This is a genomic window from Pseudonocardia kongjuensis, assembly GCF_039526905.1.
Lineage (GTDB): Bacteria > Actinomycetota > Actinomycetes > Mycobacteriales > Pseudonocardiaceae > Pseudonocardia > Pseudonocardia kongjuensis.
Window position 1 is genome coordinate 220904 of record NZ_BAAAJK010000001.1, and the last position, 55998, is coordinate 276901.

Consider the following 55998-nt stretch of genomic DNA (forward strand, 5'->3'; position numbering starts at 1 on the left):
CCCCCCACCACCGGACGACGATCAGCCGCCGTGCTGCGCGGTGCGGAGCACGCCGTAGAGGTCACGCAGGTGCTCGGTGCCGACGAACCCGTCGAACCGCTCCGAGCCGGGCCCGGTGGCGCGCACCGGCACCGGCGCGCCGGTGTGGCCCGGGTTGGTCGCCCAGGCGATCCGGATCGGCCGGCCGTCCGCGGCGGTGAAGGTCTCCTCCGCGCGCTCCTCGAAGACCAGCGCCATGCCGCCCGCCTCGTGATCGGCGGTCACGACGACGAGGGTGTCGTCGCGGCCCTGCGCGAACTCCAGCACCCGCTCGACGGCCCGGTCCAGCGCGATCGTGTCGCCCATCGCGTTGGCGCCGTCGTTGTCCTCCGCCGCCGGGTCGATCATGCCGCCCTCGACCATCAGGAAGAAGCCGTCGTCGTCGCGGCTCAGCGTGGCCAGCGCGGCGTCGGTCATCTCGGCGATCGTCGGCTCGACCGGGGTGCGCTCGCGGTCGTAGTTCATGTCGGTGCACTCGAAGACGCCGAGCAGCCGGTCGCCGTCCGCGGCCAGCAGCTGGTCGCGGTCCCGGGCGACGGTGTACCCGGCGGCCGCGTAGTCGGCGAACAGGTCGCGCCCGTCGGTCCGGTCGGTCTCGTCGGCGGCGCAGTGGTCGCCTGCGGTGCCGGCCGGCAGGAAGAACGACTCGCCGCCGCCGAGCAGCACGTCGATCCCGTTGTCCAGGTACTGCCCGGCGATCTCGCTCTGCAGGTCGCGATCGGGCACCGAGGAGGCGAACCCGGCGGGGGTGGCGTTCGCGATGTCCCGGGTGCTGATCAGCCCGACGCCCTTGCCCGCCTGCTTGGCGAGCACGCCCAGCGTCTCGTCCAGGGTGCTCGCGCCCTCCGGGGTGACGTTGAGGGACCCGTTCTCCACGAGCGTGCCCGACCCCATCGACGACGCCGCCGCGGCCGAGTCGGTCACCAGGTCGTCGGCGGAGAAGGTGGCGGCCCGCGCCCGGTGCGGGACCGTCTCCATGGCCAGCGGCTCGTCCCGGCCGCGGTCGAGGTAGCGGGAGGCGAGGATCTGGGTGTCCGACATCCCGTCACCGATCACCAGGATCACGTTCTTCGCCGCGGGCCCGCCGGCCGCCGTCGCCGATGCCGCGGCGCAGCCGGCGGGCAGGGCCAGCAGCGCCGCACCCGCCAGTGCCACGGCCGCCCGGCCGGCCCGCCGGCCGCTCGTCGTTCTGATCACGGATCGTCCCTCCGTCGATGATCGATCGAAGCGGACATTACGGATGTACGGCGCTGATTCCGATACCGTCGTGCCGACTGCTTCCCGAGCGTTCACCCTGCGTGCACCGGGACTGTGATGCCGCTCTCGCCCGAACGCACAGCGTGACCTAGAATGCTCTACGAGCCGTAGAAATACGGTGCCGACGCCAGACCGCTCGACGGTCCACCACCTGGGCGACCGGCTGACGTTCCGCCGTCCGTCCGCATCCGGGTGCAGGGGACGGAAACGGAGCCACGGGGAATGACGGTCGAGTCCGGCCTGGTCAACGCAGACCTGCGCCGCAAACGATCGGTGGATCTCGCGCAGGTGATCCACGAACGGTTCGGCGAGGACGTGACGACACTGCGCGGGGGACTGCTGACCTACCCCTACCCGCATCCGCTGCCGGACCGGCACCGCGTCGAGATCGGGGTGCCCGCCGTCCGCGGCGGACCGGAGCTGCTGCTCGTCGCCTCGACCGCGCCGGACGGCGCCGCACCGGCCCGCGGCGTCGGGATCTGGGAGCTCGCCGTCGCCGTCCGCGACGGGGGAGTGCTGCCGAAGGGGGAGGCCGAGGGCTGGGCCCGGGCCGTGTTCGGCTACCGCTGCGCGCCGCTGGTGTACCGGCGCCGGGCGGGCGGCTCCTGGCTGCGCCGCCCGTCCGGCGTCGAGTTCGTGGTGCACCACGGCGAGCACGGCCCGATGCACCCCTCGGACGTCGAGGAGTACGGCGCGTGCGCCTGAGCTACAGCTCGTAGGAGCGCAGCCACACCGTCTGCGGCGCCCGGCGCAGCGCCGACAGCACGCCGTCCGGCAGCACCCGGTCGGTGTCGGTCAGCACGTAGCCGTGGTCGCCCTGGGTGGACAGCGACTGCCCGGTCACGTTCACCCCGGCGTCGGCGAGCAGCCGGTTGATGTCGGCGAGCACGCCGGGGGTGCTGGTGTGCAGGTAGCCGGTGCGGAACACGCCGGGCGGGCGCGGCGCGGCGACGTTGGGCAGGTTCACCGACAGCGCGGTGGCGCCGCCCGAGACGAAGTCGACGAGCTTGGTGGAGACGAAGTGGCCGATCTCCTCCTGCGCCTCCTGGGTGGAGCCGCCGATGTGCGGGGTGAGGATGACGTTGTCCAGGCCGCGCAGCGGCGAGTCGAACTCGTCGCCCTGCGCCTTCGGCTCGATCGGGAAGACGTCGACCGCGGCGCCCGCGATGTGCCCGGACAGGATGTTCTCGCGCAGCGCCAGCTCGTCGATCACCATCCCGCGCGAGGCGTTGATGAACATCGACCGCGGCTTCATCCGGGCGAACTGCTCCGCGCCGAACAGGCCGGCGTTGCCGGGGCGGCCGTCGACGTGGATGGAGACGATGTCGGCCTGCTCCAGCAGCGCGTCCAGGGTGGGGACGCGGCGGGCGTTGCCGTGCGCGAGCCGGTCCGCGGTGTCGTAGAAGATCACCCGCAGGCCGACCGCCTCGGCCATGTTGGACAGCTGGGTGCCGATGTTGCCGTAGCCGACGATGCCCAGCGTGCGGCCGCGGATCTCGTGGCTGCCGCGCGCGGATTTGTCCCAGACGCCCTCGTGCATCCGCTGGGTCTTCTCGGTCAGCCGGCGGGCCAGCACCACGATCTCGCCGAGCACCAGCTCGACGACGCTGCGGGTGTTCGAGTACGGCGCGTTGAACACCGCGATCCCGCGCTCGGCCGCCGCGGACAGGTCGACCTGGTTGGTGCCGATGCAGAAGCAGCCGACGGCGAGCAGGTCCTTCGCGGCGTCCAGGACGTCGTCGGTGATCGTCGTGTTGGACCGGATGCCGAGCAGCTGGACGCCGGACACCGCATCGAGCAGCTCGTCGCCGCTGAGCGAGCCGGGTCGCGTCTCGACCTCGATGCCCGCGCGACGGAACGCCTCGGCGGCGCCGGGGTGGATGTTTTCGAGCAGCAGAGCCTTCACCCGACCCAACCTAGGCGCCCGGGGCCGCCCGCAGGCAGCGGGCACGCGCGTGTTGCCTCGCAACGATCTTGACGGTTAGGTTTGGCATGCCTGAGTGAAAGGGGGGCGCGTGCCCACTGTCCCGACCCGAGCCCGTCCGGTCCGAGGGGAACTCGCGGCGCTGCTGGTGGCGCTGCTGGTCGTCGCCGGCTGCACGTCCGGCGGTTCTTCCGACGCCGCGGCGCCGGAGGCCGGGGGAGCCGGAGCGTTCCCCGTCCGCATCGACCACGCGTACGGCAGCACCGAGATCCCGGCCGAGCCGCAGCGGGTGGTCACGCTGGGCCTGTCCGACCAGGACCCACTGCTCGCCCTCGGCGTCCGGCCGATTGCGGTGAGCGAGTGGTACGGCGACTACCCGCACGCCACCTGGCCGTGGGCCCAGGACGAGCTCGGTGACGCCCGGCCCGTCGTCCTGAACGGTGGGGTGCGCAACGAGGAGGCCCCACCACTGGAGGAGATCGCGGCGCTGGATCCGGACCTGATCCTCTCGCTCTACAACGGGACCACGGAACAGCAGTACGAGCAGCTGTCCGCGATCGCCCCGACGGTCGTCCCGGACGACGGGTTCTCCGACTTCACCATCACCTGGCAGGAGGCGACCCGGGCCACCGGCGAAGCCCTCGGGCGCGAGGAGGAGGCGCTCGACCTCGTCGCGGCGACCGAGCAGAAGTTCACCGAGGCCGCCGGGCAGCATCCGGAGTTCGCGGGCAAGCGGGCCGTCGTGGCCGAGCGGTTCGAGCCGGGCTCGAGCGTCGTGCGCAGCGGCAACGACATCCGCGCCCTGTTCTTCACCCAGCTCGGCTTCGAGTCGCCGACCGAGATCGCCGGTATCCGGCCCGACCAGTACGGCGAGATCAAGGTCTCCGACGAGCTGATGGGGGAGCTGTCGCGTGACCTGCTGGTGTGGAACATCGGATCCTCGCCCGAGCTGCGATCCGAGATCGAGAACAACCCGCTCTACCCGACGCTGCCGGTGGCCCAGCAGGGCCGGGTGCTGTGGGTGGAGGATCCGGTCGTGTCCGGCGCGTTCAGCTGGGGGACGATCCTGAGCCTCGACTACGCGCTGGAGCAGCTGGTCCCGCAGATCGCGGAGACGGTCGGCTGAACCCACGCCGCGAGCGGCGCGCGGTCCGGTCGGGGCGGCAACACCCCCGACCGGACCGTCAGAACGATCGAACTGTCATAACGTGCATTATCGGCTCAATGGGTGCCGGCGCGGGGAGAGGGCCGGATGCGGCGGCCGGCGGTCCGGCCGCGCACCGGCCGTCCCGCCGGCGCCCGAGGACGGACCGGCGGCCGGATCAGCCCCGGCCCGCGGCGTCCTGCAGCTCGTCGATCCGGCGGGACGCCTCGGCCTTGCTGAGCCGGTCCAGGTCGTCCGGCGCGTCCCGCCCGGCCTGCTGCAGCAGCGTCTCCAGGTACGACCGCTGCGGCCCGGTCATCGGCTCGTCACCGGTGGTCCAGTCCGCCGGGTCCTTCTCCGGCGTGCCGGGATCGACGGCGTCGTGTGCGTGCTCGTTCGTCATGCATCGAACGTATCTTCGATCGCCGGTCCCCGCACGCCGACCCCGGCCCGCACGCGGGAACTGTCATAATCCTGCGCCGAGCGCCTCAGCCCGCGGTCGGCGGCTGGTCGACCAGCTGCGCGAGGTAGAGCTGCTCGCCGAGCCGGTCCATCAGCTCCAGGTTGGTCTCGATGTAGTCGATGTGGTGCTCCTCGTCGGCGAGGATCTTCTCGAACAGGTTCGCCGTCGTCATGTCGCCCTTGCTGCGGCACAGCGCGATGCCCGGGCGCAGCCGCTCCACGACGGCCAGCTCGATCGCCAGGTCCGCCTGCAGCTGCTCGCGCACGCTCTGCCCGATGTTCAGGGTGCCGAGCCGCTGGTAGTTCGGGAGGCCCTCCAGGAACAGGATCCGGTCGGTGATCTCCTCCGCGTGCCGCATCTCGTCGATCGACTCGGCGCGGGTGTAGGCCGCCATCTTGGTCAGGCCCCAGTTCTGCTGCATCTTGGCGTGCAGGAAGTACTGGTTGATCGCCGTGAGCTCGCTGGTCAGCTGCTCGTTGAGCAGGCCGATGATCTCGTCGTCGCCGCGCATGTCCCATCCCCTCGTCCGGTGCTGGTCGGACGGCGAATGTAAGACAGCGCACAGTGGGCCCTGTCGATCAGGACCGGCTCATCGTCGTGCAGGCTCACCTGTGCTGTGGTGAGGCCCGGATCACGCAGAGGCGGGCAGCCGGTCGATGTCGTCGCCCGCGGACGTCGAGATCAGCAGGGTGCGGAGCCGGTCGTGACAGCTGCCGCAGCCGGTACCCGCACCGCAGGCGTCGCCGATCGTGTCCACGCAGCGGGCGCCCTCCCGGACGCAGCCACGCACCTCCGCCTCGGTGACGGCAGCGCAGATGCACGCGAACACAGCGACCCCTTCCTTGTGGATAGGCAACCCTATGCTGACATTCGATCATCCTCGCCCACAAGGCCCGCGCGGCGCCGGATCGCTACGCTGCCCGGGTGCCGCTGGAGGAGTACCGCCGCAGGCGCGATCCGCGGCGCACCCCGGAGCCGGTCCCGGAGACCGACCCGGACCCGGCCACCCCGGACGGCGGGCGGTTCGTCGTCCAGGAGCACCACGCCACCGCGCTGCACTGGGACCTGCGGCTGGAACGCGACGGTGTGCTCGTCTCGTGGGCGGTGCCCAAGGGACTGCCGGAGGACGCCGGGACCGTGCGGATGGCCGTCCGCACCGAGGACCATCCGCTGGAGTACCTGGACTTCCAGGGCGAGATCCCGCGCGGCGAGTACGGCGGCGGCCGGATGTCGGTGTGGGACTCCGGGCGCTACGAGACCGAGAAGTGGACCGACCGCGAGGTCGCCGTCGTCCTGCACGGCGAGCGTGCCGCCGGCCGGTTCGTGCTGCTGCACCGGCCGGACGAGCGGCAGGACCGCTGGCTGCTGCGCCGCACCCGCGAGCAGCCGCCCGGCGCCCGCCCGTCCGGTGCACCGCTCCCCCGCGATCCGGCGCTCGCCGTGCCGAGCCGGGCGGCGCGGCTGCCGTCCGGTGACGACTGGTGGGTGCGGCCGGTGTTCGGCGGCCGGCGGGTGCTGGTGCGCAGCGACGGCGGCCGGCTGACGCTGCACCCGGTCGACGACGACGGCGTCCCCGGCGACCCGATCGATCCGCCGGGGCGGCTGCGCGAGCTCGGCCCGGCGCTCGGCGCCGGCGGGCACCTGCTCGACGCCGAGCTGACCGGGCGCGGTGAGCTGTGGGTGGCCGACGTGCTGCACACCGGCGGCCGCGACGTCCGTGCGCTGCCCCTCGACGACCGTCGCGCGCTGCTGGACGCGCTGCCGCTGGAGGGGCCGCACCGGCGCCCGGCCCCGCTGTACCCGAACGCGGGTGCGCAGCTGCTCGACGCGGTGCGGGCGCAGGGACTGCCCGGGGTGATCGCGGTCCGGGCGGGTTCGGCCTATCCGGCGGCCGGCGCGCCGTCGGACGACTGGCGGGAGGTACCGGTGGGCGGATCGCGGACCCGCGGCACGCGGCCGGACGGGTACGGCCGCGCCGCCCTGTCCAACCCGGACAAGGTGCTCTACCCGGCCACCGGCACCACGAAGGCCGACGTGCTCGGCCACTACCTGGCCGTCGCGGAGGCGATGCTGCCGCACCTCGAGGGCCGTCCGGCGACCCTCAAGCGCTGGCCGGACGGGGTCGGGGCGTCGTCGTTCTTCGAGAAGAACGTGTCCCGGCACGCGCCGTCCTGGCTGCGCACCGCGCGGGTCGGGACGCCCGGCGGCCGATCGGAGTCGGCCGACTTCGCGGTGATCGACGACGCCGAGGGGCTGGCCTGGGCGGCGAACCTGGCGGCGCTGGAGCTGCACGTGCCGCAGTGGCGGCTCGGCCCCCGCGACGCCCGGCACCCGCCGGACCGGGTGGTGTTCGATCTCGACCCGGGCGAGGGGACGACGGTGGTCGACTGCTGCCGGGTCGCGCTCCGGCTGCGCGCGCTGCTCGCCGAGCACGGCCTGCCGGTGCACCCGTCGACCTCCGGCGGCAAGGGGATGCAGCTCTACCTGCCGGTCCGGGTCACCCGGCCGGAGCGCACCTCGGAGTTCGCCCGGGAGGTCGCCGAACGGCTCGCGGCCGAGCATCCGCGGGACACGGTCGCGGTGATGGCCCGCGCCCGGCGCCGCGGGAAGGTGTTCGTCGACTGGAGCCAGAACAACACCGCGAAGACGACGATCGCCTCCTACTCCTTGCGCGGCCGCGAGCTGCCCACCGTCGCCACCCCGCTCACCTGGGACGAGGTGGAGGCCTGCCGCGACCCCGGGGAGCTGGTGTTCACCCTCGACGACCTGCCCGGCCGGCTGGACACGCACGGGGACCTGATGCGTCCCCTGATCGACACCGACGGTTTCCGGCTCCCCCGTGGTGGCGCCGTCGCCGAGCTGCCAGGCTGATCCCGTGACCGGCCCGGACGACCGACACCCCTACCTCGCGGGCCCGTACCCGCGTGGCTACGCGCACCGCGGCTGGCACCTCGGTGAGCTGGCCGGCTGCGAGAACACCCTCGCGGCGTTCGTCGCCGCCGCCGACCACGGCGTGGGCTACGTCGAGCTGGACGTGCACGCCAGCGCCGACGGCGTCCCGTTCGTGCACCACGACCCGACGCTGGACCGCACCACCGACGCGGCCGGCCGGATCGACGCCCGGCCGGCCGCCGAGCTCGACGGTGTCCTGGTCCGCGGCGCGAGCCGCACCGAGCCGCTGCCCCGGCTGGCCGCCGTGCTCGCCGCGCTGCCCGGCACCCGGATCACGATCGAGCTGAAGTCCGACGCCGTGGTCGGCCCGACCCTCGCCGCGCTGGACGCGGCCGGCGCCTGGGACCGGGTGTGCCTGGGCTCGTTCTCCGACCGGCGGCTGGCCGCCGCCCGGACCGCGGCCGGGCCGCGGCTGTGCACCTCGATGGGGCAGGCCGCGGTGACCGGGCTGCGGGCGCGCGCCTACCGGGTGCCCGCGCGGGCGCTGCCGCCGCTGACCGGGACGCTCGCCCAGGTCCCGCCGTGGTTCGGGCCGATCCCGGTGGCGGCCGACCGGCGGTTCGTCGCGGCCGCCCACGCGTCCGGCCGGGAGGTGCACGTGTGGACGGTGGACGAGCCGGCCGAGATGGAGCGGCTGCTGGACCTGGGTGTCGACGGGCTGCTGTCCGACCGGCCGGACCGGCTGCTGGAGGTGCTGGGCAGGCGGGCCCCGCGGTGAGCGGATCTCGGTGATCGCACGGAGGCCGGTGCCCGGCCGCGCGGATAGTCTCCCCCGGTGACCGCAGCAACACTGTCCGGAGCGCAGCCCCGTCGATCCCGGGTGTGGGCGTGGGGCTTCTGGGACTGGGGCTCGTCGGGCTTCCAGCACATCGCCCTGACCTTCGTGTTCTCCGTGTACCTGACCGACGCGGTCGGGGCCGACCTGCCGGGCACGATCAGCGCGAACAGCTGGCTGGCCTGGTCCACCGCGGCCGCCGGGGTGCTGATCGCGCTGATGGCGCCGGTGATCGGCCAGAGCGCGGACCGCAAGGGCCGCAGGCTGCGGGCGACCGGGGTGTGGACCGCACTCGTCGTGCTCAGCATGATCGGGATGTTCTGGGTCCGCGACGACTGGACCTACCTGTGGCTGGGGCTGGTGCTGCTCGGCCTGGCCTCGATCTTCGTCGAGCTGGCGGCGGTGTCGTACTACGCGCTGATGGCGCAGGTGTCGACGCCGGCGACGGTCGGCCGGGTGTCCGGCTTCGGCTGGGCGCTGGGCTACCTCGGCGGGATCGTCCTGCTGCTCGGCGTCTACGTCGGCTTCCTGTCCGGCGACGGCGGGTTGTTCGGGGTGTCCACGGCGGACGGGTTCGACGTCCGGATCTCGGTGCTGGTCGCCGCGATCTGGTTCGCCGTGTTCGCCGCGCCGATGTTCTTCCTGCTCCCGGAGACGGCGCCGGCCGCACCCGGTGCGCCGAAGCTCGGCGTCGCGGGCTCCTACCGGCGGCTGCTCACCGACCTGCGGGAGCTGTACCGGGCCAGCCCGCACACGGTGTACTTCCTCGGGGCCAGCGCGCTCTACCGGGACGGCCTGAACGCGATCTTCGCCTTCGGCGGGGTGCTCGCGGTGACGGTGTACGGCCTGGACCCCGGCCAGGTGCTGCTGTTCGGGGTGGCGATCAACATCGTGGCCGCGACCGGGGCGCTCGTCGGCGGCCGGCTCGACGACCGGTACGGCCCGAAGGCGGTGGTGGCCGGGTCGCTGGCCGGCCTGGTCGCGGTCGGGATCGTGCTGCTGCTGGTGTCCGGCCCGACCATGTTCTGGATCTTCGGTCTGGTGCTGGGGGTGTTCGTCGGCCCGGCGCAGGCGTCGTCGCGCTCGTACCTGCTGCGGGTCTGCCCGGCGGGCCGGGAGGGCCAGCTGTTCGGGCTCTACGCCACGACCGGCCGCGCGGTGTCGTTCCTGGCGCCCGCGCTGATCGGTCTGTTCACCTACCTGTTCGGCTCGGACCGGGCGGGCACGATCGGGATCGTGCTGGTCCTGGCGCTGGGACTGCTCGCGCTGCTCCCGGTGCGCGCCCCGGAGCGTGCACCTGTCGCATCCGGTGCATGAACTCTCGCCGAACGCCAGTGAGTAGCGTCACACATGGCTGACACGTCACATCAGCGTGTGTAACGGGCCCTGATAGGGAACACTGGCCAATCGGGCGCAGGAATGGTTACCCCCGGGTAAGAACCGGGTGGTGATCGCTGCCCCGCCGCCGGAATAGCGTAGCCCCACGAACGTTACACCCGGTGGCGGCGACGTAACCGTCGAGGTGCCGCCGCCTCGACAGACGCAAGGAGGGTGACGACGCATGGCCGACCGCGTTCTGCGTGGCAGCCGGCTCGGGGCTGTCAGCTACGAGACCGACCGCAATCACGACCTGGCGCCGCGGCAGATGGTCCGTTATGTGTCCGAGTCCGGCTACGAGTTCGAGGTGCCGTTCGCGAACGACGCCGAGGCTCCGGCTACCTGGGAGTCGCCTCAGGGCGGCGTCGGTCGCCGGGTCGACGGGACCCAGCCGGATCAGAAGAAGCAGAAGCCCCCGCGTACCCACTGGGACATGCTGCTCGAGCGCCGGTCCATCGCAGAGCTCGAGGAGCTGCTCAACGAGCGCCTCGAGGTGCTGCGTGAGCGGCGCGCCGAGATCGCCTGACTCGGACACGCACGGACACACGCGCAACACGGAGCCCGGATCCCCACAGGGGTCCGGGCTCCGTCGCGTGCGGGGGCCGGACACGGCGGCGGGCATGATGGTGATCGATGAACGACATCACCTCGATCGACCGCCCCGGCCCGACCGGGACCGCACGCCCCGTCACCGATCTCGCCGACGACCACGTCCGCAGGCTCGCCGAGCTCGACCCGATCCTCGCCGGTGACCTCGGCTGGCCGCAGGGACAGGACCGGCTGCCCGATCTCTCCCCCGACGGGACCGCCGCCGTCGTCGCGACCTGCCGGGAGACCCTGGACCGGCTCGCCGCGCTCCCCGCGCCCGACGACCCCGACGAGCGGCGGTGCGCCCGGCTGCTGACCGAGCGGCTGGGCGCCCGGATCGCGCACGCCGAGTCCGGTGAGCCGCTGCGCGACGTGCAGGAGCTGTTCGGGCCGCTCGCCACGATCCGCACCGCGTTCACCCTGATGCCGGTGTCCGACGAGTCCGGCTGGGCGACCGTCGCCGCCCGGATGGGCCGGGTCCCCGAGGCGCTCGACGGGTACCGCGCGAGCCTCGCCGAGGGATCGCGGCGCGGCCTGTTCGCCGCACCCCGCCAGGTCGTCCGGGTCACCGAACAGCTCGACGCCTGGATCGCCGACGCCGGCGGCCGCGGCTGGTTCGCCGGCTTCGCCGGGCAGGCCGAGGTCGGTGCGGGCGTGCGGGCCGATCTGGACCGGAACGCCGCCGCCGCGGCCGCCGCGCTGCACGGGCTGCGGGACTGGCTGCGCGCCGAGTACCTGCCCGCCGCCGACGGCACCCCGGACGGCGTCGGCGCCGACCGCTACCGGATCGCGTCGCGCTTCTGGAACGGCGCCGACATCGACCCCGCCGAGGTCTACGACTGGGGCTGGTCGGAGTTCCGCAGGCTGCACGCCGAGATGGCGGTCGAGGCCGGACGGGTGCTGCCCGGCGCCGGGATCCGGGAGGCGATGGCGTTCCTGGACGACGACGGCGGCTCGACCGGCGTCGTCGAGGGCGGGGAGAACGCCCGCCGGCACCTGCAGCAGATCATGGACGACACTATCGCCGAGCTCGACGGCAGGCACTTCGACCTGTCCGGCAGGCTCCGCGACGTCGAGTCCCGGCTCGCGCCCACCGGCAGCGCCGCCGCCCCGTACTACACGCCGCCGTCGCTGGACTTCTCCCGGCCGGGCCGCACCTGGCTGCCCGCCTCGCCGGACGACCGCTACCCGCTGTGGGACCTGATCAGCACCTGGTACCACGAGGGCGTCCCCGGTCACCACCTGCAGCTGGCGTCGTGGGCGCTGCGCTCCTCGGAGCTCTCGACGTTCCAGACCTCGCTGGTCGGGGCGGTCAGCGCGGACGTCGAGGGCTGGGCGCTGTACGCCGAGCGGCTGATGGACGAGCTCGGCCACCACACCGATCCCGGGTCCCGGCTGGGCTACCTGAACGCGCAGATGATGCGGGCGGTGCGGGTGGTCATCGACCTGGGGATGCACCTGTCGCTGCCGATCCCCGCCGACTCGCCGGTCGGCGCCGGGCTGCGCTGGACCCCGGAGCTGGGCCGCGAGTTCTTCGGCAGGCACGTCGGCGGCGGGGACGCGCTCGCCGACTCCGAGCTGCTGCGCTACCTGGGCGGGCCGGGGCAGGCCATCGGGTACAAGCTCGGTGAGCGTGCCTGGCTGACCGGCCGGGAGCGGGCCCGCGCCGCGCACCTGGCCCGCGGCGAGCGGTTCGACCTGGCCGCCTGGCACGCCGCCGCGCTCGCCCAGGGAACGCTGGGCCTCGACGATCTGGTGCCGGAGCTGGCGGTGCTCCCCGCGTCGCGGTCCGATGTGGCGGACAGCACCGCGTCCTGACGCTTGAGCGGCGCGCCGGACCGGCGGATACTCGGGCCGTGACGGCGCGCCAGCGGCGTCACGACGTGTGAAAGTCACGGTCCGGTCGGTAGTCCGGACAGCGCTCGTCGCTCGTTCGAGCGGGCCGCCCGGCGGCTCCGCCCCGACACGTCCCTCCCCCGGCGGGAGGGATCGTGCCCGGACGACGCCGGTCGGCGCCGTGGCCGGTCGGTCTCCCCCGCCGCGACGACCGACCGAAGCGGAGACCCACATGTCCGACCGAGTGCTCGTCACCGGCGCGACCGGCAACACCGGCACCCATCTCGTCCGCGTCCTCGCGGCCCGCGGCGACACCGTGCTGGCCGGGTCGCGGTCCGGCCGCGACGTCGCCGGCGCGCCCGGCGTCCGGCTCGACCTCACCGATCCGGGGACCGTCCGCACCGCGTTCGACGGGATCGGGCGGCTGTTCCTGGTCATCCCGGCCGGCTACCTCGACGCGATCGGCTTCCTCGACGCGATCGTCGATCTCGCCGCGGAACGCGGCGTCAAGGTGGTGTTCCAGACCGCCTTCGGGGTCGGGGACGACCTCACGAGCCCGTACCACCGGGCGGAGCAGCGGCTGATGCGCAGCGGTGCGCCGTTCGTGATCCTGCGGCCGAACTGGTTCGCCGACAACTTCCACACGTTCTGGCGGGCGGGCCTGCGCAGCGGCGTGGTCGCCGTGCCCGCCGGCCGCGGCCGCACCTCGTTCGTCGACGTCCGCGACATCGCCGAGTCCGCCGCCGCGGCCCTGTCCGGAGCAGGGTTCGACGGCCGCGCCTTCGAGCTGACCGGCCCGGAGGCACTCGACTACGCGCAGGCCGCGCAGGTGCTGTCCACCGCCGTCGGGCGGCCGGTCCGGTACCGGCCGGTGACGCCCGACGAGTTCGTCGGGCTGCTCACCCGGGCCGGCCTCCCCGACGACTACGCGCGGCACCTCGCGGACCTGTTCGCGCCGGTGCCCGGCGACGGCACCGCCGCCGTCACCGACGCGGTCCGCACGCTCACCGGGCACCCTGCGCGGAGCCTGGCCGTCTACGCCGCCGACAACCGGGCGGCGCTCGCCGGCTGATCCCGCCGTGGCCGGGCGCGCCCCGCGCGCCCGGTCAGGAGCGGGCGCCCTCGGTCACCGGTCCCGCCGGCCGCTGCGGGACGTCCCGGCCGAGCCGGTAGGACAGGCCCCAGCAGGTGACCCGCCACAGCGCCTCGGCGACGATCGCGCCGCTCATCTTCGACGATCCGCGCTCCCGCTCGGCGAAGGTGATCGGCACCTCGCGGACCCGGAACCCGGCCCGCACCGCGCGCCAGGCCATGTCGACCTGGAAGCAGTAGCCCTGCGAGGCGACCGACTCCAGGTGCAGCTGTTCGAGCACCGAGCGCCGGAACACCCGGTAGCCGCCGGTGATGTCGCGGATCGGGACGCCCAGCGCGAGCCGGGAGTACAGGTTGCCGCCGCGCGAGAGCGCCTCGCGGTGCCACGGCCAGTTCACCACCCGGCCGCCGGGGACGTAGCGGGAGCCGAGCACGACGTCGGCGTCCTCCAGGGCGGCGAGCAGCGCCGGGAGGTCCTCGGGGGCGTGCGAGCCGTCGGCGTCCATCTCGACGACGACCTGGTGCTCCCCGGTCAGCGCGTGCCGGAAGCCGTCCAGGTAGGCGGCGCCGAGGCCGTCCTTGCCGGCCCGGTGCAGCACCGTGATCCGGTCGTCGGCGGCGGCCAGCTCGTCGGCGAGCTCACCGGTGCCGTCCGGGCTGGCGTCGTCGACCACCAGGACGTCCACGTCCGGCAGGCAGGCGTGCAACCGGGCGACCGCGGGACCCAGGTTCTCCCGCTCGTCGTAGGTCGGCACCACGACCAGGACCGGGCCCGGTGGTTCAGCCATTCTCGCCCTGTCCTTCCCTGCCCGTGCCCGCCGCACCGGACGACCCTACTGTCTCACTGCCTGCCGACCCGGGCCGTGACACACCGGGTGCACGGCCCGCGGTGGACGTGCCGGTGACGGTGCGCACCCGCCGGGCGCCGGAGTGCAGTTGTGCGGACAGCGTAGTCCTCACCCCGGAACGGGTGCGATCGACCGGCACGGCGGAGGGTGCGGATCCTCAGCGGGTGCCGGTGAGCAGGTGCGCGTTGCCCAGCGCGTCCAGGACACCCGGTCCGGGTGCGACGCCGTCCCGCTCGCCGCGCAGGAACCACTCGTAGCCGTAGGCGGCGGCGAACGTCGCGTCCGGGACGGCGGCCGGGTCGATCTGGCTGGCGTGCGCGAGCATCGCGTGCCGCTTGACGGCCAGATCGGCGGCGCTCCCGGTGACCGCGACCGCGATCTCCGCGGTGACCCGGCCGAAGCCGACGCCTGCGGCGCGGGCCGCGCCGTGGATCAGGTGCCGGTCGTGGGCGGAGAGGGCGAGGTGCTCCCGGTCGACCGTCATCCGGTATCCGGTGGCGCCGGTCAGCGAGCAGGCGATCGCCCCGGCGGCGTGCGCCGCGCGGTGGTCCGGGTGGCCGTATATGCCGGAGTCGTCGTCGTGCACGACCGTCCCGGCGCCCTCGGCGTCCACCAGCTCGGCGACGGTGCGGCCGAGGACGACCGGATCGGCGCCGGCGAGCGCCCGCGGGTGCCCGGTGCCGGGGCCGCCGGGCAGCCCGGAGTCGCGGTGCCCGAGCAGCACCAGGCGGGACACGCCGAGCAGCGCGGCCGCGTCCTCCAGCTCGCGGCGGCGCCGGTCGGTGACCGCCTCGCCGGGACCGAGCGGCAGCCGGGAGCCGCCGAGATCGCCGCCGGTGGCCATCACCAGAACGACGCGCGCGCCGGCGTCGGCGAGCCGGCGCAGGGTCAGCCCGGTGAAGATCGACTCGTCGTCGGGGTGGGCGTGCAGGGCGAGAACGGTCTCGCCGGACAGATCGGGGTTGTGCACCGTGTGATCGCTTCGCGTGCGGGGCCCGGACGGGCCGTCGGGAACGGGACCGGAACGGGTCGGTGCCCGGCCCGCCGGAGCGGGGATCGGATCGACGGACGCAGCGCCGTCAGCCGAGGGGGCACGGACCCGGACGACAGCAACACGCGGCGCGGTGCGCGGCGGCGGTCGTCGGGTCGATCACGCGGGACATCATGGCAGCACCGCCGGCCCGGGGCCACACCGGCCCCGCGGGACGGCCGTCACGGTGCAGCGGTGCCTGTCTCAGCCCGCACCCAGCGCCAGCAGCCGCACCTGCAGCTCCACGGTGAAGCGTTGCACGGGATCGTCCAGGCTGATCCCGCTGCGCGCCTCGATCCGCTGCAACCGGTAGCGCAGCGTGTTGCGGTGCACCCGCAGCCTGCGGGCGGCCTCGGAGACGTCGCGGCCGGCGTCGAACCAGGCCAGCAGCGAGGCCAGCACCTCGGCCCGGCGGTCCGGGTCGTGCTCGAGGGAGGCGTCGAGCGCGCCGTCGAACAGTCCGGGGCGGTCGCGGGCGATCTCCCCCAGCTCGGCGAGCACCGCCCACGGGCGCAGGTCGCTCAGGCTCGCGACCGACGGCCGTCCGCGGCCGGCGAGCACCGACGCGGCCCGGCAGAGCGGACCGGCCAGCGCGGCGATGTCGTCGTCGGCGTCGTGGCCGGGATCGACCCGGTCGCTGACGCAGGCGACGAACCGGACGCCGTGCAGGGCCGAGAGCCGGTTCCGCACGGTCTCGGCGTCGCGCTGGGCGGCGTCGCGGCCGCGCCGGCCGGGGAGCAGCACGACGGTCGCGCCGTCGGTCCGGGTGAGTGCCGCGCCGGGGAACACCATCCGCACGCACGCCCCGGCCGACGGCGCCGGTCCGGGGTCCGGGCGGTCGCCCGCCGGGCGCAGCGCGACCAGGGTCCAGCCGCCGGGCCCGCCGAGCGCGTCCAGCGATCCGGTGCCGGTGAGCGCGCCGCGCAGCAGCTCGTCGGCGAGGTCACCGGGGCCGGGCGTCGCGGGGTCCGGTGCGCCGGCCATCCGGGCGGCGACCACGGCCGCGGCCTCGGTCAGCACGTCCGGCGCGGTGTCGCACAGCGGCCCGCCGCCCTCGGCGGCGATCACGTAGCCGGCGACCGCGTCCCGGACGACGACCGGTGCCATCGTCCGCGGCACCGCGCCGGGGAACAGCACCTGCTGCGCCGTGCGGGTGCGCAGCAGCAGCTGCGCCGCACCGGATCCGGTGAACCACTCGCGGGCCGCCGCCGGCGCCCGGCGGTCCAGCACCGACCGTTCGCGCAGCGGGTCCACCGGATGCCCGAGCCCGGCGTGGGCGAGGGTCCGCAGCTCGGCGTCGACGATCTCGACCGGGCCGCCGACGGCGGCCGCCGTGGCCTCGGCCAGCGGGGACAGGTCGGGGGCGGGGGCCGCGGGCCGCTGCCCGAGCCGGGCCGCCGGGACCAGGGAGCGGGCGAGCACGCACAGGTCGTCCCAGCAGACCCGGTCCGCGGCGACCAGCACGGTCACCCCGGCCCGGCGGGCCCGGTCGCGGACCGCGGCGACGTCCTCGACGCCCTTGAGGACCACCGCGCAGGCCCCGCCGCGCGCGGCCTCGGCGACGGCCTGCCCGGCGAGCGCGGTGCCCGCCGACGGCGCCGCGACCAGCAGCAGGTCGTCCCGGCCGCACGGCCGCCCGGCCAGCGGGTCCCACAGGGTGACCCCGCCGAGCGGGCCGTCGATGCCGTGCGGTGCGGCGAGCACGTCGAGCACGCCGCGGCCGGGCCCGAGCAGCAGGTCGGCGAGCCGCGGGGGTGCGGGGCCGTCGTCCACCGCGGGCACCAGGCGCACGACCGGACAGCGGTCCTTCCGTGCGGGTGCCGCCTCCACCGGTCGCCGGTCCGTCAGGTTCACCTGCGTCACCACCTCTCCGGGCACGTCGTCGTCGTGCGATCCGGGAGTGAGGTTAGGAACGGTGCGGCCCGCCGTCTGTGGGCGAACTGCACGGTCTGCCCGGTGGGGTGTGCAGACTGCACCGCGGACCGGGCACCGGGGCCGTGGGCGGGAACACGCGCTGCCGCGACACACGGGCGTGACAGGAGTGTAGCCCGGCCGACACGGCCGGGCGTGCGTCCTGCACCACACCGGCGTCGGTCAGTCGGCCTCGTCCCAGGCGACGCCGAGTGCCCGGGTCGCCAGGTGCACCATGATCCGGTCGTCCGGGTCGTCGAGATCGACCGGGAGCAGATCACGGATCCGCTCCAGCCGCTGCATCACGGTGTTGCGGTGCACCCCGAGCGCGGCCGCGGTGTCGGTCGCCGACGACTCCCGGTCCAGGTAGCCGCGCAGGGTCCGGACGAGCTCGCCGTGCGGGTCCGCCTCGATCAGCGGGGTCAGCACGTCGGCAGCCACCGAGCGCAGCGCCGGGGAGCTGTACCAGCCGACCAGCATCCGTTTCATGCTGACCCCGTCGACGTGCTCGACGGTCGCCGGCCCGTCCTCGGTGCCGGCCAGCAGGCAACCCCGGCGGGCCTCCTCCAGCGAGGCGCGCAGGCCGGCGAGACCGTCGCGGGTGCCGCCGATCCCGGCGCACAGCCGCAGTCCCGGCCGGTCGGCCTCGACCGACAGCAGCGCCTCCCGCACGGCGTCGCGGACCGCGGCCGCGGCCGGGTCGGGACCGTCCGCCGCGGTGCCCGACGAGTCGGTGGTCACCCACAGCACCCACCCGTCCGGACGCTCGACGAGCCCCATCGGCATGCCGTGCGCGGCGAGCCGCTCGTCCAGGTCCGCCACCGGCTCGCCGGGCCGCAGCACGGCGCTGCCGGGCCGCACCGCGACCTGCACGGCGGTGTGCCGGCCGGCCAGCCGCCAGCCGAGCGCGGTCGCCCGCTCGACCGCCCGCGACGACGGGGCGTCGCCCTGGTCGAGCAGCTCCCCCAGCAGCAGCGAGCGGCGCCGCCCGGCCCGCTCCAGCGACGCGGTGGTGCGCGCGACGTAGGCGGTGTAGGACAGCGCCGCGATCGCCATCGACTGCCGGATCGGTTCCAGCAGGGCGCCGGTGACCGTCTGCAGCCGGGCCGCCAGCCAGAAGTTCGCCGGGGCGTCCGGGTCGAGCTGGACGGGCTGCACGAGCACCGCGTCGCCGTCGCCGACCTCGAAGGTGCCGGCCGCCGGGCGGGCCGCGGTCAGGTGCGACCGGACCTCGGGCCGGTCCATCAGGTCCCGCACCGCGGGCTCCCCCGCGACGAAGCGGGACTCGGCGTCGACCAGCGCGACCGGCCCGCCGAGGGTCTGGGCGAGGGTCCGGGTGAGCCGGCCGGCGTCGGACGAGGGCACCTGGAAGCGCTGCGCGGTGGTCCCGAGGATCCGCAGGCCGGCGATCTCCGGGGCGCGCACGTAGGGATCGAAGGCGGCGGCGACCGCGGCCGGCGCGATCTCGTCCAGCACGACGAGCGGGACGGCGAGCCGATCGGCCAGCCTGCGGGTGGCGAGCGGGACGGCGGCGCCGGGGCGCTGCGCGATGATCCCGGCCAGCCCGGCGCCGTGCGCGAGCCGCAGGGCCAGGTCCGCGCCGGGCAGGTCGAGCGTCAGCTGCTCCGGCCCGAACACCACCACGCTGCCGGGCGCGAGGTCCTCCACGGCGTGCACCGAGCCGCCGGGCACGACCATCCGCACCGCGCGGTCCAGCCCGGCCGCGCCGCCGAGCACCTCGTGCCCGCGCAGCAGGCCGGTCGCGAGCAGCCTGCCGAGGGTCACCGTCGATCCGCTCACCAGGTCTCCCCCGTCCCGGCCGGGTCCACCAGCGGACCGGTCGCCGTCACCCGCAGCCGCACGCACGGCATCGGCACGTAGGTCATCGCCATCTCGCGCACCGCGCCGATCCGGACCCGGCGCGGATCGGCACCCGCCCGGACCGCGCCGTCCCGGGCGGCGCGCCGGGCCAGCCGCACCCCCTCGGCCAGCGAGCCGTCGGCGAACCGGAACAACCGGTCCACGGTGGCCGACGCCTCCGCGGTGGCGGCCCCGTACGCGGCGGCCCATTCCGCGTCGGCCGGACGCCGGGCCTCCGGCGGGAGCGGGACCGGCCCGGGGGTGCCGGCCACCGCGACCGGTGCGTCGCCGAGCGCGGCGCCGACCCGGACGATCCCGGCCCGGACCCGCTCCAGCAGCGCCGCCGGGCCGGCGTCGCCGTCCGGCCGCAGGTGCACGACCCGGTCGGTGCGCACCGCCAGCCGGATGCCGCGGACCTCGCGGAACGTGCCGGTGTCGGGCACCAGGCCGTCGTCCAGGCCACCGATCCGCAGGCCGTCGGGGCGGGAGTCCAGCACGACCAGGGTCGGCGACCCGGTCAGCCGGGCCGTCCCGGCGCGGGCGGTGGCGTGCGGTGCGCCGACCATCAGCACCGGATGCGCGGCGGCCACGTCCGGGCCCAGGACGTGCCCGCCGCCGTCCATCAGGAACAGCTCGGCGTCCGGTCCGGCGGCGGCCGCCAGCGCGCCGGTCAGCGCACCCGCCCGGCGGGCCAGCGCCGCGTCGAGCACCGCGGTGTTCTCCCGTTCCAGCAGGCCGACACCGCCGTAGCCGTGCGCGGTGACCACCGGGACGTCCGGGCCGAGCACCGCACCGAGCAGCGCCGCCGCCCGCTGCTCGTGCCCGGGATCGAGGTGCCCGGACACGGCGGCGACCGCGACGGCTGCGACCGGGCCTGCGGCGACCGGGCCGGCGGCGACCGGGCCGGCACAGCGGCGGGCGAACGCGCCGATCGCGCCGGTGTCCAGCGGCGCGATCTCCGACCCGTCGTGCAGGTATCCGCCGCCGACCACGGCGACCGGCCCGCACACCGCGCCGGCGAGGTCGGCCGGCCAGCCGGTCAGCGGCGGCACACCGGTCGTCGCCGGGGCGCCGATCCGCAGCACCCCGACCCGGTCCAGCACGCCGGGATCGCCGAGCAGGTCGGCCGGGCCGGGGCAGCTCACGACCACCCGCAGCGGCCCGCCGCCGGGCGGGCGCAGCCCGGCCAGCAGCTCGCGGACGGTGCCGGCCGGGTCGTCCGGGTCGCCCGGCCGGGCGCACCGGGCGACGATCCGGCCGTCCGCGCCGACCAGGACCGCGGTGGCCGGGCCCGGGCCCAGGTCGATCCCGATCCGCGGCAGCCGGCCGGCGCTCACGACGGTCCGACCCGCACCGGATCGACGTCGAGGCCGAACGCGCGCGGCCCGGCCAGTGCGTAGCCGTCGGGCCGGTGCCAGCGCTCGTCGACCGGCAGTGCGACCACGTGCACCTGCTGCCCGACGACGACGTCCACGGTCTGCAGCACCGCGCCGGTGTCCCGGTCGATCAGGTCGATCACGTCCGGCACGGTCACCGCGACGACGCCGTCGGCGGAGGCGACCAGGTTCTCGTTCTGGAAGTCGACCCGCATCATCCGCGCGCCGCGCCGGTCGGCGGGCGGGTCCGACTCGATGCTCACCACGCCGCGGGGGAAGCCGTCGGTGGTGCGGTGCACCAGCTCCCGGACGACGCCGGAGAACAGCAGCCGCCCGCCGGTCTCGGCCAGCAGCGCCGCCGGGTCGCCGACGACCGGCGCGGAGCGCAGCGCGCGGCCGATCCGGACGCACTCGGTGAGCCCGCCGCGCGGTGCGAGCCGGGCGCACTCGGCGGCGGTCAGCCGGTAGGTGCTGATCAGGGCGACCAGCCCCATGTGCGGCATGGCGCTGCGCAGCAGCCGGGACACGGTGCCCGCGTCGTCGGCGGAGAGCACCGCGGAGGTGCCGCGCGAGTCGACCACCACCACCGGCGACGCGCTCAGCCCGGCCAGGGTGAGCAGGGTCGCCTCGATCATCGGCAGGCAGCGGCGCATCACGTCGGCGTCGACGCAGGGCAGGCCGAGCTGGGCGGCGGTGACCACCGGTGCGATCACGTTGACCGCGCCGAGCTGCACCGGCAGCACGGCCGAGCAGCTGCCCTCGGCGACCGTCTCGAACAGCGTCCGCAACCGGGCGCTCTCCTGCTCGCCGTGGAACATCTCGACCAGCACCGAGGGGGTGCCCGCGGACAGCACCGGCAGCACCAGCGAGTCGGGGGGCAGGTCGGCGGCGTCGACCAGCCGGACCGGGCCGTGCCGGCGCAGCGCGGCGCGCAGCATCTGCCGGGGCAGGTAGGGGTCTCCCCCGCCGCCGCTGCCCAGCACGACCGCGCCGCCGACGACGTCGTCGACGTCCTCCTCGGTGATCCAGCCCTCGGTGCGCCAGTGCCCGGCGCTGGTGTTGCCGGTGGTCCGCCGCATCGCCGCGCTCCACCCTCCTCACCCCGGGCCGGGCGCCCCGAACCCCGCGTACACCGCGGCGAACGTGCCTGCGGCCGCCGACAGCTCGTCGACCGGCACGTACTCGTCGGCGGTGTGCGCCACGGTCATCGAACCAGGACCGTAGACCACCGCGGGGATGCCGAGGTCGTTGCGCAGGAACCGGGCGTCGGTGCCCAGGTTCAGCCCGCGCACCGGTGCGCCCCCGGCGGCGGCCCGCACCCGGTGCACGAACGGATGGTCCGGGTCGAGCTCGGAGCCCTCGACGAACGCCAGCGTCTCGACGGTGTGGTCGATCCCGGGGCCGGCCCGCTCCAGCACCGCGGCGAGCCCGGCGAGCACCTGCTGCTCGGTCCAGCCGGGCAGCACCCGCCGGTCCAGCCGCAGGGTCGCGGTGTCGGCGACGATGTTGGGCATCGAGCCGCCCGAGATGGTGCCGACGTTGCAGGTCGGGTCGCCCAGCAGCGGATGCGGCTCGGTGCCGAAGTCGGCCAGGTGCAGCGCCTGCACCAGGCGGGCCGCGTCGGCGATCGCGGAGTGCCCGGCCGCCGGGTCGCCGCCGTGCGCGGCGCGGCCGCGGACCCGGATCTCGGCGAGCAGCGCGCCCCGTTCGGCGACGCCGACGCCCAGCTCGCTCGGCTCCGGCACGATCGCCGCGTCGGCCGCGATCCGGCCGGCCGCGAGCAGCGCGGCGGTCCCCCACCGGCCGCCGGTCTCCTCGTCGGCGACCAGGTGGAACTGCAGGTCGCAGGGCAGCTCGAGGCCGGCGTCCTGGCAGGCGCGGACGCCCTCGATCGCGGCGGCGATGCCGCCCTTCATGTCGCAGGCGCCGCGGCCGTAGACCCGGCCGTCGCGGACCACCCCGCCGAACGGCGGGACCGACCAGTCCTCGGCCCGCAGCGCGACGACGTCGACGTGCCCGTTCACCAGCAGCGTCGGCCGGCTGCCGTCCCCGGCGCCGAGCGTGCCCAGCACCGAGATCCGTCCGGGGGCGGGCTCGAACACCTCGGTGCGGGCGCCGAGGCCGTGCAGCACGTCGCGCAGCAGCCCGGCGATCGCGGACTCGTCGCCCGGCGGGTTCCGGGTGTCGCACTGCACCATCGCCACCGTCAGGTCGGTGCAGCGGGCGGTGTCGACCGCGGCCCGGGCCCGGTCCGCGGTGGCGGGCACCGCCGTCACCGGTGCCCGCCGGGGATCTCGTCCAGGAACGCGGTCCCGTCCAGAAAGCCGAGCGGGGCGATCCCCTCGAGGAACCCGCGCAGCTGCGGGCGGGCCCGGAACAGGTCGGTGAACAGCGCGCGGGCGCCGTCGGTGTCGCCGCTGCGCGCCATCAGCAGCGCCCGCCAGAAGTCGGCCTCCCGGTTGTCCGGGCCGAGCAGCTCGGCGGCCCGGGCCAGCCCGTCCAGCCGGTCGGCCAGCTCGCCGGCCGGGACACCGGTGAACGGGCCCAGGGTCAGCCCGCGCTCGAAGATGACGCCGCCGATCAGGTCGAACGCCCGCTGCCGGGGCAGCAGCCTGCCGAGCTCGCCGACCGGATCGGGATGGTCGTCGACCCGCAGATCGACCAGGGTCTGCTCCCAGGGCCGGTCGGTGCGGGTGCCGGTGACGACCTTCAGCACCGCCGACTGCGATCCGCGCACGTCGCCACCGGCCGCCTCGGCCGCGACCAGCGCGGCAAGCAGCCGGTCGGCCAGCTCGCCGGACGCGCCGCGGTAGGCGTCCAGCATGGCCGGCCAGACCTGCGCCGAGCCGAGCATGTTGCCCTGCACGGCGACCCCGTCGCCGGTCGCGCCGCCGGCCGCCGGGGCGCACCGGTCGCCGGTGTGCGAGGCGGCACGGCCCGCGGCGTCGACCACGCCGAGCTGGCGGTAGCCGGCGTCCGGGTCGGCGGCGACGAGCGCGGCGACCGCGTCGGCGGCCGGCGCGCCGGACCGGATCAGGTCCAGCGCGCCGGGGCCGTGCGCGACCTCGACGAACGCCTGGGTGGCGGCCGCGCCGACGCCGGGTTCGGTCCAGCCGACGAGCCGCCCGACGCCGAAGAAGTGCGACTGGGCGGCGACCCCCAGCGCCCCGGTGTGCGGGCAGCGGGCCACGATCGAGTAGGTCACCGGGTGGCCTCCACGTGCTCGGTGATCAGGGCGGCGACCCGCTCGGGCACCTCCAGCATCGGCAGGTGCCCGACGCCGTCGAGGAACACCGGCTCGGTGCCGGTGGCGGCGGCGATCTCGGCGGTCATCGCCGGTGGGCAGGTCGGGTCCTCGGTGCCGGTGGCGGCCAGCACCGGGACGCCGACCCGCCCGGTCAGGTGCCGGATGTCGGCCCGGAACGCGCCGTGCAGGATCGCCGCGACGACGGCCTCGTCGCGGGTGCCCGCGGCCGCGGCCAGCCCGTCGACGACCCGCGGCTCGGTGCGGAACGCGCCGCCGACGATGCCGGGCAGCAGCCCGGCGAAGTAGCCGGCGGTGCCCTGCGCGGTCAGCTCGGCCACCATCGCCTCGATCGCCTCGTCCGGTGCGCCGACCCCGAGGGTGGAGCCGAAGGTGGCGACGCCGAGCACCCGCTCCGGGTGCAGCGCGGCGGCGGCCAGCGCGATCGACCCGCCCAGCGAGCCGCCGGCCAGGTGCACCGTCCGCAGGCCGAGCGCGTCGAGCACGGCGACGACGTCGGGCAGCCAGCCGTCCTCGATCGAGAACGGCCCGGCGGTGGTGGACGTGCCGTGCCCGCGCAGGTCCAGCGCCACCGTGGGCCGGTCGAGCGCCGCGGTGACGTGCTCCCACACCGAGCCCGCGGTGTTGATCGGGTGCACCAGGACGAGCGTGCCGTCGGCGGCGGGATCGCCGGTGACCCGCACCGTGAGCGGCCCGGCGGAGCCGTCCACGGTGCGGACCGACGTCGTGACGCCGCTCATTCGGTGCCGTACTTCAGCTGCCCCTCGGGGGCGAACTCGCTGATGTGCATGTGCCAGATCCGCCAGTCGGCGTTGCCGGCGCCGTCGTCGCGGCGCAGGAACTCGGTGTTGCGGAACCGGGTCGCGCCGCTCGTCTCCAGCTTGCCGGTCGGGGTGGGCAGCACCAGCTCGGCCTCGCCCTCGGAGGTGAGCAGCGCGACGTCGCCGAACACCTGGATCTCCGGCTCGGTGACGTCGGCGATCCGGGTGATGGTGACGCCGACCGAGGTGAGGTTGCGCCACAGCTTCGCCTTGTCGGCGGCGCCGCGGTAGACGAAGCCGTTGAGGTTGAACTGCAGGTAGCCGTCGCCGACCGGGAAGTACGGCAGCATCTTCTCGACGTCGAGTCCGACGTTGGCGGCGAACCAGCCGTCGTGCACGGCGCGGACGGCGGCGACGTCCTGGTCATGGGTGCTCATGGTGATCTCTCCTGCTGGGTCGGGCGTCGGGGGTCAGGAACTGAAGTCGGGGACGAGACCGGCGACGGTCGCGAGGGTCTCGTCGGCGTTGTCGGCCACCACCGGCACGACGACGACCTTGTCGGCGCCGGCGTCGAGCAGGGCCTGGATGCCGGCGCGGGCCTCGTCCGGGCCACCGGTGACGCTGAACGCGTCGACCCACTCCTCGGGCATCTCGGCGGCCACGGTCGCGGCGCCGCCGCGGGCGATCATGTCGGCGATCGCGTCGTTGGCGCCGATCGAGGCGAACAGCGGGCACGGGCCGGTGGCGCCGATGTAGAAGGCCAGCACCGGGCGGATCTGCTCGCGCACCTCGGCGGCCCGGGCCGGATCGCCGGTCAGGTTCATCGCGACCAGCACGACCTGCTCGGGCCGGGTGCTGCGACCGGCCGCGTCGGCGGCGGCGTCCAGCTTCTCCCGGGTGGCCCGGACGTACTCCGGGGTGGCGAGCACGCTGACGACGATGCCGTCGGCCAGCTCGCCGGTCAGGGCGATGCCCTTGTCCCCCAGCACGCCGGTGTAGAGCGGCGGGACCTGCGCCGGCGGGTGGGTGAGGGCGACCTCGTTGAAGGTGAACACCCGGCCCGTGTCGTCGACCTTCTCCCCGGCCAGCAGCGCCGACACCCCGGTGAGGGTCTCGCGCAGCGCCGACATCGGGGACTTCACGGTCAGCCCCATCTGTGCCGTCCAGGCCGGTACGCCGTGCCCGACGCCGGGCTTGAACCGGCCCGGATAGGCGCGGGCCAGGGTCGCCGTCTCCATGGCGAGCAGTGCGGGATGGCGCACCATCGAGGAGACGACGGCGATCCCGACCGGGATCCGCTCGGTGGCGCCGAGCGCGATCGCCGAGGCGGCGATGCCGCCGAGGAAGAAGTAGTCCTCCGGGATCCAGAGCTCCCCGAAGCCGCGCTGCTCGACCTCGCGGGCCAGCCGGGCGATGTCCTCGGGCGGTGTGGTGCTGCCGAGCAGCAGGCCGATCCTGTTGGTCATGATCCTCAACTCCTGGGTCAGCCCAGCGCCCGCAGCCGCGGTGCCAGGTCCTTGTCGAACAGCTGCAGGAACCGCTGCTGGTCGTGTCCGGGCGCGTGCAGCACCAGGTGCCGGAAGCCGGCGTCGACGTAGGGGCGGACCCGCTCGGCGATCTCGTCCGGGTCGGACGCGACGATCCAGCGGGACGCGACCTGCTCGATCGGCAGCTCGTCGGCGATCCGCTCCATCTCCAGCGGATCGGAGATGCCGTGCTTCTGCTCCGGGCGCAGCGACAGCGGCGCCCAGAACCGGGTGTTCTCCCGGGCGGCGTCCGGGTCCGGGTCGTAGGACACCTTGATCTCGATCATCCGGTCGATGTCGCAGCGGCGGCGGCCGGCCGCCTCGGCGCCCGCGTCGACGGCCGGTTGCAGCTTCTCGGTGTAGAGGTCCATCCCCTTGCCGCTGGTGCAGATGAGCCCGTCGGCGGCCCGCCCGACGTACTTCGCGACGACCGGCCCGCCGGCCGCGACGTAGATCGGGACCGGGACCTCGGGGCGGTCGTAGACGGTGGCGTCGACGGTGCGGTAGTACTCGCCGTCGACGGTCACCCGCTCGCCGGTCCACAGCGCCCGGATCAGGTCGATCGCCTCGCGCATCCGGGCGAACCGCTCGCGGAACTCGGGCCACTCCAGCCGGGCCACGGCGACCTCGTTGAGCGCCTCGCCGGTGCCGACGCCGAGCAGCACCCGGCCCGGGTAGAGCGCGCCGAGCGTGCCGAAGGCCTGCGCGACGACCGCCGGGTTGTACCGGAACGTGGCGGTGAGCACGCTGGTGCCGAGGGTGACGCGGGAGGTGCGCTCGCCGGCGGCGGCGATCCAGGCGATCGAGAACGGCGCGTGCCCGCCGCGATGCCGCCAGGGCTGGAAGTGGTCGCTGACCAGCACGCTCTGCATGCCGTGCTGCTCGGCGAGCACGGACAGCTCGACGAGCTCGCGGGGGCCGAACTGCTCGGCCGAGGCCTTGTAGCCGAGCACCAGGTCCGATCCGGTCACGCGGCTCCTCCGGTGGTCGGGCCGACGACCGGCGCGGCGTGTGCCACGTCCATCCCGCCGATGAAGCTGCGGAACGACGCGTGGAAGCTCTCCGGGAGCCCGGCCATCGCGGTGCGGAAGCCGTCGAGATCGGCGACCTCGATCAGCTCCAGGTAGTGGTGGGCCGGTACGCCGACGCCGTCGAGCACCGGGCCCTCCAGGCGCAGCACCCGGAACCCGAGGACCCCCGGCATCCCGGCTGCGGTGGGGGCGTCCACCTCGCGCAGCCAGCGTTCGTAGTCCGCGCGCACGGCCTCGTCGGTGAGCGTGGTCAGCGCGACGACGGTGTGGCTCATCGGGCCGGCTCCGTCGCCAGCCCGTCGAGCACCCGCTCCGGCAGCACCGGGATCGAGGTGAGCGGCGCCGCACCGGCGGGCAGCGCGTCCTGCAGGGCGTTCACGATCGCCGACGGGGCGGCGATGACGCCGCTCTCCCCGACGCCCTTGGCGCCGTTGAGTGCGAACGGGGTCGGCGTGACGGTGTGGAAGACGTCGAGCTCGGGGATCTCGGGGGCGATCGGCACCAGGTAGTCGGCGAACCCGGTCGCGCCCGGTTGCCCGGACTCGTCGTAGACGATCTCCTCGGTGAGCGCGGCGCCCTGGCCCTGCAGCGCGCCGCCGACGATCTGGGCGTCCACGATGCGCGGGTTCAGCTGGTTCCCGCAGTCGTGCCCGAAGATCATCCGCGGGACGCGGACCTGCCCGGTGTCCGGGTCGACGTCCACGAGTGCGACGACGACGCCGTAGGAGAAGGCGAGCGCCTGCGGGTCGAACGCGCCGAGCGTCTCCAGCCCGGGCTCCATCCCCTCCGGCAGGTTCCCGCCCTGGTAGGCGGCCGCGGCGACGGTCGCGTAGCTCAGCCCGGCCGCGCCGGCGCCGCGCACCCGGAACTCGCCGTCGGAGTGCTCGACGTCGCCGGGATCGGCCTCCAGCAGGTGCGCGGCGATCCGGCGCATCTTGTCGACGGCCTTGTCGGCGGCCAGGATCAGCGAGGAGCCGGCGATCCCGGCGGCCCGGCTGGCCCCGCTGGCGTAGGCGGTGTAGTGGCTGGAGTCGGTGTCGCCGAACCGGACGGTCACGTGGTCCAGCGGCACCCCGAACCGGTCCGCGGCCAGCTGGGCGAACGCGGTCTCCAGGTCCTGGCCCATCGGCGTCTGGCTGGACACCACGCGCACCCGGCCGTCCGGCTCGACGGTCGCCGAGGTGGCGTCCCAGCCGCCGGTGGTGATCCCGATCAGCGGGAACACCCCGGACGGGCCGAAGTTGGTGCACTCGTTGAAGAAGGCGATCCCGATCCCGGCCGGGCGGCCCGCGGCGCGGATCTCGTCGCGCTCCCGGAGCATGTCGGCGTAGGCGGGCCGGTCCAGGGCGAGATCGAGCATCTGCGGGTAGTCGCCGGAGTCGAGGAGCTGACCGGTGGCGGTGGTGAACGGGAACGCCTCGGGCGGGATCAGGTTGCGCCGGCGCAGCTCGACCGGGTCCAGCCCGAGCTGCGGTGCGGCGATGTCGAGCAGCCGCTCCAGCGGGAAGTTCGCCTCCGGCTGGCCGAAGCCGCGGTAGGCGCCGAGCGGGGTCTTGTTGGTGACCACGGCGGTCGCCGAGATGTCCACCGCGGGCACCGTGTACGGCCCGCACAGCAGCGCGCCGGTGGCCCAGCCGGTGCCGGCGCCGCAGGTCGACGGGGCGCTGCCGAGATCGATCAGGTAGCGGGCGCGGAGCCCGACGATCCGGGCGTCGGCGTCGAACCCGATCTCCAGCTCCATCCGCTGGTCCCGGGACGGGGTGGACGCGACGAACGACTCGTCGCGCTGCTCGGTGAACCGCACCGGGCGGCGCAGCCGCAGCGCGAAGTACGGGACGAGTGCCTCCTCGGGGTACAGCACCGCCTTCATCCCGAAGGCGCCGCCGACGTCCGGTGCGATCACCCGGATCCGGTTCTCCGGCACGCCGAGCATCGCCGCGACACCCTCCCGGATCTGGTGCGGCGACTGGGTGGAGGTGTGGATGGTCAGCCGCGGCCCGGTCGGGTCGTAGTCGCAGACCACGCCCCGGGTCTCCATCGAGGTGGCCAGGATCCGCGAGGTCGTGAACGTCTCCCGGACGACGGTGTGCGCGCCGGCCAGCGCGGCACCCGCGTCCGGCGGCTCCGGCAGGCCCGGGACGGCGACCGGCCAGGCCGCCCGGACCTGCACGTTGTCGCCCCACTCCTCGTGCAGCAGCGGCGCGCCGGGATCGAGCGCCTGGTCCACCGTGGTCACCGCGGGCAGCGGCTGGTAGACGACCTCGATCGCGTCCCGGGCGTCCTCGGCGACGTACTGGTCCCGGGCGACGACGACGGCCACCGGCTCGCCGACGTGCCGGACCTTGTCGACGGTCAGCGGCCTGCCGTGCCCGGTCTTCTGCCCGGGCAGGTCCCACAGGTACTGCTGGGGGCCGATCTCGTCGAACAGCTCGGCGCCGGTCGCGACCGCGTACACGCCGTCGATCGCCCGGGCGGCGGTGGTGTCGATGGAGACGATCCGGGCGTGCGCGTGCGGGCTGCGCAGCACCACCAGGGTGGCCTCGCGGTTCTGGTGCACGTCGTCGACGTAGCGCCCGGCGCCGCGGACGAACCGGTCGCCGGTGCGGCTGGGGATGCTGCGGCCGACGTAACCGCCGGTCGGCTGCTCGGTGACGGTCATGCGCCGGCCTCCCCGGTCACGTGGTCGAGCGCGGACCCGAGGGCGTCCACGATCCCGGCGTAGCCGGTGCAGCGGCAGATGTTCGCCGACAGCCTGCGCAGCAGCTCGGCGCGGTCGAACCGGGCGCCCGCCCGGGCCTCGGCGATGATCTCGGTGCCGAGCACCACGAAACCGGGCGTGCAGAACCCGCACTGGAAGCCGGTGTGCTCGATCAGCGCCTGCTGGAAGCGGGACAGGGTGCCGTCGGGGTCCTCGACGCCCTCCACGGTGGTGATCTCGGCGCGGTCGGCCTGGACCGCCAGGGTCAGGCAGGACCGGGCCGACTCGCCGTCGACGAGCACCGTGCAGGCGCCGCACCAGCCCTGGTGACAGGACGTGTGGGTGCCGGTGCGCCCGGCGCGTTCGCGCAGGAAGTCGGCGAGGTTGGTGCGCGGCTCGGCGAGCGCGGCGACCGGCTCGCCGTTCACCTGCATCGTCAGCACGCGCTCACCGGTGGGCCGGGCGGGTGCGGTCGGGGGGAGATCGGTGGTGGTCATGCGGCGTCCTCCCGGGAGGGCGTGTGGCGGGTGGGGTCCGGGGCGACCCGGGACAGCGCGGCGGTGACCGCGACCGTGACCAGGCGGCGCCGGTAGGACACCGATCCGTAGCGGTCGCCGTTCGGGACGACCAGACCGGCGGCGGCGACCGACGCGTCACCGGCGTCCGCGGCGGGCACGACGACCGGGGCGCCCCCGACCCCGGTCACGGCGACGACGAGCGCGCCGCCCGCGTCGTGCCCGGCGATCGCGGAGACCTTCGCGTGCCGTCGGAAGTGCCGCTGCTCGAACGCCCACGGCCGGTCCGGGACCGGCAGCTCGACGGCGGCGAGCAGCTCGTCGGGGCGCAGCGTCGTCCGGAACGGGCCGGTGAACAGCTCGGCCGCCGGGATGCGGCGCTCCCCGGACGCCGAGTGCGCCACCGCGACGCCGCCCAGCGCGAGCAGCACCAGCGGCAGCTCGGCGGTGGGATCGGCGAACGCGATGCTCCCGCCGACCGTGCCGCGGTTGCGGGTCGGGACGTGCCCGACGTGGCCGAGGGCCTCGGTCAGCACCGGCACCCCGGCGGCGAGCGGGTCACGCTGCACCGTCCGCTGGGTGACCGCGGCGCCGATCCGCAACCGGTCGCCGTCGAGGGTGATGCCGCCGAGCTCGGGGACCCGGCCGATCGCGAGCACCAGCTCCGGGGTGCGGGTGCGGGCGTTGAGCTGGGGTACCAGGCTCTGGCCGCCGGCGAGTACGGCGACCTCACCCGGCTCGGCGGCGAGCACGGCACACGCCTCGTCGAGGGAACGGGGTTCCCGATACCGGAACGGGGCAGGACGCATGGAACCTCCCAGGGACGGGGACGCCACGTGGTGGTGGGCGGCGCGATGTCCGACCGGTGGCGAGATCCGAAACTAGGAGTGGCGGGGGCCGGGACGCTTCGGCGCCGCGGACAAACCTGCGGGGACCGCGGTGTGCACGGTGCTCAACGGCCGGGTGTGCGGGCCGTCGGGGCCTCCGCCCGTCAGCCGAGGTGTTCCAGCCAGTTCCAGAGGGCGCGTTCGCGATCGGGGTCGTAGGACTCGGTGGACGACGGTGCGGCCTTCGTCCGGTGGATGTAGGCGCCGGACGCCGCGGGAGTGACGCCGAGGACGGTGTCGGCGAGCTTCCGGCCCGCGGGGACCGGGGTGTCGACGAGGCCGGTGACCGTGAGCAGCGGGACGATCCTGCTCATCAGGAAGGGGAATGCGCCCCCGGTCTCGCGCGCGAGCCCGGTCCCGACCACGAGACTGGGGTTGTAGGCGACGATGTCGACGCCCTCGGGTAGACGGCGGGCCCACTCGTGGACCAGGTGGATGCCGCCGAGCTTGCTGGTCACGTAGGCACGACGGCCGGCCCGGACCCGTCCGGCGGAGGCGAAGGCTCCCGGCCGGGAGATCTCCGGGATCGCCCACCGGGGTGCGGGCATGGTCCCCCCGGTGTGCCGCAGATCCCCGAAGTGGGCGTCGCTGACCGTGACGACGATGCGCGCAGGGGCCTGGATGTGCGGGTGCAGCTGCCGGAGCAGCTGGTGGGTGGACATGACGTTCACCGCGAAGGTTCGCTCGTATCCGTCGACGGTGGCCTGCACCGCGTCGGAGAGGTGGACCCCCGCGTTGAAGACGAGACCCCGCAGCGGGGGCAACCCACCGGACTCGAGGAGATCCTCCAGCTGCGCGCCGGCAGCGGCCACGCTCGCCCTGCTCGACAGATCGACGTCGACGGTCGAGACGTGTGGGGTGATCTCCTGCAGGCCCGGCAGCACCTCGGCGGCGGAGGAGCCTCGCCCGAGCACCACGAGGTGGGTGCCGGGGCTGCGCCGCAGGACCTCCCGCGCGGCTTCGAGACCGATCCCGCGGGTGGCCCCGGTCATGATCAGGGTTCGGGTCGCTGCGGTCATGGGTGGGCTCCCTGGGTGAGATCGTGGTTCCCGGTCGCCGTCGACACTGACCGGGCGCCCGGGGACGGAGGAGACTTCGCCGAGCCTGGTATCCGCAGGGCCATGCACGCGGCGTTGCGCCCGCACCGGCGCAGGGAGAATGACGCCATGGTGGGAGACGAGCGGTCGGACCTGGGCGCGTATCTCCGTCGTCATCGCTCGGAGATGACACCCCGGGACCGGCCGGGTGCGTCCCCGCTGTCCCACCGACGGGTGCCGGGCCTGCGACGCCAGGAGCTCGCCGACATCGCGGGCATCTCGGTCGAGTACTACACCCGTCTCGAACAGGGGCGCGCGACCCGGCCCTCGCGGGAGATCCTCACCGCTCTGGCACGGGCGTTCCCGCTGTCGGACGCCGAGCGGGATCACCTGTTCCGGCTCGCCGACGAGCGACCTCCGCGGCGGCGGGCACCCGCCGCAGAGGTCCGGCCGGGGCTCCGGCAGCTGCTCGCCGGCCTGGACGACACCGTGCCGGTCACCGTCCACGACGGCCGGCTCGACGTGCTGGCGCTCAACCGCGCCGCAGCGGAGCTGTTCGGGCCGGTGTTCGGCGACGGACCCTACGGCCGGAACATCGTCCACCAGGCGTTCACGTCCACCGGGCTGCGCACGGTTCTCGGGGACGAGGGAGCGGAGCAACTCGCCAGGGTGGCGGCCGCCGAACTGCGCAAGGCGCTCGGCCGCTACCCGGAGGACGCACGCCTTCGTTCCCTGTTCCACGAGCTGTCGACCCGCAGCCCCGGGTTCGGGCAACACTGGGAACGAGCAGAGATCGGAACGTGGAGCTCGGCGATGAAGAACCTCCACCATCCGACCAGGGGTCCGCTCTCCTTCGACAGCGAGATGCTGCACGACCCCGAGAGCGACCACTGGGTCATGCTCTTCACACCCCGCCGCGCCTGAGCGTCCCCGCCGGAGATCCCCGTCCTGGTGCACCGGGCCGCGATCCGCGTGGCCGTACGCACCACGACGGTGATCTTCGGCCTGGCCACCGTGCCCAGCGCGTCGCCGTCCGGGATGTGCACCGTGGCCACATCCCGCGCGGCGCGGCGCGCGACGGTCGCGGATCCCGCCCACGCCGTCTGGACCCGCGCCGCACCGGATGCGCACGCTGACCGGGTCCGGCCCACCCCGCCGGACACCGTCCCGTCATCACCCACGAGGTGCCCGTGTCCGACACCCCTGTCCAGCTGCTCTCCCCCGACGGCGAGCTGACCGACCATCCCGACCATCCGCTCGACGTCCACCCCACGCTGGCCCGCGACCTGCTGCGCCGGATGGTGCTGGCCCGCCGCCTCGACGAGGAGGCGCTGCACCTGCAACGCCAGGGCGAGCTCGGCCTGTGGCTGCAGTGCCGCGGCCAGGAGGCCGCCCAGGTCGGTGCGGTGACCGCGCTCGACGACCGCGACCGGATCTTCCCCAGCTACCGCGAGCACGCCGCCGCGCTGTGCCGCGGTGTCCCGCCGGCCGGTCTGCTCGCCCAGTGGCGCGGCTGCTCGGCCGCCGGCTGGGATCCCGAGGAGCACCGGTTCGGGGTGTACACCCTGGTGCTCGCCGCGCAGCTGCTGCACGCCGTCGGGTATGCGATGGGGGTGCAGCGCGACGGCGCCGACGAGATCGTGCTGGCCTGCCTCGGCGACGGCGCCGCGAGTGAGGGCGACGCCTCGGAGGCGCTGAACTGGGCGGCCACCACGTCCGCGCCGGTGCTGTTCCTCTGCCAGAACAACCAGTTCGCGATCTCCACCCCCACCCGGCTGCAGCAGCGCGCCCCGCTGCACCAGCGGGCCCGCGGTTTCGGGCTGGACGCGCACCTGGTCGACGGCAACGACGTGTTCGCCGTGCACGCCGTCACCGCCTCCGCCGCCGCGGCCGTCCGGGCCGGCGCCGGGCCGGCGCTGATCGAGGCCGTCACCTACCGGATGGGCGGGCACAGCTCGTCCGACGACCCGTCCCGCTACCGGGACGACGCCGAGCTCGCCGGCTGGACCGCCCGCGACCCGATCACCCGGGTCGAGCGGCTGCTGGACCGCCGCGGCTGGGCCGACGCACCGTTCCGCGACGAGCTGCAACGCGAGTCCGACGAGCTCGCCGCGCAGGTCCGCGCCGCCTGCCTCGCGCTGGCCGCACCCGAGTTCGGCTCGGTGTTCGCGCACGTGCTCGCCGGTGGCTCGGCGACCGTCGACGCCGAACGCTCGGCGCACGCCGCCTACGCGGCGTCCTTCCTGGACTGATCCCGCTCCGGGCCACCACGGCCCGACGACGACGAGGACAACCCTGTGACCAGGCAATCCACAATGGTCCGTGCGCTGAACGACGCGCTGCGCAGCACCCTGGAGGACGACCCGGCGGTACTCGTGATGGGTGAGGACGTCGGCCGGCTCGGCGGCGTCTTCCGGGTCACCGACGGCCTGCAGAAGGACTTCGGCGAGGCGCGGGTGCTCGACACCCCGCTGGCCGAGTCCGGCATCGTGGGCACCGCGATCGGGCTCGCGATGCGCGGCTACCGGCCGGTCTGCGAGATCCAGTTCGACGGCTTCGCCTACCCGGCGTTCAACCAGATCGTCTCCCAGCTCGCGAAGCTGCACGCGCGCACCGCGGGCGCGGTCCGGCTGCCGGTGGTGATCCGGATCCCGGCCGGCGGCGGCATCGGCGCCGTCGAGCACCACAGCGAGTCCAACGAGGCGTACTTCGCGCACACCGCGGGCCTGCGGGTGGTCTACTGCTCCACCCCGCAGGACGCGCACTGGATGCTGCGCCAGGCCGTCACCGGTGACGATCCGGTGCTGTTCTACGAGCCGAAGCGGCGCTACTGGTCGACCGGCGAGGTCGCCACCGATCCGGCCGATCCGGCGGTGCTCCCGCTGGACCGGGCCCGGATCGTCCGGCCCGGGCGGGACCTCACGCTGCTCACCTACGGCGGGATGGTCGCGGTCTGCCTGGCCGCCGCCGAGGCGGCCGCCGAGGACGGGCACGACCTGGAGGTCGTCGACCTGCGGACGCTGTCCCCGCTCGACCTGCACACCGTCCTGGAGTCGGTGCGCCGGACCCGGCGCGCCGTCGTCGCGCACGAGGCCCCGACCTTCCTGGGGCTCGGCGCCGAGGTCGCCGCCGCGGTGACCGAACACTGCTTCTTCGATCTCGAGGCCCCGGTGCTGCGGGTCGGCGCCTATCACGCGCCCTACCCACCGGCCCGGCTGGAGGACGAGTACCTGCCCGATCTCGATCGCGTGCTCGACGCCGTCGACCGAACCCTGGACCCCGCATGAGCAGCTCCACCGTCCCGACCGGCACCGCCCCCACCGGCACCGTCCCGACCGGCACCGAGTTCCGGCTGCCCGACGTCGGCGAGGGCCTGACCGAGGCCGAGATCGTCACCTGGCGGGTCTCCCCCGGCGACACCGTCGGCATCAACGATCCGCTGGCCGACATCGAGACCGCGAAGTCGCTGGTCGAGCTGAGCAGCCCGCACGCCGGGACGGTCGCCGAGCTGTGCGCCGCGGAGGGCGACACCGTGCCGGTCGGTTCGGTGCTGCTGCGCTTCGCCGGGCCGGACGGGCCCGGCTCCCCCGATCCCGGGCCGGACGGGCCCGGCTCCCCCGCTGCCGGATCGGGCGGGCCCGGCTCCGCCGCTGCCGGGCCCGTGGAGGCCGGCGGCCCCGGGGAACAGCCCGCGGTGCTGGTCGGGCCCGGTCCGCGGCCCGAGGCGAGCCGCAGGCGGAAACGCACCCGGGACGCCGCCGCAGGGGACACCGGCAGCAGCGGCGGCAGGGCCGGGGACGCGCCGGGGACCGCCCGGGTCGCCGCCCCGTCACCCACCCCGCCCGCGGGTCCCGGGACGGGCCCGGCCGGGAGCGGCAGCGCGCCCCCACCGGCCGCACCCGCCGTGCGCCGGCTGGCCCGCGAGCTCGGCATCCCACTGACCTCGGTCACCGCCACCGGCCCGGGCGGGCGGGTGCTGCGCGAGGACGTGCTGGGCCACTTCACCGCCGCGCTCTCCCCCGCCACCCCGGACGGTGAGATCCGGACCCCGATCCGCGGGGTCCGCCGGGCGACCGCGGACGCCGTCACCCGCAGCGCCTTCACCGCACCGCACGTCACCGAGTTCCTCGACGTCGACGTCACCGGAACCGTCGAGCTCGTGGCGCGGCTGCGTGAGGACCCGCGGCTCGCCGGGAGCCGGGTCACCCCGCTGCTGGTCGCCGCCCGCGCGGTGCTCGCCGCCGTGCGCGCCCACCCCGAGATCAACGCCCGCTGGTCGGCGGAGACCGGCGAGATCGTGCAGCACGCCGCCGTCAACCTCGGGATCGCCGCGGCCACCGACCGCGGGCTGATCGTGCCGAACATCGCCGGCGCCGACCGGCTCGACCTGCCCGGCCTGGCCCGCGCGCTGGACGCGCTGGTGCAGACCGCGCGGTCCGGCCGCACCCCGGTCGCCGACCTGACCGGCGGCACCCTCACGATCACCAACATCGGGGTGTTCGGGGTGGACGCCGCGACCCCGATCCTCAATCCCGGCGAGGCCGCGATCCTCTGCCTCGGCGCGTTCCGCCGCCGGCCGTGGGTGGTCGGCGACGACGTCGTCCCGCGCTGGACGACCCGGCTGTCGCTGTCGTTCGACCACCGGCTCGTCGACGGCGAGCTCGGCAGCCGGGTCCTCGCCCGGATCGGCACCGTGCTCACCGACCCCACCTGGGAGCTGGCACTGGCCTGATCCCGACCCCCGCCCGTCCGCACGAAGAAGGAGCCATGACCGTACTGATCGACCGCAGGACCCCGGGCGCGCCGACCGCGCTCACCACGTTCGCCGAGCAGAGCTTCGAGCAGCTGCTCGTCAGCCGCGACCCGGCCGGCGGCCCGCGCGGGTTCATCGCGGTGCACGACACCTCGCTCGGTCCCGCGCTCGGCGGGGTCCGGGTCCGCCGCTACCCCGACGACGAGACCGCCGCCGCCGACGCGCTGCGCCTGGCCAGGGCCATGACCTACAAGGCGGCGCTGGCCGGGCTGCCGCTCGGCGGCGGCAAGTCGGTGATCAACGCCGATCCGCGCACCGGGAAGACCGCCGCGGTGCTCGCCGCGCACGGCCGGGCGATCGGGCTGCTCGGCGGCCGCTACATCCCGGCCGCCGACATGGGCACCGGCCCGGAGGACCTGCGGGTGATCGCCGAGCACACCCCGGTCGTCGCGAGCGCCGAGCGGGACCCGTCGCCGTCCACCGCGCGCGGGGTGGTCGCCGCGATGCGCGCGGTCGCGCTGCGGCGCGGGCACAGCTCGCTGGCCGGGCTGTCGGTCGCCGTGCAGGGCGTCGGGAACGTCGGCGGGCACATCGTCGGGCTGCTGCACGCCGAGGGCGCCCGCACCGTCGTCGACGATCTGGACCCGGAGCGGGTCCGGGACGCCGTCACCCGCTTCGGTGCCGTCCCGGCCGACGGCGCCGACGTGCTGCTCGCCGACGTCGACCTGGTCTGCCCGGCCGGGGCCGGCCTGGTCCTCGACGCCGAGCGTGTCGACCGGCTGCGTGCGTGGGCGGTCGTGCCGGCCGCGAACAACGCGCTGGCCGGGGACGAGCAGGCGCTGCGGCTGCGCGCACGCGGCATCGACTACGTGCCCGACTTCGTCGCCAACTCCGGCGGGCTGATCTCCTGCGAGGCCGAGATCCGCGGCGTCTCCGGGTTCGCCGACCGGCTGGAGGCGATCGGCGCCACCACCGCGGAGATCCTGGCCGCGGCGGACGCCGACGGCGTCGACGCGCTCACCGCCGCCACCGCGCTCGCCGACCGCCGGATCGCCGCCGCCCGCGCCCGCAACGCCGGCGCATGATCACCGATCGGGCACCGGGACGTTCGCCGGGCGACCGTTCCGGTTCCCGATCCGTGATCACCCGATCCGCGGCGGGGTGTGTGCGGTGACCTCGGGCGGCTCGTGGCGGAAGGGTTCCACCGCGACCGCGCACAGCTGACCGGTGCAGCCCTGGGCCAGCCGGGACGAGCCGCGGTCCCGGGTCAGGGCGTTCGGGTTGCCGTGCACGCAGAGCGCGTCGTCGCCGGCGTCCGGGCGCTCCGGGTCCGGGCGCGGATCCCACCAGGCGCCGGTCGGCAGCTGCAGCACGCCGGCCCGGATGTCGTCGGTCACCCGGGCCGAGGCCAGGCAGGCGCCGCGGTCGTTGTACAGCCGGACGACGTCGCCGTCGGCGATCCCGAGCCCGGCGGCGTCGTCCGGGTGGATCCGGACGACCTCGCGTCCGGACCGCTTCGAGCCCGCCGAGTGCGCGCCGAAGTCCAGCTGCGAGTGCAGCCGGGTCGCGGGCTGGTTGGAGACCAGCCAGAACGGGTGCCGCTCGTCGGGCGCCTCGGTCGGTTCCAGCCAGGCCGGATGCCCGGGATGGTCGGCGTAGCCGTACCCGGCGATCGGCGCGGACCCGACCTGGATCCGGCCGGACGGCGTCGGCAGCGGGTGCGCCACCGGATCGGACCGGAACCGGCCGAGGACGCCGCCGTCGTCCGGGCGCTGCGGCAGCTCCAGCTCGCCGCGCTCCCAGAACTCGTCGAAGTCGGGGGCGTCGAGCCCGCGATCGGCGAGTGCCTTGCGGGTGCGGTCGTACATGTGGACCAGCCAGTCGTGCGCGCTGCGACCCTCGGTGAACGTCTCGCCGTGGCCCAGCCGGTGCGCGAGCGCGGCGTACACGTCGTAGTCGTCGCGGGCCTCGCCGCGCGGCGGGACGAGCTGCTTCATCGCGACCAGCAGCGGATCGGCGCTGGTCGCGCCCATGTCGTCGCGTTCGAGGGTGGTCGTGGACGGCAGCACGACGTCGGCGTGCCGGGCGGTGGCGGTCCACATCGGGTCGTGCACCACGAAGGTGTCCAGCTCGGCGACCGCGCGCCGCAGCCGGCGCAGGTCCTGGTGGTGGTGGAACGGGTTGCCGCCGGCCCACCAGGCCAGCCGCACGTGCGGGTAGGTGTGCTCGGCGCCGTTGTAGTCGTAGGTCTCCCCCGGGTGCAGCAGCATGTCGGCGACCCGGGCGACCGGGATGAACGACGACACCGGGTTCGGTATCCGGGAGAAGGCCGGCACCGGCACCGCGTTGCGCAGCCTGCCGTAGTGCCCGAGCGAGCCGAGGCCGTAGTTGAACCCGCCGCCGGGCAGCCCGATCTGGCCGAGCACCGCGGCCAGCGCGGTCGCCCCCCACACCGGCTGCTCGCCGTGCTCGGCGCGCTGCAGCGACTGCGCGACGGTGACCAGCGTGCGCCCGTAGGCGATCCGCCAGGCCAGCTCCCGGATCGCGGACGCGTCGATGCCGGTGATCTCCGCGGCCCACTCGGCGTCCTTGACCGGCGCCGCGAACAGGTACTCGCGCAGCTGTTCCCAGCCGTCGCAGTGGGTGTCGAGGAAGTCCGCGTCGTGCCGGTTCTCGGCCGCGACGGTGTGCATCAGCGCCAGCATCAGCGCGACGTCGGTGCCCGGGCGGATCGGCAGCCAGGTCGCGTCGACCTCCTCCGGCAGGTCCGGACGCAGCGGGCTGACCAGCACGAACACTGCGCCGCGGTCGCGGGCGGCGCGCATCGCGCCGCGCTCGACGTGCCGGCTCACCCCGCCGGCGGCGATCGCCGAGTTCTTCAGCGCCATCCCGCCGAACGCCAGCACGGTGTCGGTGTGCGCGGCCACCGCGTCCCAGGTGACGGCGTTGCGGCTGACCGAGTCGAACGCCCCGAGGACCTGCGGCAGGATCACCTCCGCCGCGCCGCCGGAGTAGGTGTTGACCGAGCGGGTGTAGCCGCCGGTCGCCGCGAGGAAGCGGTGCAGCTGGCCCTGCGCGTGATGGAACCGCCCGGCCGACGCCCAGCCGTAGGACCCGCCGTAGACGGCGGCGTCGCCGTAGGTCGAGCGGACCCGGTGGGTCTCCTCGGCGAGCCGGTCCAGCACCGCGTCCCAGGAGACGGTCAGGTAGCCGTCCCGGCCGCGCGCGGGATCCCGGCCGGGGCCGCGCTCCCACCAGCCCCGCCGGACCGCCGGGGCCGTCACCCGGGCCGGGTGCGCGACCGCGGCCGGGATGTTGTCCAGCACCGGGGACGGGTCCGGGTCGCCCGGGTGCGGGCGCACCCGCAACCGCTCGCCGTCGTAGCGGGCGCGGAACACGCCCCAGTGGGCACTGTGGGTCTTCTCGATCTCGGTCACCGGGCTCCACGCTATGCGGCGGGCGCCCGCATGCGGAAGGGATCGCGGGGGAAGCTGTAGGCATGACGAACACGCTGACCGCGGCCGAGCTGCTCACCGACCACTTCGGCCGGGTCGACGGCCTGGTGCACGACGTCGTCGACGGGCTCACCGAGGACGACCTCGCCCGCCGCCCGGACGGCCCCGACGGGGCGGGGAACCCGATCGGCTGGCTGGTGTGGCACCTGCTGCGGGTGCAGGACGACCACGTGGCCGAGGCGTTCGGCACCGGGCAGGTCTGGATCGAGGACGGCTGGGCGGAGCGGTTCGGGCTCCCCCTCGACCCGCAGGACACCGGCTACGGGCACACCCGGGAGCAGGTCGACGCCGTGCGGACCAGCGCCGAGCTGCTCGCCGGGTACGGCGAGGCGGTGCACGCCAGAACGGTGTCGCACCTGGCGACGCTCACCGACGCCGAGCTCGCCCGGGTGCTGCCGCCCACCTACGGGGCCGGCGTCACGCTGGGCGCGCGGCTGGTCAGCGTGCTCGGCGACGACCTGCAGCACGCCGGGCAGGCCGCCTACCTGCGCGGGCTGTTCGGCCGCTGACCGCCGCCACGCTCCTCCAGCCAGCCGACCGCGAACGCGCACACCGCGGCCGCGTCGACGAGCAGCGAGTCCGCGCCGGCGACCCGGCCCTGCACGCCGCCCCCGGCAACCCTGCCGTGCATCCCGTCCCCGGCGGCCCTGCCCTGCATGCCGCCCCCGGCGGCCCTGCCGTGCATGCCGCCTCCGGCGGCGACGAATCCGGCGACGAATCCGGCGACGATGAGGCCGAGATGGTCCTCCCCCGGCCCGGCCCCGTCGAATGCCGGGCTGACCGGGCGGCTGGTGTCGTACTCGGTGACGGTCCGCCAGCGGACGCCGCCGGGCGCCGCGAACGGCACCTCGTAGCGGACCACCCGCTTGCCGGGCAGGTCGGCGAGGTGCTCGGCGTGGTGCAGCAGGGTCATCGTGTCCCACGGCGCGCCGATCATCGCGACCCGCCCGCCCGCCTCGACGAGCTTCGCGAACGGTGACCCCGGCCCGTAGCCGTGGTCGACCGGGTGGTCCCGCACGAACCATCCGGCGCGGGCACCGAGCGCGGCGACCGAGGCGCCCGGCGATCCGCTGCGCAGCGCGCCGGGGCGGGTGCGCAGGAACTCGGGGAACGCGCCGTTGTCCCGGATCGCCCGGGACGCCGCCGGATCGAACGGCGGGACGTGCGGGCGCAGCTCGTCGGGCACCCGGCCGTCGGCGTCGAGCAGGTCCAGGTACGGGGCCTGCCAGTCGGTGTAGGCGAGCACCGTCCCGCCCGGGGAGACGGCGTCGAGCAGCGCGTCGACCAGCGTGTCCGGGCCGTCGATCAGCGGGCCCAGCGCCCGGATCCCGGCGTGGGCGAGGACGTCGTCGCCGGGGCGCAGGCCCAGGGCGCGCAGGTCGGCGGCCACTCCGGCCCGGGTGGCGAACGGGATCCCGGTCACGATCGGTGGACGGTACCGGCGGGCGTCGCGGCCGTCACCGGAGTTCGGGGCCGGGTCCGCGCCGCCTACGCTGGGCGGGATGTCCGCTCCCACGCACGTCCCCGACCTGACCGGCCTCGCCCTGCTCGTCGCGATCGCCCGCACCGGCAACCTCGGCACCGCCGCGCACGAGCTCGGGCTGTCCGTGCAGGCCGCGACCGCCCGGGTCCGCGCGGTGGAGCAGCTGGTCGGCACCCCGGTGCTGGAGCGCGGCCGGCGCGGACGGCGTTCGAGCAGGCTCACCGCGCGCGGGGTGCTGCTCGTCGAGTGGGCGGGCCCGGTGCTCGACGCCGCCCAGGACCTGGACGCCGCCGTCGCCACCCTGCGCCCGCCGGACGACCCGGCGGACACCGTGGTGCTGGCCGCGGGCCCGACGGCCGCCGAGTGCCTGCTGCCCGGCTGGCTGGTGGGGCTGCGCGACGGGCCGGGCGGGCGGATCACCCTGCTCGACACCGCGGACCCGGCGGCCGCGGTCCGGGACGGCGACGCCGCCGTCGGGATCGTCGAGACCGGCGGCCCGCTGGACAAGCTGCACGCGACCACGGTCGCGAGCGTCACCCTGGTGCTGGTCGTGCCGCCCGGGCATCCGCTGGCCGGCGGGCCGGGGATCGACGGCGCGGGGCTGGCGGCGACCCCGCTGGTCAGCCGCCGTCCGGACGCCGGTTCCCGGCCGGTGCTGGACGCCGCGCTGCGGGACGCGGCCGGCGACTCCCCGGTCGCCGAGCCGGTCCGCGAGCTGGCCGCCGACGCCGCGGTGCGGGCCGCCGTCCGCCGCGGGGACGGCCCGGCGGTGCTGCCCCGGATGGTGGTCGCCGCGGACCTGGCGGCCGGGCTGCTGGTCGAGGTGCCGGTGCACGGCGTCGAGCTGACCCGGGAGTTCCGCGCGGCCTGGCAGGAGGGCACCTCACCGCAGGGAACCGCGCGGGACCTCCTGCGCATCGCCACCGGCGGCCGGATCCGCTGAGCCGCGTCGCTCGGCCCGGCGCATCGCCGCCCAGCCGATCGCGGCGGCGCCGACACAGGACAGCGCGCCGAGCGCCAGTCCGCCGCGGCCGCCGAGCTGCTCGCTGACCCAGCCCGCGATCGGGCCGCCGATCGGGGTGGACCCGAGGAACGCGACCGACCACAGCGCCATCACCCGGCCCCGCATGGCGGGGTCCGAGGCGAGCTGGAGGGTGCTGTTCCCGCCGGCCATGAACGCGACGCTGGACATCCCGACCAGGCCCATCGCGACCAGCGCGACCCACAGCGTCGGGGCCACCGCGACCAGCGCCATCGACAGCCCGAACAGCAGCGAGGTGCGCACCAGCGCGGGCAGCCCGGTCCGGCCGCGGCCGGCGACGATCAGGCCGCCGACGACCGCGCCGACGCCCATCGCGGCGGTCAGGTAGCCGTAGGTGCCGGCGTCGCCGCCGAACGTCTCCGAGGCGACGACCGGCAGCACCACCGGGAACTCGTAGGCCAGGCAGCCGACCAGCGCCATCATCACCAGCGGGACGCTCAGCTCCGGGGTGCGCCGGACGTAGGCGAACCCCGCGCGCAGCTGGCCGGGTGCCCGCGGCGTGGGCGCGCTCGGGGTGAGCGCGGAGACGTCGAGCCGCAGCAGCGAGGTCACCACGGCGACGAAGCTGGCCGCGTTCACCGCGAAGCACACGCCGGTCCCGCCCGCGACGATCACCACCCCGGCGACCGCCGGGCCGATCGCCCGGGCCGCGTTCACCAGCACCGAGTTGAGGGTGACGGCGTTGCGCAGGTCGTCCGGGCCGACCAGCTCGTGCACGAACACCTGCCGGGCCGGGTTCTCGAACGCCTTGTTCAGGCCCAGGACGGCGGCGAGGACGAAGACGTGCCACAGCACGACGGTCCCGGTGAGGGTCAGCACGGCCAGCGCGAGTGCCTGCAACCCCATCAACGTCTGCAGGCCGATCATCAGCCGGCGCCGGTCCAGCCGGTCCACCCAGACGCCCGCGTACGGGCCGACCAGCAGGGTGGGCAGGGTCTGCACCGCGACGACCGCGCCGAGCACGGCCGCCGATCCGGTCAGCTCGTAGACCAGCCAGGACTGGGCGATCGACTGCATCCAGGTGCCGATCATGGAGATCGACTGGCCGCCGAACCACAGCCGGTAGTTGCGCCCGGACAGGGCCGAGAAGGTCCGTGCGGAGTACGACCGGAGCGCCGCCGCGGCGTTCACCGGGCCGCTCGGAGCGAGCCCGCCAGGGCCTCTAGCGCGGGCAGCGCGGCGCGCAGTCCCTCGGCGTGGCCGTCCGGGAGCCCGTCGACGTGTTCGGCGAGCAGCCGGGCGCGTTCCTCGCGCTGGCGGGTGTGCTCGGCGATGCCGGCCTCGGTGGCGGCGACCCGCACCGCCCGCCCGTCGGCCGGGTCGGTGTCGCGGACCAGCAGTCCGGCGGCCGCCAGCTTGCCGGCCAGCCGGGACAGCATCGTGGGGTTGAGCCCCTCCAGCGCGGCGAGCTCCCCCATCCCCAGCGGGCCGCGGACCACGACCGTGCCGAGCACCGAGACCTGGGTGCGGGTCAGGTCGGAGCCGCGGGAGTGCCGGTCCAGGCCGCGGGTGATCCGGGCGAGGACCACGCGCAGCCGGACGAGCTCGTCGGGATCGAGGCCGCTCATCACGTTCCGTTCGCCGGGTTCGTTGCTTACCGGCAAGCATATACCCGGGGGCGGGTGCGGGCCGGACCGGCCCGGGCCCGGCTCAGCCCGCGGCGGTCCCGGCGTCGGCCCGGAGCCGGGCGGCGAGGCGCTGCAGGTCGTCGCGCAGCGCGACGATCTCCTCGGTCGACATGCCGGTGGCGCGGACCACCTCGTCCTGCGCGACGGCGGCCCGCTCGCGCAGCGCCGTCCCCTCCCCGGTGAGCGAGACCTGGACGGTCCGCTCGTCGTCGGGACGGCGGGCCCGGGTGATCAGGCCGCGGCTCTCCAGCCGGGTCAGCATCGGGGAGAGCGTGCCGCTGTCGAGGTGCATCCGCTCCCCCAGCTCACGCTGCGGGATGCTCTCCTCGGCCCACAGCACCAGCAGCACCGCGTACTGGCTGTAGGTGAGCCCGATCGCGTCGAGCACCGGCCGGTAACAGCCGGTCATCGCCCGCGAGGCCGAGTGCAGCGCGAAACAGAGCTGCTCGTCGAGCGCCAGCGGCGCGACCGATCCGGGCTGGTCCATCGCTACAGGGTATGCCCCCGCCCCGGCGCCGGGTCCAGCCGCACGCCGCCCGCGCGCCTACCATCGGGCCCCGGACGGCGACCGGCGGAGGACGGGCGGGGCGATGGACGAGCGCGACCGGGCACACCTGCGGCGGTGCGTCGAGCTGGCCGAGGAGGCGCTGCGGGCCGGCGACGAGCCGTTCGGATCGGTGCTGGTCGACCGCACCGGGACCGCCGTCGCCGAGGACCGCAACCGGGTGTCCGGCGGGGACCCGACGCAGCATCCGGAGTTCGCGCTGGCCCGGGCCTCGACCGGCCTGCTCACCCCGGCCGAGCGGGCCGCCGCGACCGTGTACACCTCCGGCGAGCACTGCCCGATGTGCGCCGCCGCGCACGCCTGGGCCGGCCTCGGCCGGATCGTCTACGCCAGCTCCACCGCGCAGCTGCGCAGCTGGCTGCAGGAGCTCGGCGCGGCACCCGGCCCGGTCCGGCCGCTGCCGGTGTCGGACGTGGCGCCCGGGGTCCGGGTGGAGGGGCCGGACCCGGATCTCGCGCCGCAGGTCCGGCGGCTGCACGAGCGCTACCGCGACCGGCACACACGATGACGGTCCGGGGCGCTGCCATCCCCGAACGGCTGCGCCCCGGACCGTGAGATCAGCGGAGCCGGAAGGCTCCCCAGCACCCGGCTCCGCCGTGGACCGTGACATCGCAGAACTACCCGGGTGCCACCGGAGGGAATCACGGACCGCCCAGGTTCACCCGGACCGAGCAGCGACGACGCCGCGATGAGACGATCGGGTGACATCCCGCACGCCCGCACCGGAGGCACCGGCCGATGACCTGGATCCGCACCGCCGCCCGACTGCTGCTCGGCGCCTTCCTGGTGACCGCCGGGATCGCGCACCTGGTCGTGCCCGGCGAGTTCCTGGCCCAGGTCCCGCCGTTCCTGCCGGCCCCCGGCGCGATCGTGCTGGTGTCCGGGCTGGTGGAGATCGCGCTCGGGGCCGCGGTGCTCCTCGCACCGGCCCGGCTGCGGCCCGCCGTCGGGCTCGCTGCGGCCGCGCTGTTCGTCCTGGTGTTCCCCGGCAACGTGTCGCAGTACCTCACCGGCACCGCCGCGTTCGGCCTGGACACCGACGCCGCCCGGGCGACCCGGCTGCTGTTCCAGCCGCTGCTGGTGGCGTGGGCGCTGTGGTCGTGCGGATCGTGGCCGCTGCTGCGCGGTGCCCGGGGCAGCGGGCGGCACCGGGCCCGGAACTGATCGTGCCCCGCCCCGGCGGCTCTGCCTGCCGGGACGGGGCACCGTCTCGGTTCCCGCTCAGGCGGCCGGCCCGATCGGGAAGCGCAGCACGGCGCCGAGCCCGTCGACGAGCGTGACGCCGTCGCCGGGGGCGGCGAGCACCACCCGCGCGTCGGCGCCGGCCACCGCCCGCACCAGCACGCCCACCGCGGGGGCCGACGTGACCGGCCCGCCGTCGAGCAGCTCGTCCGGCTTCTCGGCCACCGCGGTCGGGTCCGCGCCGACCAGCAGCTCGGTGCCCGGGACCGCCGCCGGGTCGACGACGAGGGTCTCCACGGCGTGCGCCCTGGCCGCCGCGACGACGTCGCCCAGCCCGGTCACGGCCAGCCCGCCGGTGCGGCCGGAGGCGGTCGCGTAGCTCGTGACCGCCTCGGCGCGGCGGCGCTCGCGGACCTCGTCGGCGGCCGCCCGCACGGTGTCGTCGACCTGCTCCGGGACGGTCCCGCCGGTGTTCTCGATCTCGGCCATGATCTCGGCCGAGGCCGGCGCCAGCTCGTCGCGCAGCCGGGCCCTGGCCGGTGCGTCACCGGCCACCACGAGCAGCTCGGCGTTGCCGCCGCGGACCGCCTTGTCGACCTGCTCGGCGACGGCCTGCGCGTTGCGCTTCCAGGTCTCCTCGACCCGGGCGTCCGCGCCGCCCTCCCCGGGGCCCGCCGTGTTCGCCTTGTGCACCGGGCCGGAGGACCCGGAGTCCACGGTCTGCACGGTGCCGTCGACGGCGCGGATCTCGCCGCCGGTGTTGTCGATCGCGACGACCACCGTCGGGATCTGCTCGCCGACCGCGGCGAGCACCGGCAGCAGCTCGGGCACCGGGCCCCAGGTCGCGGTGCCGCGCTCCGGCGGGACCTCGGTGTGCCGGTCGAGCAGCACGGCGTCCGGGTCGGCGACGAGCACCCGGCCCGCGGTGCCGTCCGGGGCGGGCGCATCCACCACCGCGTCGTCGAGCACGGCGAGGGTCCGCTCGTCGGCGCCGTCGTCGGCGAGCCGCTCGCGCAGGTCGCGCCAGCGCAGCCGGTACTGCTCGGTCGCGTCGGCGGTGTCGTGCGTGGCGTCCAGCACGACGGTCGCGAAGGGACCGTCGCTGTCGTTCAGGTGTCGGATCCAGTCGGTTCGCATCGGTCCCCGCCTTCCCGGTACGCGGTGGTGCAAACCCGGCGGCCGCGCGCGGCCCGTGCGCCGGGCGGCGAATCCGGGCAGACTCGGCGATCACCGCTGCGCCGCAGCCGGTGTCGCACGGAGCCGACCGGGAGTCCCATGTCCAGCCAGAACCGCCACGCGGCCCCCGACACCGCGTCGTCCGCACCCGTGCTGGCGCTGCGGGTGCTCGCGGTGGCCTCGGTCGCCGTGATCGCCTGGCAGTTCGTGAGCGCGGCCGGGCTGTTCACCGGCGGCGACCTCGGGCCGCACGCGGCCGGCTCGATCGTGCTGCACGTCGTCACCGGCCTGGCCGCCGGCGCCGCGATCTGGCTGCGCTCCCGCAACGGCCGCCCCTGGTGGCCGTCGGTGCTGGCGGTCGCGGTGTTCGCCTTCACCTTCGTCCAGGGCTACTTCGGCGACTATCCCGGCCTGGTCGTGCACGTCCCGGGGGCGATGGCGCTCACCGCGGGCTCGGTGTGGCTGGCCGCCTGGTCGTTCCTGCGGCTGCGCTGATCCTGCCGCCGGTCAGCCGCCGGCCGCGAACTCGCGCAGCATCCGGTTGCGCGACTCCAGCTCCTCCGGCGTCGCCGGCACCATGATCCGGCGGCCCTCCTCCATGAAGACCTGCGCCCGGTCGACCAGCGGGCGCTGCCGGGCCTCGAAGCGGGCATACGCGGCGGGCAGGTCGCCGGGGCTCGCGACGACCTCCTCGGCGAGGTACTCGGCGGCGGTCATCGCCAGCGACGTGCCCATCCCGGACAGCAGCGCGGCGCAGTGCGCGGCGTCGCCGACCACCGCGACCCGTCCGGTCGTCCAGGAGTCCATGAAGGTCTGACTGACCGAGTCGAGGTAGAAGCCGGGCGACGCGGGATCCAGGAACGCCGCGCGCACCCGCGGGATCTCCCACACGTCGAGCCCGGCCAGGAACCCGCCGACGATCCGGCGCTGGGCGTCGAGGTCACGGTAGTCGTAGCGGATCTGCTCGCTGCAGACCATGAGGTAGGCCATCATGCGGTCCTCGACCGGCCGTACCGAGACCATCAGGCCGGGGACGCTGAACATCGCGTGGTCCCAGTCCGCGGCCGGATCGAGATCGACCAGCGCCACGTAGGCGCCGCGGTGCCGGACGTAGCGGTCCTCCCCGCCGAAGGCCAGCCGGCGCGTGTTCGAGTGCAGCCCGTCCGCACCGACGACCAGGTCGAACTCGCGGTACGTGCCGTCCGACAGTCCGGCCCGGACGCCGTCCGGCCGGTCGTCGAGGGACTCGACACACGTTCCGAACAGGAACTCGACGCGCTCGCCCAGCGACGCGCGCAGGAGCGCGTTGAGATGGTCGCGGGTGATCTCGAAGTCCTCGGTGCTCTCGTTCGCGAACCAGGTCAGGTCGATCGTGGCCTGCTGGGCACCGGTGCCGTCGAGCACCGGCGCCACCGACGCGCTCGCCGGTATCGCCAGTGCCCGGGCCCGGTCCAGGATCCCCATCCGGGCCGCCGTGCCGAGCGCGTCGCCGCGGATGTCGATCGGGGCGCCGCCCTGGCGCAGCCCGTCGTGCAGCTCGACGACGGTGACCTCGGCGCCGGCCCGGTCGAACCAGTACGCCGACGACAGCCCGGCCACGCCTGCCCCGGACACCAGTACCTTCATCGGTCGCTCCTCGTGATGTTCGGGTCGGTGGGCGGGGCCGCAGCCGGGCCGGTCACCGGGTGGGCGTGCACGAACTCGCCGACCAGTGTCGCGACGGTCGTGGCGAACTCGAAGGACAGGCCGTGCCGGGCCCCCGGCACCACGACCAGCTCGGCACCGGCGATCCCGGCGGCGAGCACCTCGCCGTTGCCGACCGGGACGAGCGGATCGTCGGCCCCGTAGAACAGCACCGTCGGCGCGGTGATGCGGTGCAGGTCGTCGACGACCCGGTGCCCGGCCAGCGCGGCCATCCGGGGTGAGCCGGGCGGGCTGTGCCGGCCGGAGACGATCCGGCGCACCGGGCCCGCCAGTGCCGGGTCGCGCCGGCCCGCGTCGCTGAGCACCGCCTCGATCATCAGCTCGGTCCGCTCGTCGTCGGTCGCGGACAGCAGCCGGGTCATGAACTCCGACGGGCTGCTCGCGCCGTCCGGTGCGGCGCCGACCAGCAGGCTGCGGACCCGGTCCGGGTGCCGGATGGCGACGTGCAGGCTCAGCGCCCCGCCGAAGGAGATCCCCATGACGTGCGCCCGGTCGATCCCCAGTGCGTCCATCAGGGCGACGCAGTCGTCGGCGAGGTCGCCCATCGAGTACGGGCCGGAGGCGGTGAAGCTGTCCCCGATGTCGCGCTGGTCGTAGGAGATGGCGCGGATGCCGCCGGGCAGGTGCCGGGCGAAGCCGGTGTACTGGCCGCGGTGCGACTCGGCGCCGTGATGCATGATCAGCGGCTCGCCGGTGCCGGTCTCCTGGTAGGCGAGCACGCCGGCCGGTGTGCGGACCCGCAGTGGGGTGCCGGGTGGGGTGCCGGGTTCGCTCTCGGGTTCGGTGGTCATGGTCTCTCCCCGTCTCATCGACCGGCCGCGTAGCCCTGTGCGCCGCGCGGGTTCGCCGCCGCGCCGACCCGTCCGGTCAGCGGGTCCCGGATCACGGCGGACAGCCTGCCCAGCGACCAGGGCCCGGACACGGTGACGTCGTGTCCCCGGCGGCGCAGTCCCTCGATCACCCCGGCGCCGATCCGCTCCTCGATCACCAGGCCGGCCGGCGTCCAGTGCCGCGGCCAGAACGACCCGGCGATCGCGGTGGTGTGGAACATCGGCGAGTCGATCGCCTCCTGCGGTGTGTAGCCGCCGACGAGCGTGCGGAGCAGGTAGAGCAGCTGCCACTGGTCCTGCTGGTCGCCGCCGGGCGAGCCGAGCGCGGACACCGCGACGCCGTCGCGCAGCAGCACGGTCGGGGTGAGCGTGGTGCGGGGCCGCTTCCCGGGCGCCAGCGCCGACGGGCTGCGGCCGTCCAGCCAGGACATCTGCAAGCGGGTGCCCAGGCAGAACCCGAGCTCGGGGATCGTCGGGTTGGACTGCAGCCAGCCGCCGGACGGGGTCACCGAGACCAGGTTCCCCCACCGGTCGACGACGTCGATGTGCACGGTGTCGCCACGGGTCTCCCCGTCGAGCCGGACGGTCGGTTCGCCGCTGCCCGCCACGGCGGCGGCGCCGTCGTCCGACCGCAGCGGCGGGATGTAGGGGGTGCGCCCGGGCAGGGTCCCCGGCCGGAACCCGCGGGACGCCTCGTCGGTGATCTCCCGGGCCCGGCCCGCCGCGTAGCCGGGGGTGAGCAGCTCCCGCAGGCCGCCGGGGTCGTCGGCGGAGTCGCCGTAGTAGGCGTCCCGGTCGGCCATCGCGAGCTTGAGCGCCTCGACGATCGTGTGCACGCCGCGCTCGGTGGACGGGTCCAGGTCGGCGGGATCGACGTGCCGCAGGATCGCCAGCGCCTGCAGCAGCACCGGGCCCTGTGACCAGAAGGGCGCCTTCACCACCGTGTGCCCGTGGAAGTCCAGCGTGAGCGGGCGTTCGGCGTGCGCCTCGAACCCGGCGAGATCGGCGGCCGCCAGCACGCCGGGACGGTCCCGGCCGTCGGCGTGCCGGTGTGCCCGCGCGGAGGACCCGACGATCGCCGCGGCCACGAAGCCGGACCGCCACTGTGACCGGACGGCGTCGATCCGGGCGGTGCGCCCGCCCGTTCCGGCGCCGTCGAGCAGCCGGCGCAGGGTGCGGGCGTAGACCGGGTTGCCCAGCACCGTGCCCGGCTCCGGCGCCCGGCCGTCGACCAGCCAGGTCCGGGCCGACGTCGGCCAGTGCTCGGTGAAGTGCGCGGCCATCGTCGCGATCGTGTCGGCCGCGGACCGCAGCAGCGGCTGCCCGGTCTCCGCGTAGTGGATCGCGTAGGCCAGCACGTCGGCGACGTCCCAGCTGCCGTGCTCGCGCAGCATCCACAGCCACGCGTCCACGGCGCCGGGCACGGCGGCGGCGAGGGCACCGGCGCCCGGCACGGAGTCCAGGCCGGACGCGCGGTACCGCTCGATGGTCGCGTCGCGGGGCGCCGGGCCCTGTCCCATCACGATCCGGGGCTCGGCACCGGCCGGTGCGACGATGCCGACCAGGTCGCCGCCGGGCCCGTTGAGGTGCGGCTCGACGACGTGCATCACGAACCCGGCGGCGACGGCCGCGTCGAACGAGTTCCCGCCGCGCTCCAGGACGCTCTGGGCGACGGCCGTCGACACCCAGTGGGTGGTGGCCGACATCCCGAACGACCCCTCCAGCTGCGGCCTGCTCAGGTGGGTCGGTGGTGCGGTGAACCGATCGACGGCAACGGTCATCGCAGGTCGCGCGGGTTCGGTGCTGGGTGGCCCATGGTCTCCCCGTCCGGCATCTCGACACCCGGATTGGATGCTATTTGAGAGCTTGGCATCCCATCGGGCCGTCGGCAAGTGTGGGCCGATGTCTTCAGATTGCATCCTCTTTCGGATATCTTGCACTCATGAGTACCTACCCGCCCACGCCCGGTGACACCCTGCTGTTCGAGAACGACCGGGTCCGCGTGTGGTCGATGACCCTCGAGGCCGGGGGGATGTTCGACTTCCACCAGCACCACCACGACCATCTCGTGCTCTGGCCGGATCCCGGCACGGCGGAGGCCCAGGAGATCACCGACGGCGACAGCTGGCCGGTGCGCCAGGTCGCCGAGCCGGGCTTCTGCATGTTCAAGACCGTCGGCTCGGGCGGCCCGATGACGCCGCACCGCATCCGCAACCTCGGCGACACCGCGGTCACCCACTACATCGTCGAGCTGGTCGGCGGGCCCTCCCCCAGCCCGGTCACGCTCGACGCACAGACCAACGACCGCGGGCACACCACGCACCCGGGCATGTCGACACCGGCCGCGCGGGACGACGCAGGGGCCTGACCGGCCGGATCAGGCCCCGCCGCCGCCGGAGCGTTCCAGCCAGCCCGCGACGGCGTCGATCGACGTGTGGATGTGCGCGGTCATCAGCTCGCGGGCGGCCGCGCCGTCGCCGGAGAGGACGGCCGCGGCGATCCGCTCGTGCTCCTCGAGGTTGCGGTTGAGCAGCCGGGAGTTGCCGGCGTAGGCGCCGAACGAGATGTTGTGCGGGAGCCGGCGCCGCAGCTCGCCGATCGACAGGGTCAGGTAGCGGTTCCCGGCCGCCTCGATGATCACCGAGTGGAACTGCTCGTTGCTCCGGGCCCACACCGCCGCGACGTCGCCCTCGACCTTCCCGTCCCGGACCTGACGGAAGTGATCCCAGGCGCCCGCCAGCCGTTCCGAGCGCCGGTCGTCGATCCGGCCGCTCGCCAGCTCGGCGGCCAGCCCCTCCAGCTCACCGCGGACCTCACCGATCAGCCGGATGTCGCTGGGCGACTGGCCGTTCACCCGGGCCCCCCGGTTCGGGACGATGGTGACGACGTCGCGCTCGGCGAGGATGCGCAGCGCCTCGCGCACCGGGGTCCGGCTGATCGCGAACTCGTCGGCCAGCGCGCTGTGCCGCAGCCAGGCGCCGATCGGGATCTCACCGGCGATGATGCGGCTCTGCAGCACCTCGGCGACCCGGTCGCCGAGGGAGACGCCGGAGCCGTCGTCGGTGAGCAGAGTGGAGGTCACGGGCGTCCCCTCGGTCGTCGAGCAGTGCAAGATGGATCGTACTGCATCCAATCCAGCCGGACGTCGTTCCCGATCCGGTGGCCGCCGGGCAGGATCACGCTGTCGCCCATACGCTCGGACGTTCCGGCGGGCACCCGCCGCGCCCGGACCTCGTCCGGGTCGACCGACCGGCCGGCAGGAGGCGTGGCAATGGCCGTGGAGACGGGACCCGCGAGGCAGCGCGAGCGCGCCGGACAGGTGCCGCCGGGCACCGGCTGGCCCGAGGAGATCCGCCGCCGGGTGCACGCGCACGTGGCGGACGTCGTCCGGCGGCGCTGCGCCGAGCACGTGCACACCGTGCCGGGCGCCGAGTTCGTGTCCGGCGTGCTCGCCGACTTCGTCGGCCGCGGCAAGTACCTGCGGTCGATGTTCGGCTATCTCGGCTGGCGGGCGGCGGCACCCGACTCCCCCGGCGCGCTGGGCGCGTTCGCCGGGCTGGAGCTGCTGCACGCCTTCGCGCTCCTGCAGGACGACGTGATGGACGGCTCGGTGCAGCGCCGCGGCCGGCCGACCGTGCACGTCCAGCTCGCCGCCTGGCATCGCGCGCAGGGCATGTCCGGCAGCGCCGAGCGGTTCGGCGAGTCCGGGGCCGTGCTGCTCGGCGACCTGTGCCTGGTGTGGGCCGAGCAGGCGATGCGGGAGAGCGGGCTGCCCGCCACGGTGCTCGACCGCGGCTGGCCGCGCTACGACGCGATGCGCTCCGAGCTCGCCGTCGGCCAGTTCGCCGACCTGGTCAACGACGCCCGCCGGGTGCCGGACCTGGACGAGGTGATGGACGTGCTGCGCCGCAAGTCCGGCAACTACACCGTCCGGCGCCCGCTGGAGCTGGGCGCGGCGATGGCCGGGGCGGACGACGAGCTGCTGGCACTGCTCGGCGACTACGGCACGATGATCGGCGAGGCGTTCCAGATGCGCGACGACGTGCTCGGCGTGTTCGGCACCGACGCCACCGGCAAGCCGACCGGCGACGATCTGACCGAGCGGAAGGCGACCAGCCTGGTCGTGCTGGCCCGGGAGCTGGCCGGCCCGTCGGTCCGGTCCCGGTTGGACGCGCTGCTGCTCGGGTCCGACCGGGACGCCCCGGTCGACGTCGACGCGGCCCGCGCCCTGATCGAGTCCACCGGCGCCCGCCGCCGGATCGACGAGCTGATCGGCACCCGGGTGCAGGGCGCGCTGCGGCTGGTCGACGGAGCGGTCGGCGACGGACGGCTCACCGACGACGTCGCCGGGGTGCTCCGTGCGATGGCCGTGCGCTGCGCCGACCGGATCGCCTGAGCGGTGCGGCCCCCGATCGGCGGCGTCCGGCCCGGACCCGATCACCGCTCCCCCGGCGCGCCGTCCTCAACGTCCGGTTCTACGCTCCCGCGCATGGCCGACAGCACCGAGGACAGCACCCCGAACCCCGGCGGCGGACCCGCCCGCACCGGAACCGTCGGCCGGGCCGGACTGCCCCGCCACGAGGTCCCCACGCACTTCGACGACGGCGCGGGCGACTACGACCGGCTGGTCGGGATGAACCCCGGGTACCACGACCACCTGCGCGCCTCGGCCGCCCGGATGCGGCTGCCCCGCGACGGCGCCGGGCTGCGCCTGCTCGACGCCGGCTGCGGCACCGGCGCCTCCACCGCGGCGCTGCTGGCGGCCGCGCCGCGGGCCGAGATCGTCGCGGTGGACGCCTCGGCCGGGATGCTCGCCAGGGCCCGGTCGAAGCCGTGGCCGGCCTCGGTGCGGTTCGTGCACTCCACCGCCGAGTCGCTCGCCGACGCCGGGGTGACCGGGCCGTTCGACGGGATCCTCGCCGCCTACCTGCTGCGCAACCTCGACGACCCGGACGCCCAGCTGCGCCGGTTCCACGACCTGCTCCGCCCCGGCGGCGTGCTCGCCCTGCACGAGTACTCGGTCGCCGACTCGGCGCGGGCCCGGGCGGTCTGGCACGCGGTCTGCTGGGGCGTGATCGTCCCGCTGGGCCGGCTCACCACCGGCGAGACGGCCCTCTACCGGCACCTGTGGCGCAGCGTGAACACCTTCGACGGGATCGGCCGGCTGCGCGACCGGCTGCGCACCGCCGGGTTCGACGCCGTGCACTCCGAGACCATGACCGGCTGGCAGAACGGCGTGGTGCACACCGTGCTGGGGACCCGCCGGTGAGCGTCGCCCCGGCCGACCCGCGCCGGGTCGTGCATCCGCCGGCCGACGGGCTCGGCGACGCCGGCCTGCTCGGCAGGCGGCCGCGGGTCGCGGTGGTCGGCGGCGGGATCGCCGGGCTGGCCGCGGCGACCGGGCTGGCCGAGCGCGGCGTCGTCGTCGAGGTGCTGGAACGCGAGCCCTACCTGGGCGGCCGGGTCGGCGCCTGGCCGGACCGGCTTCCCGACGGCACCGCGGTGTCGATGGGCCGCGGGTTCCACGCGTTCTTCCGGCAGTACTACAACCTGCGCTCGCTGCTGCGCCGCGCCGATCCGGGCCTGCGCAGGCTGGTCGCGCTCGACGACTACCCGCTGATCGACGCCGAGGGCCGCCGCGACACCTTCCGTGGCCTGCCCCGCACCCCGCCGTGGAACGCCGTGCTGTTCGCGCTGCGCAGCCCCACCTTCCGGCCGCGCGACCTGGCCGGGCTCGATCCGCGGGCCGCCGCCCCGCTGGCCGCGGTCTCGGTACCGGCGATCTACGAGGCGCTCGACGACGTCGACGCGCAGACCTTCCTCGAGTCGATCAACTTCCCGCCGGCCGCCCGGCACCTGGCGTTCGAGGTGTTCTCCCGCAGCTTCTTCGCCCCGCCGTCGACCATGTCGGCCGCCGAGCTGGCGACG

General features: G+C 75.2%; 54 protein-coding genes (1 of these 54 running past the window's edge). 22 read left to right on the plus strand and 32 right to left on the minus strand.

Features of this window, described 5'->3' with window-relative positions; translation table 11 throughout:
* Positions 1-21: 21 nt before the first annotated feature.
* Positions 22-1236, minus strand: a complete 1215-nt coding sequence (locus tag ABD160_RS01025; RefSeq protein WP_344017603.1) for an alkaline phosphatase — start codon at positions 1234-1236, stop codon at positions 22-24.
* Positions 1237-1518: 282 nt separating this feature from the next.
* On the opposite strand from ABD160_RS01025, the gene ABD160_RS01030 reads away from it, so the two are divergent.
* On the plus strand, positions 1519-2001 hold the full coding sequence (locus ABD160_RS01030) for a hypothetical protein (RefSeq protein WP_344017604.1): 483 nt from the start codon (positions 1519-1521) through the stop codon (positions 1999-2001).
* A 1-nt stretch (position 2002) separates the two neighbouring features.
* On the opposite strand, the gene serA is transcribed toward ABD160_RS01030, so the two are convergent.
* Entirely contained in the window at positions 2003-3202 is a 1200-nt protein-coding gene (gene serA, locus ABD160_RS01035; protein ID WP_344017605.1) for a phosphoglycerate dehydrogenase, read from the minus strand.
* 307 nt (positions 3203-3509) lie between these two features.
* Between serA and ABD160_RS01040 the strand changes: the two genes are divergently transcribed.
* Complete coding sequence (locus ABD160_RS01040) at positions 3510-4346, plus strand: iron-siderophore ABC transporter substrate-binding protein (protein WP_425563561.1); 837 nt, start codon at positions 3510-3512, stop codon at positions 4344-4346.
* Positions 4347-4542: 196 nt separating this feature from the next.
* Here the strand turns inward: ABD160_RS01040 and ABD160_RS01045 are convergent, their stop codons facing one another.
* From ABD160_RS01045 to ABD160_RS01055, 3 genes are all read right to left on the minus strand, one after another.
* Positions 4543-4767: a DUF3072 domain-containing protein gene (locus ABD160_RS01045; RefSeq protein WP_344017607.1), complete on the minus strand. Its 225-nt coding sequence runs from the start codon at positions 4765-4767 to the stop codon at positions 4543-4545.
* An 85-nt stretch (positions 4768-4852) separates the two neighbouring features.
* Positions 4853-5338, minus strand: a complete 486-nt coding sequence (gene bfr, locus ABD160_RS01050; protein ID WP_344017608.1) for a bacterioferritin — start codon at positions 5336-5338, stop codon at positions 4853-4855.
* A gap of 120 nt (positions 5339-5458) precedes the next feature.
* A complete protein-coding gene (locus ABD160_RS01055) occupies positions 5459-5656 on the minus strand; it encodes a (2Fe-2S)-binding protein (protein WP_344017609.1) in 198 nt (65 codons plus the stop codon).
* Positions 5657-5751: 95 nt separating this feature from the next.
* Here ABD160_RS01055 and ligD point away from each other — a divergent pair, with 95 nt between their 5' ends.
* The 6 genes from ligD to ABD160_RS01085 all read left to right on the plus strand — a co-directional run bounded on the left by ligD (position 5752) and on the right by ABD160_RS01085 (position 13427).
* Positions 5752-7698 carry a non-homologous end-joining DNA ligase gene (ligD, locus tag ABD160_RS01060; RefSeq protein WP_344017610.1) on the plus strand — a complete coding sequence of 649 codons (1947 nt, stop codon included), beginning with the start codon at positions 5752-5754 and terminating at the stop codon, positions 7696-7698.
* A gap of 4 nt (positions 7699-7702) precedes the next feature.
* Positions 7703-8497, plus strand: coding sequence for a glycerophosphodiester phosphodiesterase family protein (locus ABD160_RS01065; RefSeq protein WP_344017611.1), 795 nt, complete (start codon positions 7703-7705; stop codon positions 8495-8497).
* A gap of 57 nt (positions 8498-8554) precedes the next feature.
* Entirely contained in the window at positions 8555-9871 is a 1317-nt protein-coding gene (locus tag ABD160_RS01070; RefSeq protein ID WP_344017612.1) for an MFS transporter, read from the plus strand.
* Positions 9872-10115: 244 nt separating this feature from the next.
* The gene (locus ABD160_RS01075; RefSeq protein WP_085912326.1) at positions 10116-10457 is read left to right on the plus strand and encodes an RNA polymerase-binding protein RbpA; all 342 of its coding nucleotides are present in this window, start codon (positions 10116-10118) and stop codon (positions 10455-10457) included.
* A 107-nt stretch (positions 10458-10564) separates the two neighbouring features.
* On the plus strand, positions 10565-12337 hold the full coding sequence (locus ABD160_RS01080) for a DUF885 domain-containing protein (protein ID WP_344017614.1): 1773 nt from the start codon (positions 10565-10567) through the stop codon (positions 12335-12337).
* Positions 12338-12587: 250 nt separating this feature from the next.
* Complete coding sequence (locus ABD160_RS01085; protein WP_344017615.1) at positions 12588-13427, plus strand: NmrA family NAD(P)-binding protein; 840 nt, start codon at positions 12588-12590, stop codon at positions 13425-13427.
* Between the two features lie 34 nt (positions 13428-13461).
* Here ABD160_RS01085 and ABD160_RS01090 read toward each other — a convergent pair whose 3' ends face one another.
* The 17 genes from ABD160_RS01090 to ABD160_RS01170 form a co-directional block, all read right to left on the minus strand.
* Positions 13462-14235, minus strand: coding sequence for a polyprenol monophosphomannose synthase (locus ABD160_RS01090; protein WP_344017616.1), 774 nt, complete (start codon positions 14233-14235; stop codon positions 13462-13464).
* 217 nt (positions 14236-14452) lie between these two features.
* Positions 14453-15265, minus strand: coding sequence for a PIG-L deacetylase family protein (locus ABD160_RS01095; RefSeq protein WP_344017617.1), 813 nt, complete (start codon positions 15263-15265; stop codon positions 14453-14455).
* Between the two features lie 264 nt (positions 15266-15529).
* Complete coding sequence (locus ABD160_RS01100) at positions 15530-17116, minus strand: PucR family transcriptional regulator (protein WP_344017618.1); 1587 nt, start codon at positions 17114-17116, stop codon at positions 15530-15532.
* 303 nt (positions 17117-17419) lie between these two features.
* Complete coding sequence (locus ABD160_RS01105) at positions 17420-19036, minus strand: helix-turn-helix domain-containing protein (protein ID WP_344017619.1); 1617 nt, start codon at positions 19034-19036, stop codon at positions 17420-17422.
* A complete protein-coding gene (locus tag ABD160_RS01110) occupies positions 19033-20433 on the minus strand; it encodes a hydantoinase/oxoprolinase (RefSeq protein WP_344017620.1) in 1401 nt (466 codons plus the stop codon). The genes ABD160_RS01105 and ABD160_RS01110 overlap by 4 nt, the downstream gene beginning before the upstream one ends.
* Positions 20430-21551, minus strand: coding sequence for an S-methyl thiohydantoin desulfurase family protein (locus ABD160_RS01115; RefSeq protein WP_344017623.1), 1122 nt, complete (start codon positions 21549-21551; stop codon positions 20430-20432). The genes ABD160_RS01110 and ABD160_RS01115 overlap by 4 nt, the downstream gene beginning before the upstream one ends.
* Before the next feature lie 18 nt (positions 21552-21569).
* Positions 21570-22739, minus strand: a complete 1170-nt coding sequence (locus ABD160_RS01120) for a M20 family metallopeptidase (protein WP_344017624.1) — start codon at positions 22737-22739, stop codon at positions 21570-21572.
* Between the two features lie 5 nt (positions 22740-22744).
* The gene (locus ABD160_RS01125; protein WP_344017625.1) at positions 22745-23677 is read right to left on the minus strand and encodes a DUF1028 domain-containing protein; all 933 of its coding nucleotides are present in this window, start codon (positions 23675-23677) and stop codon (positions 22745-22747) included.
* The gene (locus tag ABD160_RS01130) at positions 23674-24477 is read right to left on the minus strand and encodes an alpha/beta fold hydrolase (protein WP_344017627.1); all 804 of its coding nucleotides are present in this window, start codon (positions 24475-24477) and stop codon (positions 23674-23676) included. The genes ABD160_RS01125 and ABD160_RS01130 overlap by 4 nt, the downstream gene beginning before the upstream one ends.
* On the minus strand, positions 24474-24935 hold the full coding sequence (locus tag ABD160_RS01135; RefSeq protein WP_344017629.1) for a YybH family protein: 462 nt from the start codon (positions 24933-24935) through the stop codon (positions 24474-24476). The genes ABD160_RS01130 and ABD160_RS01135 overlap by 4 nt, the downstream gene beginning before the upstream one ends.
* 33 nt (positions 24936-24968) lie before the next feature.
* Positions 24969-25964, minus strand: a complete 996-nt coding sequence (locus tag ABD160_RS01140) for an LLM class flavin-dependent oxidoreductase (RefSeq protein WP_344017630.1) — start codon at positions 25962-25964, stop codon at positions 24969-24971.
* Between the two features lie 17 nt (positions 25965-25981).
* Positions 25982-26995, minus strand: coding sequence for a glucose-6-phosphate dehydrogenase (coenzyme-F420) (fgd, locus tag ABD160_RS01145; RefSeq protein ID WP_344017631.1), 1014 nt, complete (start codon positions 26993-26995; stop codon positions 25982-25984).
* Positions 26992-27330: a hypothetical protein gene (locus ABD160_RS01150; protein WP_344017632.1), complete on the minus strand. Its 339-nt coding sequence runs from the start codon at positions 27328-27330 to the stop codon at positions 26992-26994. The genes fgd and ABD160_RS01150 overlap by 4 nt, the downstream gene beginning before the upstream one ends.
* The gene (locus ABD160_RS01155; protein WP_344017633.1) at positions 27327-29714 is read right to left on the minus strand and encodes a xanthine dehydrogenase family protein molybdopterin-binding subunit; all 2388 of its coding nucleotides are present in this window, start codon (positions 29712-29714) and stop codon (positions 27327-27329) included. Before ABD160_RS01155 ends, ABD160_RS01150 begins: the two co-directional genes overlap by 4 nt.
* The gene (locus tag ABD160_RS01160; protein WP_344017634.1) at positions 29711-30250 is read right to left on the minus strand and encodes a (2Fe-2S)-binding protein; all 540 of its coding nucleotides are present in this window, start codon (positions 30248-30250) and stop codon (positions 29711-29713) included. The genes ABD160_RS01155 and ABD160_RS01160 overlap by 4 nt, the downstream gene beginning before the upstream one ends.
* On the minus strand, positions 30247-31077 hold the full coding sequence (locus ABD160_RS01165; protein ID WP_344017635.1) for an FAD binding domain-containing protein: 831 nt from the start codon (positions 31075-31077) through the stop codon (positions 30247-30249). The genes ABD160_RS01160 and ABD160_RS01165 overlap by 4 nt, the downstream gene beginning before the upstream one ends.
* A 182-nt stretch (positions 31078-31259) precedes the next feature.
* Positions 31260-32174, minus strand: a complete 915-nt coding sequence (locus ABD160_RS01170) for an SDR family NAD(P)-dependent oxidoreductase (RefSeq protein ID WP_344017636.1) — start codon at positions 32172-32174, stop codon at positions 31260-31262.
* Positions 32175-32321: 147 nt separating this feature from the next.
* On the opposite strand from ABD160_RS01170, the gene ABD160_RS01175 reads away from it, so the two are divergent.
* From ABD160_RS01175 to ABD160_RS01195, 5 genes are all read left to right on the plus strand, one after another.
* On the plus strand, positions 32322-33116 hold the full coding sequence (locus tag ABD160_RS01175) for a helix-turn-helix transcriptional regulator (protein ID WP_344017637.1): 795 nt from the start codon (positions 32322-32324) through the stop codon (positions 33114-33116).
* Positions 33117-33382: 266 nt separating this feature from the next.
* Positions 33383-34444 (plus strand): thiamine pyrophosphate-dependent enzyme, encoded by a 1062-nt coding sequence (locus tag ABD160_RS01180; protein WP_344017638.1) that lies wholly within the window; start codon positions 33383-33385, stop codon positions 34442-34444.
* Positions 34445-34507: 63 nt separating this feature from the next.
* Positions 34508-35479, plus strand: coding sequence for an alpha-ketoacid dehydrogenase subunit beta (locus ABD160_RS01185; RefSeq protein ID WP_344017998.1), 972 nt, complete (start codon positions 34508-34510; stop codon positions 35477-35479).
* Positions 35476-36924, plus strand: coding sequence for a dihydrolipoamide acetyltransferase family protein (locus tag ABD160_RS01190; protein WP_344017639.1), 1449 nt, complete (start codon positions 35476-35478; stop codon positions 36922-36924). Before ABD160_RS01185 ends, ABD160_RS01190 begins: the two co-directional genes overlap by 4 nt.
* A 35-nt stretch (positions 36925-36959) precedes the next feature.
* Positions 36960-38030, plus strand: coding sequence for a Glu/Leu/Phe/Val dehydrogenase dimerization domain-containing protein (locus tag ABD160_RS01195; RefSeq protein WP_344017640.1), 1071 nt, complete (start codon positions 36960-36962; stop codon positions 38028-38030).
* A gap of 57 nt (positions 38031-38087) precedes the next feature.
* Here the strand turns inward: ABD160_RS01195 and ABD160_RS01200 are convergent, their stop codons facing one another.
* Positions 38088-40382: a molybdopterin-dependent oxidoreductase gene (locus tag ABD160_RS01200; RefSeq protein ID WP_344017641.1), complete on the minus strand. Its 2295-nt coding sequence runs from the start codon at positions 40380-40382 to the stop codon at positions 38088-38090.
* Between the two features lie 62 nt (positions 40383-40444).
* Here ABD160_RS01200 and ABD160_RS01205 point away from each other — a divergent pair, with 62 nt between their 5' ends.
* Positions 40445-40969, plus strand: a complete 525-nt coding sequence (locus ABD160_RS01205; RefSeq protein WP_344017643.1) for a mycothiol transferase — start codon at positions 40445-40447, stop codon at positions 40967-40969.
* Here the strand turns inward: ABD160_RS01205 and aac(3) are convergent.
* A complete protein-coding gene (gene aac(3) / locus ABD160_RS01210) occupies positions 40942-41883 on the minus strand; it encodes an aminoglycoside 3-N-acetyltransferase (RefSeq protein ID WP_344017644.1) in 942 nt (313 codons plus the stop codon). The genes ABD160_RS01205 and aac(3) overlap by 28 nt on opposite strands.
* A gap of 79 nt (positions 41884-41962) precedes the next feature.
* On the opposite strand from aac(3), the gene ABD160_RS01215 reads away from it, so the two are divergent.
* A complete protein-coding gene (locus tag ABD160_RS01215) occupies positions 41963-42886 on the plus strand; it encodes a LysR family transcriptional regulator (protein WP_344017645.1) in 924 nt (307 codons plus the stop codon).
* Here ABD160_RS01215 and ABD160_RS01220 read toward each other — a convergent pair.
* The 3 genes from ABD160_RS01220 to ABD160_RS01230 all read right to left on the minus strand — a co-directional run bounded on the left by ABD160_RS01220 (position 42827) and on the right by ABD160_RS01230 (position 45100).
* Complete coding sequence (locus tag ABD160_RS01220) at positions 42827-44116, minus strand: MFS transporter (RefSeq protein WP_344017646.1); 1290 nt, start codon at positions 44114-44116, stop codon at positions 42827-42829. The genes ABD160_RS01215 and ABD160_RS01220 overlap by 60 nt on opposite strands.
* Entirely contained in the window at positions 44113-44553 is a 441-nt protein-coding gene (locus tag ABD160_RS01225; RefSeq protein ID WP_344017647.1) for a MarR family winged helix-turn-helix transcriptional regulator, read from the minus strand. The genes ABD160_RS01220 and ABD160_RS01225 overlap by 4 nt, the downstream gene beginning before the upstream one ends.
* 82 nt (positions 44554-44635) lie before the next feature.
* The gene (locus tag ABD160_RS01230) at positions 44636-45100 is read right to left on the minus strand and encodes a MarR family winged helix-turn-helix transcriptional regulator (protein ID WP_344017648.1); all 465 of its coding nucleotides are present in this window, start codon (positions 45098-45100) and stop codon (positions 44636-44638) included.
* Positions 45101-45203: 103 nt separating this feature from the next.
* On the opposite strand from ABD160_RS01230, the gene ABD160_RS01235 reads away from it, so the two are divergent.
* Positions 45204-45686, plus strand: coding sequence for a nucleoside deaminase (locus tag ABD160_RS01235; RefSeq protein ID WP_344017649.1), 483 nt, complete (start codon positions 45204-45206; stop codon positions 45684-45686).
* Positions 45687-45916: 230 nt separating this feature from the next.
* On the plus strand, positions 45917-46342 hold the full coding sequence (locus ABD160_RS01240) for a DoxX family protein (protein WP_344017651.1): 426 nt from the start codon (positions 45917-45919) through the stop codon (positions 46340-46342).
* A gap of 57 nt (positions 46343-46399) precedes the next feature.
* Here ABD160_RS01240 and ABD160_RS01245 read toward each other — a convergent pair whose 3' ends face one another.
* Positions 46400-47497: a baeRF2 domain-containing protein gene (locus tag ABD160_RS01245; protein ID WP_344017652.1), complete on the minus strand. Its 1098-nt coding sequence runs from the start codon at positions 47495-47497 to the stop codon at positions 46400-46402.
* Positions 47498-47635: 138 nt separating this feature from the next.
* Between ABD160_RS01245 and ABD160_RS01250 the strand changes: the two genes are divergently transcribed.
* On the plus strand, positions 47636-48031 hold the full coding sequence (locus ABD160_RS01250) for a hypothetical protein (RefSeq protein ID WP_344017653.1): 396 nt from the start codon (positions 47636-47638) through the stop codon (positions 48029-48031).
* 12 nt (positions 48032-48043) lie between these two features.
* Here ABD160_RS01250 and ABD160_RS01255 read toward each other — a convergent pair whose 3' ends face one another.
* From ABD160_RS01255 to ABD160_RS01265, 3 genes are read right to left on the minus strand one after another with little or no spacing between them, the layout of a single operon-like run.
* A complete protein-coding gene (locus ABD160_RS01255; RefSeq protein WP_344017654.1) occupies positions 48044-49162 on the minus strand; it encodes an FAD-dependent monooxygenase in 1119 nt (372 codons plus the stop codon).
* Positions 49159-50031, minus strand: coding sequence for an alpha/beta fold hydrolase (locus ABD160_RS01260; protein ID WP_344017655.1), 873 nt, complete (start codon positions 50029-50031; stop codon positions 49159-49161). The genes ABD160_RS01255 and ABD160_RS01260 overlap by 4 nt, the downstream gene beginning before the upstream one ends.
* A gap of 14 nt (positions 50032-50045) precedes the next feature.
* The gene (locus ABD160_RS01265) at positions 50046-51851 is read right to left on the minus strand and encodes a gamma-glutamyltransferase family protein (protein ID WP_344017656.1); all 1806 of its coding nucleotides are present in this window, start codon (positions 51849-51851) and stop codon (positions 50046-50048) included.
* Between the two features lie 161 nt (positions 51852-52012).
* On the opposite strand from ABD160_RS01265, the gene ABD160_RS01270 reads away from it, so the two are divergent.
* The gene (locus ABD160_RS01270) at positions 52013-52438 is read left to right on the plus strand and encodes a hypothetical protein (RefSeq protein ID WP_344017657.1); all 426 of its coding nucleotides are present in this window, start codon (positions 52013-52015) and stop codon (positions 52436-52438) included.
* A gap of 9 nt (positions 52439-52447) precedes the next feature.
* Here the strand turns inward: ABD160_RS01270 and ABD160_RS01275 are convergent, their stop codons facing one another.
* The gene (locus ABD160_RS01275) at positions 52448-53152 is read right to left on the minus strand and encodes a GntR family transcriptional regulator (RefSeq protein ID WP_344017658.1); all 705 of its coding nucleotides are present in this window, start codon (positions 53150-53152) and stop codon (positions 52448-52450) included.
* Positions 53153-53341: 189 nt separating this feature from the next.
* Between ABD160_RS01275 and ABD160_RS01280 the strand changes: the two genes are divergently transcribed.
* The 3 genes from ABD160_RS01280 to ABD160_RS01290 form a co-directional block, all read left to right on the plus strand.
* The gene (locus tag ABD160_RS01280; RefSeq protein ID WP_344017659.1) at positions 53342-54466 is read left to right on the plus strand and encodes a polyprenyl synthetase family protein; all 1125 of its coding nucleotides are present in this window, start codon (positions 53342-53344) and stop codon (positions 54464-54466) included.
* A gap of 93 nt (positions 54467-54559) precedes the next feature.
* Positions 54560-55339, plus strand: coding sequence for a class I SAM-dependent methyltransferase (locus ABD160_RS01285; RefSeq protein ID WP_344017660.1), 780 nt, complete (start codon positions 54560-54562; stop codon positions 55337-55339).
* Positions 55336-55998, plus strand: partial view of an FAD-dependent oxidoreductase gene (locus ABD160_RS01290; protein WP_425563562.1) — the 5' portion only. Its footprint extends 942 nt past the window's final position; only the first 663 of its 1605 coding nucleotides appear in the window; its start codon is at positions 55336-55338; its stop codon lies off the right edge, out of view. Before ABD160_RS01285 ends, ABD160_RS01290 begins: the two co-directional genes overlap by 4 nt.

What these genes read in the sequence shown, in the direction of transcription:
- ABD160_RS01250 (WP_344017653.1), top strand. Translation starts at nt 47,636, where the DNA reads ATGTCCAGCCAGAACCGCCACGCGGCCCCCGACACCGCGTCGTCCGCA.
- ABD160_RS01155 (WP_344017633.1), bottom strand. Translation starts at nt 29,714, where the DNA reads ATGACCGTCACCGAGCAGCCGACCGGCGGTTACGTCGGCCGCAGCATC.
- ABD160_RS01245 (WP_344017652.1), bottom strand. Translation starts at nt 47,497, where the DNA reads ATGCGAACCGACTGGATCCGACACCTGAACGACAGCGACGGTCCCTTC.
- ABD160_RS01265 (WP_344017656.1), bottom strand. Translation starts at nt 51,851, where the DNA reads ATGACCGTTGCCGTCGATCGGTTCACCGCACCACCGACCCACCTGAGC.
- ABD160_RS01045 (WP_344017607.1), bottom strand. Translation starts at nt 4,767, where the DNA reads ATGACGAACGAGCACGCACACGACGCCGTCGATCCCGGCACGCCGGAG.
- ABD160_RS01270 (WP_344017657.1), top strand. Translation starts at nt 52,013, where the DNA reads ATGAGTACCTACCCGCCCACGCCCGGTGACACCCTGCTGTTCGAGAAC.
- ABD160_RS01215 (WP_344017645.1), top strand. Translation starts at nt 41,963, where the DNA reads ATGTCCGCTCCCACGCACGTCCCCGACCTGACCGGCCTCGCCCTGCTC.
- ABD160_RS01225 (WP_344017647.1), bottom strand. Translation starts at nt 44,553, where the DNA reads ATGAGCGGCCTCGATCCCGACGAGCTCGTCCGGCTGCGCGTGGTCCTC.
- ABD160_RS01160 (WP_344017634.1), bottom strand. Translation starts at nt 30,250, where the DNA reads ATGACCACCACCGATCTCCCCCCGACCGCACCCGCCCGGCCCACCGGT.
- ABD160_RS01115 (WP_344017623.1), bottom strand. Translation starts at nt 21,551, where the DNA reads ATGCGGCGGACCACCGGCAACACCAGCGCCGGGCACTGGCGCACCGAG.
- ABD160_RS01090 (WP_344017616.1), bottom strand. Translation starts at nt 14,235, where the DNA reads ATGGCTGAACCACCGGGCCCGGTCCTGGTCGTGGTGCCGACCTACGAC.
- ABD160_RS01255 (WP_344017654.1), bottom strand. Translation starts at nt 49,162, where the DNA reads ATGAAGGTACTGGTGTCCGGGGCAGGCGTGGCCGGGCTGTCGTCGGCG.
- ABD160_RS01185 (WP_344017998.1), top strand. Translation starts at nt 34,508, where the DNA reads ATGGTCCGTGCGCTGAACGACGCGCTGCGCAGCACCCTGGAGGACGAC.
- ABD160_RS01280 (WP_344017659.1), top strand. Translation starts at nt 53,342, where the DNA reads ATGGCCGTGGAGACGGGACCCGCGAGGCAGCGCGAGCGCGCCGGACAG.
- bfr (WP_344017608.1), bottom strand. Translation starts at nt 5,338, where the DNA reads ATGCGCGGCGACGACGAGATCATCGGCCTGCTCAACGAGCAGCTGACC.
- ABD160_RS01170 (WP_344017636.1), bottom strand. Translation starts at nt 32,174, where the DNA reads ATGACCGCAGCGACCCGAACCCTGATCATGACCGGGGCCACCCGCGGG.
- ABD160_RS01240 (WP_344017651.1), top strand. Translation starts at nt 45,917, where the DNA reads ATGACCTGGATCCGCACCGCCGCCCGACTGCTGCTCGGCGCCTTCCTG.
- ABD160_RS01150 (WP_344017632.1), bottom strand. Translation starts at nt 27,330, where the DNA reads ATGAGCCACACCGTCGTCGCGCTGACCACGCTCACCGACGAGGCCGTG.
- ABD160_RS01080 (WP_344017614.1), top strand. Translation starts at nt 10,565, where the DNA reads ATGAACGACATCACCTCGATCGACCGCCCCGGCCCGACCGGGACCGCA.
- ABD160_RS01195 (WP_344017640.1), top strand. Translation starts at nt 36,960, where the DNA reads ATGACCGTACTGATCGACCGCAGGACCCCGGGCGCGCCGACCGCGCTC.
- ABD160_RS01075 (WP_085912326.1), top strand. Translation starts at nt 10,116, where the DNA reads ATGGCCGACCGCGTTCTGCGTGGCAGCCGGCTCGGGGCTGTCAGCTAC.
- ABD160_RS01135 (WP_344017629.1), bottom strand. Translation starts at nt 24,935, where the DNA reads ATGAGCACCCATGACCAGGACGTCGCCGCCGTCCGCGCCGTGCACGAC.
- ABD160_RS01085 (WP_344017615.1), top strand. Translation starts at nt 12,588, where the DNA reads ATGTCCGACCGAGTGCTCGTCACCGGCGCGACCGGCAACACCGGCACC.
- ABD160_RS01165 (WP_344017635.1), bottom strand. Translation starts at nt 31,077, where the DNA reads ATGCGTCCTGCCCCGTTCCGGTATCGGGAACCCCGTTCCCTCGACGAG.
- ABD160_RS01030 (WP_344017604.1), top strand. Translation starts at nt 1,519, where the DNA reads ATGACGGTCGAGTCCGGCCTGGTCAACGCAGACCTGCGCCGCAAACGA.
- ABD160_RS01260 (WP_344017655.1), bottom strand. Translation starts at nt 50,031, where the DNA reads ATGACCACCGAACCCGAGAGCGAACCCGGCACCCCACCCGGCACCCCA.
- ABD160_RS01140 (WP_344017630.1), bottom strand. Translation starts at nt 25,964, where the DNA reads ATGACCAACAGGATCGGCCTGCTGCTCGGCAGCACCACACCGCCCGAG.
- ABD160_RS01190 (WP_344017639.1), top strand. Translation starts at nt 35,476, where the DNA reads ATGAGCAGCTCCACCGTCCCGACCGGCACCGCCCCCACCGGCACCGTC.
- ABD160_RS01130 (WP_344017627.1), bottom strand. Translation starts at nt 24,477, where the DNA reads ATGAGCGGCGTCACGACGTCGGTCCGCACCGTGGACGGCTCCGCCGGG.
- ABD160_RS01175 (WP_344017637.1), top strand. Translation starts at nt 32,322, where the DNA reads ATGGTGGGAGACGAGCGGTCGGACCTGGGCGCGTATCTCCGTCGTCAT.
- ABD160_RS01285 (WP_344017660.1), top strand. Translation starts at nt 54,560, where the DNA reads ATGGCCGACAGCACCGAGGACAGCACCCCGAACCCCGGCGGCGGACCC.
- ABD160_RS01205 (WP_344017643.1), top strand. Translation starts at nt 40,445, where the DNA reads ATGACGAACACGCTGACCGCGGCCGAGCTGCTCACCGACCACTTCGGC.
- ABD160_RS01230 (WP_344017648.1), bottom strand. Translation starts at nt 45,100, where the DNA reads ATGGACCAGCCCGGATCGGTCGCGCCGCTGGCGCTCGACGAGCAGCTC.
- ABD160_RS01235 (WP_344017649.1), top strand. Translation starts at nt 45,204, where the DNA reads ATGGACGAGCGCGACCGGGCACACCTGCGGCGGTGCGTCGAGCTGGCC.